We start from the raw sequence: 57671 nt of genomic DNA on the forward strand, positions 1-57671 counted from the left end.
AAAAATACTACAATGATTATACTATATGCATGACAATGTTTAAAGGCAGAAAACGGATATTTGCGGAAGAACCCCTGAGTCCGGACAGCAGGGACACGGAACCCGGATTATTCATTTCTTTACAAAAATATAGAACAGCAGTATAATTTGAATTAGTTTTAACTAACTAGACATAATGTATAAAAACGATGAAAGTAATTAAGGAGTAGTAAGATAATGAATTTGATATTTGCAATTTTAGGAATTTGCGGTGGGGTTATTGCCGGAATTGGAGATATGCTTTTGGACTTAAAGGGCAAAGGCAATCAAAAACTTGGAACTTCAAAAAATATAGACAGTAACTGGCTTAATATGAGTGAATGGAGATTTAGGGCATCGGTGATTTGCGGACTGGTGGGCTGCCCTTTAGGCGGTCTTGGTTACATTTCATTAGCCAATCAAATAGAAGCTGCAAATTCCACATTAGCGTTTGTATTAAAAATAGCCGCATTTGTAGGAACTATGGGTGGCTTCTTTATACATACATTTTTAAGTGTACAGCCAATCATTTATAAGCGTATTATGAAAACGAATCAGTTTGAACTGGCAGATGATGTTCTGGAAGGACTGTATGCTGCAATTAAAATACCATTCTTTTTGCTTTACTTGATACTGGCATTTGTTCCAACAACTTGTATGATTATAGCTATTTTTAATGGATTTTTAGATGTGCCGAAGTGGATGGTGCTGATGAATCCGATTGTAACCACTATAATTGGCTGGATTTTGCGGGCAGTGAATAAGGATGTATTCTATGATATGCCAGCTATTATTATGAGCAATGTAGGTGTAGTGCTGATGTGCGTGGTTAGCGTAGTGAACATCTTGGGATAATAACAGGTGTAGAGTAGTAGAGTACGAAGTGGAGAAGTAACATGGCAGTTCAAGTAAAGAGTTTATCAACAGAACAAATAGATGAGATCGCAAGAGCAATCGGTGATTCCTTTTATGATCATGATTATGGCGAGAAGGAGAAGGGAATTGCAAAGTACATAACAGATAGAGAAATGATGACACAGTACATGAAAGTGTTTGTGGTGGCTGGAATGAAAAGCGGAACCCTGTATGCTACCAGTAAAAGAGGCGAAGGCTACATTATGCTGATGGGCTCTAAATGGGAGAAAATAAAAGTGGGTGCAGCAATTCAAATGTTCAAAGATATGATCAAAGCACTTGGCGGTTTCAAAAAGAGTCTGGAATTTTTGAATACGATAAAAAAGGGCGGGGTTGCACTGGATGATAAGCTGAAAAAAGAAAAGAAGAACTATCTTCAGGTAGTAATGCTGGTAGTACGAAAGGAATACCAAAGACAGGGCTATATGCGACAGCTGATGGAATTTGCTTATGAGAAGGCTGATACATACGGTGTGCCTTGCATTCTGGATACTGATGCCAAGAATAAGCTGGATAAATATTGTCATTTGGGAATGGAGCATGTGGCAACTCGCAAGGTGGCAGAAGATTGTTATCTGTATGACTTGATGAGAGGTTAAAAAATGAAACTGGTAGAAAATATTCCTCAAAAGGAACTTGTACGAATTAAAAGAATAGTTGGCGAAGCTTTTATAACCAATGAGTTATTTCATGAGTTCGGTACAGTAGAGGAACGGAAAGACTTAGTGATTAAATACATGGATATCTATGTGGATTATGTATACGAATCCAAAGCACTTTATCAAAATAGCAATGGTTCAGCTTTTATTGGACTGGAATACAGTGAGAAGCAGGCTATACTGCCGAAACTGAAGATGTTGTGGCGCTTACTATTTACAATTCCGCTTCCGATTATGAAAAAGTATATGGGTCATGTCAAACAAATAAAGGACGGAAACAGCAGATATATAGGTCAATCTCATCTAGCAATATTAATGGTATGTGTATCCAAAGATAATCAAGGTAAGGGTTATGCAAGAGAATTGGTAGACTTTGCAAAGCAGATGTCACATGAGAAACAGGTTCCGATTTTGTTCGATACGGATATGAAGGATTATGCAGAGATGTATCAACATATGGGCTGTGAATTATACAATAGCAAAACTGCCTCCAATGGGGTAACCAGGTATAACCTTGTGTGGAAGGATGGAGAAAAACATGAGACATGAAGATTTTAATATGAAAGAGCATGGATTTGTGGGACATCTGGCGGAACCGGAAGGTGGAAGCGACAAGGCAGTTTTAATCATTATGGGTGGTGAACAGAGTATCCTTCCCGGAATAAAGTTTGCGGAGTGATTTGCAGATTATGGGATTACAGGACTGTCGGTATCACTTTATGGAGCGGAGGGGCTTCCCCAATCTCCCAATCAGTGTCCACTTGAGATGTTTATTCCGGCAGTAGAATATTTAAGGAATGAGAAGCACATAGAGCATATCAGCGTTTATGGACAATCCATGGGCTCTATTTTTGCGGTGCTTGTGGCGCAGTATATAGGAGGAATGGAGAATCTGATTATGGTTTCTCCTACACATATACCTTTTGAAGGAACTCTTGCGGACAAGAAGACTATGACAGGGCATAGTGTAGCTGCATGGCAGGAGAAGGATGTTCCATTTGTAAGAGCAGACCTTTCTGCGGTAAAAGCAGGAAAATATCAAAAACATCCGGCGGCTTCCCACAAAGTAACGGGTATGTGGACTGCATATTATAAGGCATATCAGGATAAAGACGTGGAACGCAAAGCTTGGCTTCAGGTAGAGAAAACCAATGCCAGAATTCTGTTGATTGCAGGCGATGAAGATGAAGCGTGGCCTGCAGAATATTCGGTAAAGGCTTTGAAGAAATATTTGGACGATAAGAATTATGAAAAGGACGTAAAGGTGGTTATTTACCCTCATGGCAGTCATTTAAATGGATTGATGCCTAATCGAGAAAGAGAAAAGAAACTGTATCGCATGCTTCCGCTTATTGGGCTTATGTATAAAACATTTGGTAGATACAGAAAAGAAAATATATCATATTTCGAACAATCAGAGAAGGAAATTATTGATTGGATTTGCGCATAAATACAGTTTGGATAGACAGAGGGATATAAAGTATGAGCAACAAAAAATATAAAATCAAAAAAGGTACTGTACAGGAAACGTTGATGATTCCTTTATATGGGCGAAAACTTGCAATGGACATGTACCCAGATATTTTTAATGACAGGGATTGCCAGGAATTGTTTGAGCGAGTGGATTATGAATTTAAAGCACCCGGAAAGATGAAAGCGAAGATTGGTGCCATTATGGGTGCAACCAGACAATACGATATGGCAAGTGCATGCAGGGATTATTTGAAGAATCATCCCAATGCCTGCGTGGTAAATATCGGTTGTGGTTTGGATACCACCTTCAGACAGGTTGATAATGGAACTGCGAAAGGCTACAACATTGATTTCCCGGACGTAATAGCGGTTCGAAATGAGCTGATACCGGAGCGGGAGAGAGAAACCAATATTGCTGCAAATGTTATGGATTTTTCGTGGTTTGAACAGATAGATTATCACGAAGAGGACGGTATTGTGTTCTTTGCGTCCGGCGTGTTCTATTATTTCAAAAAGGAAGATGTGAAGAAGTTGTTTACGGCTATGGCAAAGCAGTTTAAGGGTGGAAAAATTGTGTTTGACGCGACCAATGCTACCGGCTTAAAAAGTATGGCAAAGACCTGGTTGGAGTCAGCAGATATGGACAGTGTAGGTGTTTACTTCAGTATTGAGGATGAGTCTGAATTAAAAGCTTGGAGTAATGATTTTGCACAGGTTATCCTCAAGGGTTATATGACAGGATACAGACCTCTTGATAAGCGTTACGGATTTATTGCTAACTACATCTTCCGTTTTGTGGATAGAACTAAGCGTTGTCAGATGATAGAGATTATATTTAAGGAATAAATGAGATTTCCCAGGGAGAAATTTATGAAAAAGGAATATTTTAATGTAGAAAAAGATGGATTTTACGGTGTGTATTTCGAAAATGAAAAGCTCTGTAACAGGGCGGTAATCTTAATGCTTGGAGATGATGCTAATGATACCTTGGCAATAGGAGGGGCAAAATGGATGCTAGAGAAAGAGTGCAACGTGATGACCATGTCTCCGAATCCTAAAGATTATGGACATCACAGTTATCCATTAGAACGCTTCGAAAAAGTGATTACTTATTTAAAAGTCAAGGGCAATCAAAAGATTGGCATCGGAGGAGCTTCTACTACAGGAATGCTTGCATTAGTAGCAGCATCTTATTTCTCGGACATTACATTGACTTGTGCATGGTGTCCATCGGACTTTGTAATGGAAGCTTTCTATCAGGACGGATTAGATGGTGCGCATGAGCGTCCCGGAGATAATGAATCCAGTCTTACATATCAAGGTAAACAACTTCCATATTTGCAATACGCATATCGTCATCCTGAATATTGGAAGATGATAAAAAAAGAATCTAAAGAGAGTGGCAATTTTATTGCTTCCAGACAGATGTTTGATGAATCAGAGCGCCGATTTCCGCTACGGGAAGAAGCTAAAATCAAAGTGGAAAATATCAAAGGCAAGTTGATTATGGTAGGTGCAGAGGATGATGCGCTTTGGGACACTTGCAAGTATATTCGAAGAATGGTACAACGCTTGGAAAGTTTGCCGCATGATTGTGAATATGAAGCATGGACGTATGAACATGGAACACATTTTGCATTTCTGGAAGGAATGCTTAAAAAGGTATTTCCTGTGGGGGCGGGGTTACTAGTCAGTCTGGCATTTAAAGCAGGAAGACAGCATAAGAAAGAATGTAAGAAAACCCGACTTGATATTGATAAGAGGCTGACAAAAGTGTTGGAACAATGGTAAATATATAGAAAGTATTGAATGCAACTTAAAACATAGCTTATATGGGGCGTAAAGCCTCATATAATTTTACATATGGGTTAGCTTTGGCTAACCAACAATAATTAAAGGAGACAAAAACATTATGAAAAAACTAACAGAGCTTTCAGAAGGGCAGAAAGCAAAAATCGTTGCTATTAACGGCGACAAACGTTATCTTACCAGAGTGACATCCATTGGACTGAGTATTGGTTGCGAGGTGGAGATGTTACAAAATGTAAAACCAAGTCCGGTTCTGGTATATGGTAGAGATACCATGATTGCATTAAACAGAAATGAAAGTACACAGATTATGGTGGAGGTGATATAAATGGCAGAGAGAAAAATAGCACTTCTTGGTCAGCCTAATTCAGGCAAATCAACAATTTTCAACAATCTTACCGGTTCCCGTCAGCATGTGGGCAACTGGCCGGGCAAAACGGTAGAGAAAAAAGAGGGAACATTCAGCTATAATGGAACAACATATACGGTTGCAGACCTTCCGGGGTCCTACAGCCTTTCTGCTAATTCTGACGAGGAGGTTGTAACACGTAATTATATTGCATCAGGAGAGGCAGAGCTGGTGTGTATTCTTGCAGATGCGTCTCAGTTAGAGCGTAGTCTTTTTATGCTTGCAGATTATGTAGGTATCAATACTCCTGCAATGCTTGTACTTACCATGACGGATGTTGCTATGCAAAAGGGCAGAGCGGTTGATGTGAAGGTGCTTGAAGAAAAACTAGGTATTCCGGTAGTTGGAATGGTGGCACCGGAACGTAAAGAATATGACAAGTTTTATAGGGTGTTGGAAGCGGCAATAAAGCAACCAAGATACCTTATTGCAGATGATTTATTTGAATTATATGAAGAAAACGACTTATATCAGGAAGTGCTTACATTGGTTCCGGAGGGAGGAATCGGACAGTATTCTGCACAGTGGCTTGCTGCAAAGCTTATGGATGGTGATAAGGTTGTTGCAGATATGTTGGATAATAAAAATGTGATATCTAACTTTATGGAAAAAGCTAAAAACGGTAGCCTTATAACAAGTGATTGTAAGTTTGCTTGGATTGGAAAGTTGATTGAGGGAGCGGTATCAAAGACCAAGGCTACATCAGAGATTTTGACAAAGTTTGACCGTGCGGCAATCAGTAAGACAAAAGGAAAATGGATTGCTATCGGTATTGTTCTGGCGGCACTCTGTGGTTCTATGGTGGTGGCGGCTCCTTTTATGGGAATTGGTTTTGCGATGATACCTCCGCTTTCGTCCCTGGTAAGATCCATTGTATTTTCAGTGGGTGGTCCTGACTGGCTGGCCAGCCTGATAAATACATCTGTGTGTACCCCGCTTGGCTGGGTAATTGCCATGGTAGGCTTTGTGTTTGGCGTAAATCTGGTGTTCGGATATATTGAGCAGGTAGGATATATGGCGCGTGTTTCCTATGTGTTTGACAACACCATGAATAAGCTTGGATTGCAGGGTAAATCAGTGATGCCTTTGCTTATGGGCTTTGGTTGTACCATGGGAGGAGCAGCCGGTGCAAGAGTCCTTGATAACTGGGGGCAGAAGCTTCTTACAATGGCTTTGGTATGGGCAGTGCCATGCGGTGCGATTTTCTCAGTTGTACCGACGCTTGCTACTGCGTTTTTCGGCTCAGGAAGTGTACTTGTAATGGTATTTTTGTTTGCACTGATGTTTTTACATATGTTTGTGACTGCGAAGGTTTTTGGAAGAACCTTAAGTCCAAAGGAAAATAGAGTGGGATTGATTATGGAACTTCCCCCTTATCATAAGCCGCGTTGGAAAGACCTTATTCGAACAACTTTTGGCAATGTTTGGGGAACCTTCAAAAAGGCATTTAGAGTGGTAGTTGTTATCTCGGCTGTGTTCTGGTTACTTTCTTATTCCTTTGTTGCGGGTGAGGCTAGTATCTTGCAGAGAATAGGAGAAACAATTGAACCTGTGACCAAGGTATTTGGCCTGAGCTGGCAATCCTTTATGGCATTCATAGCTTCCATGATTTCCAAGGAAGGCGTTTTGGGTGTATTCAGTGCTATTTACACAGGCGATGGTTCCATTATTGAGATGGCTACCAAGGTAGCGTCTGCAGATGCAAATATTACAGAAATTATGGCAGCATCTATCTCAAGGGCAGAAGGTCTGGCATTGATTGTAGCAGTAACCTTTAATGTTCCGTGTGTAGTTGCCATTGCATCCACTTATCAGGAGAGTCATTCTTTAAAGTGGACGGTACGCATTGCCCTGTATTATGTTGTGACAGCACTGATTCTTTCGGGAATTACATATCATATTGCGAATTTATTTATGTGAGGCGGTTATGAAAATGTCATTACTTGATGTCTTGGATAGCAAAGAAATACGTTCCACAGCGCAGATTGCAGATATACTTAACACATCAGTTGAGATGGTTGAGGCACAGCTGGAACGCTATGAGCAACTGGGGCTGGTAAAGAAAACAGTGATGAATGCGTCTGAACAATGCGGCGGAAATTGTAAAAAATGCAAGGGCTGTAATCAGGCGAAGCATAGTGTGGAGGTAGTATTTTGGGAAAGAATATTGATGGGATAAGAGAAAGGTAGATAATGATATGATAAAGATGGGCAATAAGAATACAAACTATGGAAATTGGGTTCCGGCTGCAATGATGAAGACTTGTGGCGTGGCGATAGCGGTAGTATCATTACTTACTGTAGTATGTATTGCTTTGCAATTTAAGATTCCGGCAGTAATGCTTGGTATTCTTTTGATTGTGATGATTTTATTTACTTTGTATATGAAGAAATGTAGAGATATCTTTGATTTCAACAAGGGCGGAATGATGGGAAAGGTACATCAGTATTTAGTTGACCATATGAAATGGGATGGGGATGGTACATTACTTGATATAGGCTGTGGAGCCGGAGCATTGACTATTCGGTGTGCTAAAGCATATCCAAATGCAAACTTAATCGGAATGGATTATTGGGGAGCAGAATGGAGCTATGCAAAGGAACAGTGTGAGAATAATGCAGAGGCGGAAGGGGTAGCTGATAGAATTAAGTTTCGAAAAGGAGACGCAGGAAATATGGAGTTTGCCACCGAAAGCTTTGATGTGGCAGTTAGTAATTTTGTATTCCATGAGGTTCGCAGTCAGTCAGATAAACGTCAGGTAGTAAGAGAAGCTTTACGTGTGGTTAAGAAAGGCGGATCCTTTGCTTTTCAGGATATGTTCGAGCAAAAAGCATTGTACGGAGATATGAATGCATTTATTGAGGAACTTAAAGCAGAGGGAATTGCAGAAATACATTATATTGGCAATGTAGAGAAGGAAGAATTTATTCCGAAATTTGTTACTGCGCCCTGGATGATAAAAGGTGTAGGACTGATATACGGGAAGAAATAGGAGAAAAATAAAAATGACACTTACAATTTTACTTGCGATAATGATGATGGTGGGGCTTTTCCTGATGCTTTTATCAGGTGTCGGCTTTATTCAGGATAAGCGTTTCTTTACATCGGGCCCAAGGAGGTGCTGGATGTGGTTAAGCCTTATGATGAACGGTTTCCGGGAGCTTATGCGCTGGGGTGGTTCATGCCGTGATATCTATTCTTATGATGCTTGGTGCAATCGTAATAGGTGCTGTAGCCGGAATACAGGAAGGCTATGGATTTGTTCAGTTCTTCGTACGCTTTTTAATAATGCTTCTTTTATTAAAAGCCTACGATATCTTGTTCTTTGACTGGGTTTTGTTGTGTAACGCAGGTTTTAACTTCTTTCCGCATTTTTATGCCGAGACCAAAGAAGTGCTCGGTTGTCATTTGTTTGGATATAGCAAGAAGACACATTTGATGCACATAATAGCATTTCCATTTATTTCAGCGATAATAGCATGGATATGCACTTTGTTTTAAGACATATACAAGGAGATAATGGTTATGTCATTTAAGTACAAATTTTTACTAAAAATGTTTAAAGTGTTAAAGATGCAAAAAATTATGGCGCTGCCGCCTGAAAAGAGCCAAAAACTTTTTCGAAAGGCATATAAGGGTGTGGTGATTCCCAACATGTCAGATGCAGAGCTGGATATAGAAACTGCTCAGGTGGCAGATTCTACTGTAGTATGGTATAAGCATAAAAAAGAAAATCGCAGACTTTGCTTTTATCTGGTAGGCGGTGGGATGTTGAAATACCCAAAGCCCAGACAGGCAAAGGGGCTAATCAAATTGGCCAAGCAATGCAATATAGATTTTGTATTGCCCTATTATCCTTTGGTTTTGACCGGTCATACATTGCCTGATACATATGAAATGTTGTATGAGCTTTATAAAAAGGCATTGGAAAAATACAAACCGAAAAATATATATTTTCTGGGAGGTTCATCAGGAGGAAACCTGGCACTTGGATTAATATCTCATATCAATGCCAAGGGAGAAAAACTTCCTATGCCTGGCAAAATATATGCTTCCTCCCCGGGAACTTTACTGTTAACAGAGGAAGAAAGAAGGAAAGCAGAAGTTTTGGATAAGACGGATGTTATCATGAGTCAGAAGGGAACACTGGTCGTTTGGGAAGGAATGACTGGTGGCAGAGAGGTACCCGATTATATGAAGTATCTTCAACTCGGAGATTATACAGGACTGCGTGATGTGTACTTGAGCTTTGGGGGAGATGAGGTATTTACTGCTGCGGCAGAATCTATCAAGGCAGCATTGGAAAAATATGATGTAAAGGTAACTTTGGAGATTGGTGCAGGGATGTATCACAGCTATGCGGCCATGCCGCTGGTGAAGGAAGCAGAAGAAGGGTATCAGCATATGTGTGAATATATTTCCGGTGCAAATGAAAGGGATGTATTATGATAATAACTGTAATTTTAACGTTACTGATGATAGCGGATATATTGATTGTAATTTTAGTCGGAGTAGGAAATCTTCCCGCTAAGGTGGTTATGAAAACTATGCCACAGGAATTAAAAGAGGAAACTAAGGATCATCCCAATCCGCCATTATGGAGAATGATAATTGGCTTTACTGCGTATATTTTGGGAGTGCTGTTTGCGATTGGAATTTCTGTTTACGCAGGCTATGAAGGAATCTGCCGTGGGTATGGATTTTGGGAAATATTTTTAAGATATATGATCATCTTGTTTGGGTTTAAGTTGTTTGATGTTGTTGTGTTGGATTGGTGGCTTATTACTAAAACTCAGTTTTTTCAACATTTCTTTCCAGAAACGAGAGGTAGTAAAGGCTATAAGCGTTTTGGATTTAATAAAAAGGAACAAGTGATGCAGATAGTAGCATTTCCTTGTGTGTGTGCGGTAATTGCGGCTGTTTGCGTCTGGATTGGCTAGAAGGAGGATATAGATATGTCGAAATTTTTTCAAAATACATGTAAACCCCAAGGACTGGGCGGCAAAATAATGGTAAATATGATGAATAGTGGTCATGCAAAAATGGCAGAATGGGGATTTGAATTTCTTAAACTGAAAGAAACAGATACGGTACTTGATATAGGTTGTGGGGGTGGTGCTAATATTGCCTATATGCTGAAAAAGTGTACCAAGGGAATGGTAAAAGGAATTGATTACTCGGAAGTAAGTGTGGAGAAGTCAAGAAAGGTAAATGCTGATGCAATAAAGCACGGAAAATGTGAAGTCGTTTGCGGAAGCGTAATGGAGCTTCCCTTTAGCGAAGAACAGTTTGATGCAGTAACTGCTTTTGAAACTGTATATTTTTGGCCAGGGCTGGAGAAGGCCTTTGCACAGGTATACAAGGTTCTAAAAGTGGGTGGAACCTTTTTGATATGTAATGAGTCTTGCGGAAAGAATCAGGCTGATGAAAAATGGACCAAGATGATTGAGGGCATGGTGATTTATACTGCTGAGCAGATAAAAGAGTATTTAGAAAAGGCTGGTTTTACTGATATTAAGTTACATGAGAATGGAAAAGGTTGGTTGTGTGTTACTGCAATGAAGGCAGAAGGGTAATAGAAAATGGTAATGAAGCTATTGATTGAAATTCTACTTTTATGGTCTTTGCAAAATCGTAGTTGACGAGTATCTTCCGATAGTTGTATAGCACGAACAAATGTTCTAAAACATATGGACAAATTAGCCTTTATGTGATATGATGTAAAAGCTGTATCACGAATAAAATAGGGTGATTTGTCCATATTTTATTTGTGGTCCGTATAGTTTGAAAATGAGAATTGGGTGACCCAATTGTGCATTTGAGAAAAATTGGAAGAAATTAGAGAACGCAAAATAAATTAAACGACCAAAAAATTGCCTTATAGTGAAACTTTTTACTATAAGTTTTTGAGAAAGAAGTGGTGAAATGGAGTTCAAATTACACAGTGAATTTGCCCCAACCGGCGACCAACCACAGGCAATAAAAGCACTGGTGGAAGGGTTCCAAAAAGGCAACCAATTCCAAACTTTACTAGGGGTTACGGGTTCCGGCAAAACATTTACAATGGCAAATGTAATCGCCGCATTAAATAAACCGACACTCATTATTGCACACAACAAAACCCTTGCGGCCCAATTATATGGCGAGTTCCGCGAATTCTTCCCGGAAAACGCAGTAGAATATTTCGTGTCCTACTATGATTACTACCAGCCGGAGGCGTATGTTCCCTCCTCGGATACCTATATCGCCAAAGACTCCTCCATCAACGATGAGATAGAGAAGCTGCGCCTGTCTGCAACGGCGGCGCTGGCAGAGCGGCGGGACGTGATCGTGGTTGCCAGCGTGTCCTGTATTTACGGCCTGGGCAGTCCTGAGGAGTACAAGAGCATGGTGGTTTCCCTCCGTCCGGGCATGATCAAGGACCGGGACCAGGTGCTTCGGGAGCTGGTGGACATACAGTATACCCGCAATGACATGGATTTGCAGAGAAGCTCCTTTCGGGTGAGAGGAGATGTGATAGAAATAAATCCCGCTCAGGGAGGAGATTACCTGATCCGCATTGAGTTTTTTGGAGATGAGATAGACCGGATTGCGGAGGTGGAGCCCCTGAGCGGAAAGGTTCATGCGGTTTTGAACCATATCGCTATCTTTCCGGCCTCTCACTATGTGGTATCCCAGGATAAGATCAAGGCTGCCTGCGACAATATTGAAAAGGAGCTGGAGGAGCGGGTACGGTACTTTAAGAGCGAGGACAAGCTGATTGAAGCCCAGCGCATTGCGGAGCGCACCAATTTTGACGTAGAAATGCTGCGGGAGACAGGCTTCTGCTCCGGCATTGAAAATTATTCCCGGCATTTGAACGGGATGCCGGAGGGGGCGCCCCCCATGACCCTGATGGACTTTTTCGGGGACGACTATCTTATCATCATAGATGAGTCCCATATGACCATACCACAGATCGGCGGCATGTATGCGGGGGACAGGTCCCGAAAGACTACGCTGGTGGATTACGGCTTCAGACTGCCCTCCGCCTTGGACAACAGGCCGTTAAATTTTGAGGAATTTGAGTCCCATATTGACCAGATGCTGTTTGTGTCGGCCACTCCCTCACGCTATGAGGAGGAGCATGAGCTGCTGCGGGCGGAGCAGATTATCCGTCCCACGGGACTTTTAGACCCCAAGGTGGAGGTGCGCCCGGTGGAAGGGCAGATAGACGATCTTGTGGGAGAGGTAAACAAGGAGACCGCAAAGCACAATAAGGTGCTGATTACCACCCTTACCAAGCGGATGGCCGAGGACTTGACAGACTACATGAAGGAAGTGGGAATCCGGGTAAAATATCTGCACTCGGATATCGATACCTTAGAGAGAGCCCAGATCATCCGGGATATGCGCTTGGATGTATTTGACGTGCTGGTGGGTATCAATCTGCTGCGGGAGGGTCTGGACATTCCGGAGATTTCCCTGGTGGCTATTTTGGATGCGGACAAGGAGGGCTTTTTGAGAAGCGAGACTTCTCTGATACAGACCATCGGACGTGCTGCCAGAAATGCAGAGGGACATGTGATCATGTATGCGGACACTATCACAGATTCCATGAGGGCTGCACTGGAGGAAACCAACAGGCGGCGAGAGATTCAGATGAAGTATAATGAGGAGCACGGCATCACCCCCCAGACCATAAAGAAAGCAGTGAGAGACCTGATCAGTATTTCCAAGGTGATTGCCAAGGAGGAGCTGCGCTTTGAGAAAGATCCGGAGTCCATGAACCGTAAGGAACTGGAGAAGCTGATCGCAGACATTCAGAAGAAGATGCAGAGGGCGGCTGCAGATCTGAATTTTGAAGCGGCTGCAGAACTCAGGGATAAAATGATTGAGCTGAAAAAGCGGCTGCAGGAAATGGATGAGGAATAATCCGGAAAAGAGACAAGATAAAAGGATAGGCAGATAGAAGAAAACGAGGAAAGAGGAAAGTTATGGAAGAAGCAAAGAAGATGCGCCCCCGGGAATACATTAAAATACGCGGGGCAAGGGAACATAATTTAAAAAATGTAAATGTGGATATCCCCAGAAATGAGCTGGTGGTTTTGACCGGAATGTCAGGGTCCGGAAAATCCTCACTGGCCTTTGACACCATTTATGCGGAAGGCCAGCGGCGTTATATGGAATCCCTGTCCTCCTACGCCAGACAGTTTTTGGGACAGATGGAGAAGCCTAATGTGGAGCGTATCGACGGACTTTCTCCTGCCATTTCCATTGACCAGAAATCCACAAACCGTAATCCCCGCTCCACTGTGGGAACTGTGACGGAAATTTACGATTATTTCAGACTGCTTTACGCCAGAATCGGGATTCCCCATTGCCCCAAATGCGGCAGAGAAATTTCAAAGCAGAGCGTGGACCAGATGGTGGATCAGATCATGGAGCTGGGAGAGGGCACCAGAATACAGCTGCTTGCCCCCGTGGTGCGGGGACGCAAGGGAGAGCATGTGAAGGTGCTGGATCGGGCCAAGAGAAGCGGCTATGTGCGGGTGCGCATTGACGGCAGCCTGTATGAGCTCACGGAGGATATCAGGCTGGACAAGAATATCAAGCATAATATTGACATTGTGGTGGACCGGCTTGTGGTAAAGGCGGGCATAGAGCGCCGGCTTACGGACTCCATCGAGAGTGTGCTGGAGCTGGCGGACGGACTTTTGCTGGTGGACATTATCGGCGGAGAGCCCCTTACCTTCAGCCAGAGCTTTTCCTGCCCGGACTGCGGCATCAGCATCAGCGAGATTGAGCCCAGGAGCTTTTCCTTCAACAATCCCTTCGGCGCCTGCCCGGAATGCTTTGGGCTGGGCTATAAAATGGAATTTGACGCAGATTTGATGATTCCCGATAAATCCCTGAGCATTAATCAGGGAGCCATTGCCGTTATGGGCTGGCAGTCCTGCGCGGATAAGAGCAGCTTTACCAACGCTATCCTGCAGGCCTTGTGTAAGGAATATGGGTTTGATCTGGACACTCCTTTTGAGGATTATCCCGAGAAGATAAAAAATATTATTCTGCAGGGCACCAATGGCAAAGAGGTGGAGGTTCACTATCAGGGCCAGCGTGGAAAGGGAATTTACCCGGTGGCCTTTGAAGGATTGATTCGAAATGTGGAACGGAAGTACCGGGAGACAGCCTCGGAGATTGTGAAGCAGGAATATGAAAGCTTTATGCGGATCACTCCCTGCAGGGAATGCAAGGGAATGCGTTTGAAAAAGGAAGCTCTGGCGGTGACGGTCAGTGGGAAGAACATATACGAAGTGACCTCTTTGTCTGTGCGGAAGCTCTATGAATTTGTCCAGAATATGCAGCTGAGCAGCCAGCAGCAGCTCATCGGCAAGCAGGTGCTAAAGGAAATCCGTGCAAGGGTAGGATTTTTACTGGACGTGGGTCTGGAATATCTTTCTCTGGCAAGAGCCACCGCCACCCTTTCCGGCGGGGAGGCCCAGCGCATTCGTCTTGCCACACAAATCGGATCGGGCCTGGTGGGTGTCTGCTACATTCTGGACGAGCCCAGCATCGGCCTGCACCAGCGGGACAATGATAAGCTTTTAAATACCTTGAAAAATCTCAGAGACTTGGGCAATACTCTGATTGTGGTGGAACACGATGAGGACACCATGCGGGCGGCGGACTATATTGTGGATGTGGGACCGGGGGCCGGTTCCCACGGAGGAGAGATCGTAGCCTGCGGAACGGCGGAGGAAATTATGAATACGCCTGGCTCTGTCACTGGGAAATATTTAAGCGGAGAGCTAAAGATTCCCATTCCGGAGGAGAGAAGGAAGCCTACAGGGTGGCTCAAGGTGCTGGGCGCCCGGGAAAATAACCTGAAAAATATTGACGTGGAAATCCCGCTGGGTGTGATGACCTGTGTTACCGGCGTGTCGGGCTCCGGCAAGAGCTCTCTGGTCAATGAGATTCTTTACAAGCATCTGGCCCGGGACTTGAACCGGGCCAGATGTATTCCGGGAAAGCATAAGGATATTTTGGGCCTGGAACAGCTGGACAAGGTGATTGACATTGACCAGTCCCCTATCGGACGCACCCCCCGCTCCAATCCGGCCACCTATACGGGAGTGTTCGACCAGATCAGAGACCTGTTCGCATCCACGGCGGATGCCAAGGCCAAGGGATATGGCAAGGGGCGGTTCAGCTTTAACGTAAAGGGAGGCCGCTGCGAGGCCTGCGGCGGAGACGGCATCCTAAAAATCGAGATGCACTTTCTGCCGGATGTGTATGTGCCCTGTGAGGTCTGCGGCGGGAAGCGCTACAATCGGGAAACGCTGGATGTAAAATACAAGGGAAAGAGTATATTTGATGTGCTGGACATGACGGTGGAGGAGGCTTTGGCCTTTTTTGAGAATGTTCCGTCCATCCGCCGAAAGATCGAGACTTTGTACGATGTAGGTCTTTCCTATGTGAAGCTGGGACAGCCCTCCACCACCCTTTCCGGCGGAGAGGCCCAGAGAATCAAGCTTGCCACAGAGCTGAGCCGCCGCAGCACCGGAAAAACCATTTATATTCTGGACGAGCCCACTACGGGTCTGCATTTTGCGGATGTGCATAAGCTCGTGGAGATTTTGCACAGGCTGGCGGACGGTGGGAATACGGTTGTGGTGATCGAGCACAATCTTGATGTGATAAAGACGGCGGATTATATCATTGACATCGGTCCTGAGGGAGGCGACAAGGGCGGCACTGTGATTGCCAAAGGCACTCCCGAGGAGGTGGCGGCAAATAAAAACTCTTACACAGGTCTGTATGTGAAAAAAATGCTGGAAAAACGTTAAAGAATACAGGGTTTTCTGCCGATAAAATTTTAAAATTTTATGAAACCCCTATGAAAATGGAATCATTTCAGTTATAATATGTCGTGTATGACTAAAAATTGAAAGTTTAGAAACATTATGCTATATAGATACCATTAGAAAGGGGTATAAGATTTATGCAGTGCACAGACATCGGAATTGACCTGGGAACAGCCAGCATTTTAGTTTACATCAGAGGAAAGGGCGTGGTTTTAAAGGAGCCCTCTGTTGTTGCGTTTGATAGAGATACCAATAAAATAAAGGCCATCGGAGAGGATGCCCGTCTTATGCTGGGAAGAACGCCCGGCAACATTGTGGCGGTAAGACCGCTGCGCCAGGGCGTAATTTCTGATTATACCGTCACCGAAAAGATGATGAAATATTTTATCCAAAAGGCGCTGGGAAAAAGAACCTTCCGTAAGCCCCGCATTGCGGTGTGTGTGCCCAGCGGTGTGACGGAGGTGGAAAAGAAGGCTGTTGAGGATGCGACCTATCAGGCGGGGGCAAGAGAGGTGTCCATCATTGAGGAGCCCATTGCCGCAGCCATCGGTGCAGGCATAGACATTTCTAAGCCCTGTGGAAACATGATCGTGGATATCGGGGGAGGAACCTCCGACATTGCTGTGATTTCTCTGGGCGGCACGGTGGTCAGCGCTTCTATTAAAATTGCGGGAGATGATTTTGACGAAGCCATTGTCCGCTATATGCGGAAAAAACATAATCTTCTGATCGGAGAAAGAACGGCAGAGGATCTGAAGATTAAAATCGGGTCGGCTTACAAGCGGCCGGAAGTGGATTATATGGACGTGAGGGGGCGGAACCTGGTAACTGGTCTTCCAAAGACCGTCAAGGTGTCCTCTGAGGAGACGGAGGAAGCCCTCAGGGAAACCACCGCACAGATTGTGGAGACCATACACAGCGTTTTGGAAAAGACGCCTCCGGAGCTGGCTGCGGATATTGCGGACAGGGGCATTGTGCTTACAGGAGGCGGAAGCCTGCTTCGGGGTCTGGAGGATTTGATTTCGGCCAAGACAGGCATCAACACCATGACTGCTGAGGACCCTATGACGGCAGTTGCCATCGGCACCGGAAGATATGTCGAATTTTTGGCAGGCTACCGGGAGAACTGAGAAGAGGAGACGTTTTATGCTGAAGGGATTGTACACGGCCTACACGGGCCTGATAAACGAACAAAACAGAATGGATATTCTCACCAATAATCTGGCCAATGCCTCCACGGTGGGATTTAAGAAGGAAGGCTCCACCAGCCAGTCCTTTGACGACATTCTCACGGTAAAGATCAAGGACGCCTCCGTTGGCGTTCAGAATGTGCAGAGAACCGGTATCAACAATCCCGGTGTAATGATTGGTGAAAACTACACGGACTACAGCCAGGGGTCTTTCCGGGTCACCGGAAACACTTATGACCTTGCATTGTCAGGAGACGGCTTTTTCGTCATTGAATATACCACCAAGGCGGGGGAGACCTCCACAAAGTATACCAGAGCCGGTCAGTTTACGCTGACCAGAGAGGGCTATCTGGTGACCCAGGACGGAGACTATGTTCTGGATACCCAGAACCGCAGAATCCAGCTGAACACTCTTCTGGATTCTGAAATTGACAGCGACGGCAATATCAGCCAGAACGGCACCCGTGTGGCGCAGATTCAGGTGGTGGACTTTGCCGACTATGACTATCTGGAAAAATATGGAGAAACCTATTTTCAGCCTGTGGAAGGTGCTGAGATCATCAATTCCGATGCAGAGGTAAATTCCGGCTATCTTGAAATGGCAAATGTCCAGATCGTGTCGGAAATGGTAAATCTGATCAGCATTACCCGGGCCTATGAGAGTAATCAGAAAATCGTGCAGACCTATGACAGCTCTCTTGAGATTGCCGTAAATCAGCTGGGAAGAGTACAATAAACCTAAGGATAAAGGACACCAAAAAGGAGAAACAATATGGTACGTAGTTTATGGACAGCAGCAACCGGTATGATTGCGCAGCAGACAAACGTTGACACAATTGCGAACAACCTGGCAAATGTGAATACCCAGGGCTATAAGACCCAGGTAAATGAATTCAAAAGCCTGCTCTATCAGAATATTCAGACTGAGACTACAAGCGCAAACGGCGAAAACAAGCCTGTGGGAGCGCAGGTGGGACTGGGAGTGCGCAATGCGTCCATTTCTTCCATTTTTACCCAGGGAAATCTCGTGGCTTCGGAAAGCTCCACGGCCTTTGCCATTGATGGAAAAGGATTCTTTGCCGTGCGGGGAGAGGACGGCAATACCTATTACACAAGAAACGGCAATCTGCAGTTTACCCTGGCGGCCAACGGCAATATGCTGGCTACTACAGATGGGCTCCCTGTGCTCAGCACAGCCGGAAACCCTATCATTTTGGGGAACAATTATATTGTGAGCGACATTACTGTAGGCGAGGACGGAAGCTTATATTATCCGGATGCCAATGAGAACCTGCAGCCCATCGGCATCACCATCGGTGTGTTCCAGTTTAACAATCCGAACGGTTTGGAAAAAATGGGAGAAAGCCTTTATGCGGTTACTGCTGCCAGCGGACAGGCCATCAACGAGGCCACCAGCAATATAGTGGAGAGAAGCACCGTCATACAGGGCTATCTGGAGAGCTCCAACGTGCAGGTGGTAGATGAGATGGTAAATATGATTGTGGCGCAGCGGGCCTATGAGCTGAATTCAAAGGCAATCACAGCCTCGGACGAGATGCTGCAGCAGGCTAACAATCTGAGAAGATAAGGAGGCAGGAAGAAATGGATATCAGCAGTATTACTTCTATGTACAGTGACATTTATGCCGATGCCTCCAATCAGACCGCTTCTAAGCTGGAGAATCAGCTGAAAACGGATTACTCCCAGGCGAACGATGAAGAGCTGATGGATGCCTGCAAACAATTTGAGGCGTATTTTCTGGAGCAGATGTTTAAGGAAATGATGGATACCATCCCGGAAAGCGAAAGCACATCCGGTTCCACCTCCTCCATGGTGGATTTCTATAAGGATCAGATGATACAAAATATCGCGTCGGAGTCTGTGGAGCAGAACAGCCTTGGCCTTGCGCAGATGCTTTATGAACAGATGAAGCGCAACTATGATTTATAGATTATTTTTTTAAGCTGCTGTTATCGGCAGCTTTCTTTATTCCCACGGGCAGTGAGCCAGGGGACGCGTCTGCGCGTCTATTCGGCGAACGCCGCGAAACGGCAGGGTGAAAGACGGGATATGGAAACAGTAAACGGATATGTGGAGCACATTATTTTCCAAAACAAAGAAAACGGATATACGGTGATGAATCTGGCGGCGGAGGGGGAAGAGATCACCTGTGTAGGCATGTGCAGAGGACTGGCCCAGGGGGAAAACATAACGGCTCAGGGAGAGCTTGTAGAGCACCCCGTGTATGGAAGCCAGTTTAAGATCAGTGCCTACCAGGTGACGGCGCCAAAGGACAGTGTGAGCATGGAACGTTATCTGGGCTCAGGAGCTGTGAAGGGAGTGGGAGCAGCCCTGGCGGCACGGATCGTAAAGAAATTCGGCAGCGATACCTTTCGGATTATAGAGGAGGAGCCGGAGCGGCTTGCGGAGATCAAGGGTATCAGTGAACGGAAGGCTATGGAAATAGCCGTGCAGATGGAGGAGAAAAGGGAGCTTCGGGAAGCCCTTGTCTATCTGCAGCAGTACGGCATATCCAATACCCTGGCGGTGAAAATTTACGATGCATATGGGAGTGACCTTTACCGTATTTTAAAGGAAAACCCGTACAGACTGGCTGAGGATATAAACGGCGTCGGCTTTAAAATTGCAGATGAGATTGCTGCCAAAATCGGGATTCACACGGATTCCGATTATAGAATCCGCAGCGGACTTTTGTATTCGCTGCTGCAGGCTGCAGGAGAGGGACACTGCTATCTTCCCATGAATATTCTGCTTGAGAGAGCGCATATATTACTTGGAGTAAGCAAAGAGAATATCCGTCCACAGGCGGAAAACCTGATGATGGACAAAAAGCTGGTGATCAAGGGGGAGAATGTGTTCGCCGCCTCCTATTATTATGCGGAATTGAACTGCGCAAGAATGCTTCATGAGCTGAATATTCCCATGATGGAGGGGCAGACGTCTTCCGGGGAGGAGGCTGTTCTAAGGCGGCTTAAAAAGCAGGCCGGGGAGCTGCAGATGGAGCTTGACGGGCTTCAGCTGAAGGCAGTGATGGAATGTATACAAAATGGACTTTTTATCCTTTCAGGAGGGCCCGGCACGGGGAAAACCACTACCATCAATATGATGATCCGCTATTTCGAGGCAGAGGGGCTGGACATTTTTCTGGCGGCGCCCACGGGCAGGGCGGCCAAGCGGATGACTGAGGCCACAGGCTTTGAGGCCAGAACCATACACCGGCTGCTGGAGCTAAACAGCGCGTTGTCGGACCAGGACGGAGGAAGAGCAAAATTTGAAAAAAATGAGCAAAACCCGCTGGAGGCGGATGTGGTGATTATAGATGAGATGTCCATGGTGGATATCCACCTTTTCCAGTCCCTGCTCAGAGCGGTGATGCCAGGCACCAGACTAATTCTGGTAGGGGATGTAAACCAGCTTCCCAGCGTGGGGCCGGGGCAGGTGCTCAGGGATGTGATGAGCAGCAGGGCCTTTCCCATGGTGGTGCTGCAGAAAATATTCCGGCAGGCGGAAAGAAGCGATATTGTGGTGAACGCCCACCGGATTAACAAGGGAGAGCAGATTGCCCTGGACAATAAATCCCGGGATTTTTTCCTGCTGGAAAGAAGGGACGTTAATGTCATATATAAGCATATGATACAGCTGATTCAGGATAAGCTGCCGGGATATGTGGAAGCAGAGCCCTTCGACATACAGGTGTTGACCCCCATGAGAAAGGGAAGCCTGGGCTGCGAAACCTTAAACGGCATTCTGCAGAGATATTTAAATCCGCCTGACCCCCGAAAAAAAGAGCACCTTAGCGGCAGCACGCTGTACAGAGAAGGCGATAAGGTGATGCAGATCAGGAATAATTATCAGCTGGAGTGGGAGATTGTCAGCCGTTATGGCATTCCCATTGACAGGGGCACGGGGGTATTCAACGGAGATATGGGCAGAATTTTGGAGATCAACGAAGGGGCGGCAAGCTTGGTGGTGGAATTTGACGAGCACAGGAGAGTGACCTATCCGTTTTCTCTGCTGGAGGAGCTGGAACTGTCCTACGCCATAACCATACACAAGGCACAGGGGAGCGAGTATCCTGCGGTGATTATGCCTCTTCTAGGGGGGCCGAGGCTTTTATTTAACCGTAATCTCCTCTACACAGGCATCACCCGTGCCAAAAGCTGTGTCACTATATTGGGCAGCAGTGATACAGTCAGAGAGATGATTGCCAACGAAAGTGAAAACAAGCGTTACACAGCATTGTCCCAGCGCATCCGGGAATGGAAGGGGAACCTGGAGGCGCAGGGAAGTTTCGGAGAAGGCCCGAAAGAGGGACTGTGAAAAACAGAAAAGAAACAAAATGGTATTTGCTTTGCAGTACGGCGGGAAAACAGGCAAGACAGCTTCTGTTTCCCTTAAGGTGCCCTGTGTGCGACCGCATTGTACAGCCTTACGGAGAAAAAATATGTGCGGAGTGTGTGCCGAAGTTTAAGCTTATCACACCGCCCTGGTGCATGTGCTGTGGAAAAAAGCTTCTGGAAGAAGGAGATTACTGCGGCAGCTGCAAAGGGAAAAAACGCAGTTACATACGGGGCAGGGCACTCTATGAGTATGAGAGCGCCGCTGCCTCTCTATACCGCTTCAAATACGGAAAACGGCAGGAGTATGCGGACTTTTACGGAGAGGAAATGTGGAAATGGCTGGGCGGATTCATACGAGGGGCAGCGCCGGATGCCCTTGTGCCTATTCCCCTCCACAAAAAAAGGATCCGCAGGCGGGGATATAATCAGGCGGCGCTTTTAGCCAGAGCTCTGGGACGCTGTGCCGGGCTGCCTGTGTATGAAAATCTTTTAAAGAGAGTGAAAAACACGGCTCCCTTAAAGAGCCAAAATCCGAAAGAAAGGCAAAATAATTTGAAAAAGGCTTTCCATATATGCCAAAATGATGTAAAATTAAGTACGATTATAATTATAGATGACATTTACACTACCGGCAGTACCGTAGAGGAGGCGGCCAGAGTATTGAAAGAACATGGGGTGGAGAAGGTTTACTTTCTTACACTTGCCGGCGGCGCTGGGATTTAAGAAAGCGGTGCGGGGTGCAATAAGCGGCACAGAGAAGCAGCGCAGAAATGGGGCGTTTTATGGATATTAGGAATTGCAGAGGATGCGGAAGGATATTTAACTATGTGGCGGGGCCTGTCTTGTGCCAGGCCTGCAGGGAATCTCTTGAGGGCAAATTTCAGGAGGTGAAGGAGTATATACGCAGTCATCCTGGAGTGGGCATTCCTGAGGTATCGAAGGCATGCGATGTGGAGCCCTCCCAGATCAGGCAGTGGCTTCGGGAGGAGCGGCTGGAGGTGACGGAGGATTCTCCTATTTTCCTGACCTGCGAGGTCTGCGGGGCGCCTATCCGCTGCGGCAGATTTTGCGAAAAATGCAAATTTGACATGACCAAGGGCTTTAAGAATATTTTGGAGAGCAATAAACCCAAGGAGGTTAAGCGGGAGCCTGTTGACCGGGAAAACCCGAGAATGCGGTATTTATAAACGGAGAAATTATCATGCTGAACGAAGAACGTATTATTTTGATGACAAAAATGGCATCCTATGAACAAAATGAAGGACGGGAGAATGTGGCTATAGGCAGATATTTTCGCAGCGATTATATCGGCCTGCAGGTGCTGAAATCCATTTTCTGCGCCACCGTGGCCTTTGCCATTATATTTGCACTGTTTGTGTTCTATGACTTTGAAATTTTCATGCAGGATATTTATAACATGAATCTGATCGAGTTTGCCCAGACCGTGCTTTTGTACTACGGGATTACGGTGGCAGGATATGGAGTGATTTCTTATATTCTGTATTCTTACCGATATTCTAAAGCAAAGAAAAGCCTGAAATGTTATTATCACAACCTGAAAAAGCTCAATTCGCTTTACAACGAGTGAGGCATTTTAGGCTTACCTGGAGGAAAGAATGACTGGTTTACTGGAATTTAGAGAAAAACTAAAGCTGTTTTACAGTAAAAATGAATTTTTTATTCTGCCGATTTTGAAGTTTCTGCTGGCTTTTTTGGTGCTGAATACCCTGAACGGACAGCTGGGATATATGACGCAGCTGGATAATATAGCCATTGTTCTGATTGTGTCGCTCTTGTGCTCCTTCCTTCCAATGGGAAGCATTGTTTTGTTTGCGGCATTGTTCAGTCTGGCTCATATGTACGCGTTGTCCCTGGAGATTGCGGCCATAGGGCTGTGTGTCTATCTGCTGCTGTTTCTTCTGTTTTTCAGGATTTGCCACAAGGAGGCCATTGTGGCGGTGCTGACGCCGTTTTTGTTTGTACTGCAGGTGCCTTATATCATGCCTGTGGCTATGGGACTTTTGGGGACGCCTGCGTCCGCTATATCTGTCAGCTGCGGTGTAGTGGTATATTATCTGCTTCTTACCGTGTCCGGCAGCGCATCTACCATAAGCACTATGGGCGCAGAGGAGGCCACCGCAAAGCTCAGGCTGATTATTGACGGAATCCTGGGTAATCAGGAGATGTTTGTGGTGATAGCGGCATTTGCCATCACTGTGATTGTGGTATATTTGATACGCAGGATGGCGGTGGACCACTGCTGGACCATTGCCATGATTGCCGGTGTTATGATGAATCTGGTCATACTTCTGGTAGGGGATTTGATGTATGATCTCAATATTTCTCTGCTGGGTGCAGTGGTGGGAGAAATCGCGGCTGTGGTGGTGGCAAAAATCATAGAGTTTTTCCGGTTTTGTGTGGATTACAGCCGGACAGAAAAGGTGCAGTTTGAGGATGATGAATACTATTACTATGTGAAGGCCGTACCCAAGATGACAGTGACTGCGCCTTCCAAAACGGTGAAGAAAATCAATCCCCAGAGGCGTACCGGAGCCGCCCCGGGCAGAACGTCTGCAGCGGGCGCCAGAACCGTTTCCGGACAGAGAACCAGAAATGTGACTACGGAGAGAATTTCCACGGGGCAGGAGCGGACGGCGCAGGGAGCGCACCGGGATGAGGGAAGGGGCCAAAGACCGGGGACACATAGAAATGATGCCAGAACGGGCAGGAGCGTAACCATTAACAGCAATATGACCGAGGAGAATACGGATGATTACGAGGAATTGTTCTGAAAATAAATAGCAGGGAATGATAGGCAATGCAGTGGTTTGAGACAGTAGTTGATCACTTAAGAGATTTTAGTGTATATAAGACAACAATGGGGATAAGCGATTTCGTAGAAATCTTGATTATCGCCTTTTTGTTGTATTATATTTTAGTCTGGATGAAGACCACAAGGGCATGGCAGCTGATGAAGGGATTGATCGTGATCCTTGTGTTTCTGCTTCTGGCATATCTGGCAAATATGTCCACAATTCTGTGGATGGCGCAGAATGTGCTGACCTTTGCGGTAACGGCGCTGATTGTGGTGCTTCAGCCGGAGCTGCGCCATGCTCTGGAGGAGCTGGGCAAAAAGAATCTGCTCACTTCAGTGCTTCCCTTTGATTCCAGGCGCGGGACACAGGAGCTGTTCTCCCAAAAAACCATTAACGAGATAACCAAGGCCTGTGTGGAGATGGGCAAGGTCAAGACGGGAGCCCTGATCGTGATAGAGCAGAATGTGTCCCTGCGGGATTATGAACGCACGGGAATCGATGTGGACGGAATTGTTACAAGCCAGCTTTTGATTAATATTTTCGAGCATAATACGCCTCTGCATGACGGCGCGGTGATTATCCGTGGAAACCGAATCACCTCTGCCACCTGTTATCTGCCCCTTTCCGACAATATGGGACTGAGCAAGGAGCTTGGCACCAGACACAGGGCGGGAGTTGGGATTTCAGAGGTGTCGGATTCGCTCACAGTGATCGTGTCCGAGGAGACTGGCGGCATCAGCGTGGCCTACGAGGGAGAGCTGTCCCGGAATCTGGATGCGGAGGGACTGAAAAAACGTCTGCAGCAAATTTTAAATAAAGACGGGGAGGAGAAGGCAAAGAGCAAGCGTATCTGGAAGGGAAGGAGCAGGACCGCTGATGAGAAAAAAAATATTTAAAAACTGGGGTCTGAAGCTTGTATCCCTGATACTTGCCTTTATTCTGTGGTTTCTGGTTGTGCAGATCGATGACCCCATCGGAACCATACGTTTTAACAATATCACGGTAAGGCTGACCAATACGGAGCTTCTGGACGAGGAAAACAAGGTTTATGAGGTTTTGGACAACACGGATTCCGTAAATGTGACGGTCAGCGCACCCCGAAGCATCCGGGAGCAGCTGCGCGCTTCCGATATTGTGGCAGAGGCTGACATTAGTAAGCTGACGGACATTAATACGGTGGCGATTACCTATTCGGTAAACTATGAGATAGACAGCATTGAGGGGGATCACGACGCTGTACGCCTGAGTGTGGAGGACAAGAGCAGCAAGTGGGTAAGGCTGCAGACCAATACGGTGGGCGAGGTGGCAGACGGCTATATGGTGGCAAGCGCAACGCCTGACCAAACCCTGATTGAGGTGACCGGGCCGGAATCTGTCATAGAAAGCATCAGCTATGCTGCAGTGGAAATTGATGTGACAGGAGCCACAAACAGCCTGTCCGCCAACGTAGATGTGCAGCTTTATGATGGGGACGGGAATCTGGTGGACTCCGCCAGCGTAAGGAAGAATGTAAGCTATGTACGCATAGAGGTGGAGATACTTGCCGTAAAGACAGTTCCCATAGAGCTGAACGTAGCTGGTGAGCCCCAGGAGGGATATCTTGTCACCGGTGTGACGGAGAGCAGTCCCGCTTCCATACAGATCGCCGGTTCGGCTTATACGCTGTCAGGCATAAGCAGGATCAGCATCCCGGAGGAGGAATTAGATATCTCCGGTGCAACAGAAAATTTTGTGAAAACCATTGATATCAGAGACTACCTGCCCGAAAATGTGAGTCTGGCGGACAGCAGCTATAACGGCAGAGTAACCGCTACAGTTTACATTGAACCTCAGGTAGAAAAAACACTGGAGATACCGGCAGAAAACATCAGTCTTGTGAATGCTCCCGAAGGTGTGGATGTACAGCTGCAGGAGGATTACACCACATACACCCTGAATGTGTACGGACTGGATGCCTACATCACGCCTCTGGAGGAGAGTGCGGTGAGGGGCACCGTGGATATCGGGGCATGGATGGCAGATGAGGAAAGGGAGGAGCTCTCCCCGGGAACCTATTTCATACCCATCACCTTTGATCTGGCGGAGGAAGTCAACCTGGAAAGCCGGGTCTATGCGAGAGTGGTGGTTACGAGACTGGAAGAGCAATAAAGAAGGTGGAAGCACCGGAAACGAGGAAAAAGGATGGCTAGATTATTTGGGACAGACGGAGTAAGAGGAATTGCCAACGAGGAGCTTACTCCACTGCTTGCCATGCAGCTGGGGCAGGCAGGCGCATATGTTTTGACAAAGGAAAAAAAGCATAAGCCAACTATTATGGTGGGGTGTGACACCCGTATTTCAGGAGATATGCTGTCGAATGCGCTGATGGCGGGCGCCTGCTCAGTAGGAGCCAACTGTATTTATGTGGGAGTGCTTCCCACCCCTGCGGTGGCATATCTGACGCAAAAGTACAAGGTGGATGCGGGAGTGGTGATTTCTGCATCCCATAATCCGGTGGAATTTAACGGCATTAAATTCTTTGACGGAAACGGATATAAGCTTCCGGATGCCCTGGAGGATGAGATAGAGGCTGTGATCCGGGACGGGATGCGTGGGATTGAGTTTCCCATAGGGCCCGGCGTCGGCAAGATCAAATACCGCACGGACGCCAGGGAGGAGTACATCAATCATGCTGTTCAGTCGGTGAATGTAAATCTGGAGGGCATGAAGATCGTAGTGGATTGCGCGGAGGGCGCCTCTTTTTACACCTCTGTGGAGGCCTTAAAGGAATTGGGAGGGGACGTAGTGCCAATCCACAACAGCCCGGACGGCACCAATATCAATGCAAACTGCGGCTCCACTCATATGGAAGAGCTGCAGGCCAGAGTGGTTTTTGAAAAGGCAGCGGTGGGGCTGGCATTTGACGGAGACGCCGACAGGCTTTTGGCTGTGGATGAGAACGGCAAGGTTGTGGACGGGGATCAGATTATGGCTATTGTGGGCAACTATATGAAAAGCCAGGGAAAGCTGAAAAAAGACACCATTGTGGCCACCGTTATGAGCAATCTGGGATTTTTCCTCATGGGTGAGAGATGCGGCCTGAACATGGAGCAGACAAAGGTAGGAGACAGGTATGTTTTGGAACGCATGAAAGAAATCGGAGCCAGCCTTGGAGGAGAGCAGTCGGGACATATTATCTTCCTGGATGAAAATACCACCGGGGACGGACTCCTGAGTGCGCTGCATCTGCTTCAGGTTATGGTGGAAACCGGAAAAAGCCTGTCTGAGCTTGCCGGTATTATGGAGGTGCTTCCACAGGCTCTTGTAAATGCCCGGGTGGCAAACCACAAGAAGGATAAGTATATGGAATATCCCGTCATCGCGAAGGCCATAGAGGAAATCGAGAAAAAATTTGAGGGACAGGGAAGAGTGCTGATACGCCCCTCAGGCACAGAGCCTTTAGTTCGGGTCATGATAGAGGGCAAGGATCTGCAGGTGATACAGGCTGAGGCGGAGAAGCTGGCGAATCTGATTCAGGACGTAATGTTTTGACAGAAAATTTGAACCGTGCTATAGTTAAGATAAGCAAAAGAAAGTGGAGGGATAGCATTATGGTAAGTCAGAAAGTATTTATCAAAAACCCGACTGGCTTGCACCTGAGACCGGCAGGAATTTTGTGCAAAGAAGCAATGCAGTTTAAGTCGTTGATCACATTTTCATTTAAGGGCAGCACAGCCAATGCCAAAAGCGTTTTGAGCGTGCTGGGGGCTTGCGTGAAATGTGGAGATGAAATTGAATTTGTGTGTGAAGGGGATGATGAGGAGGAAGCGCTTAAGGCGCTGGTTGACGCTGTGGAAAGCGGTCTTGGGGAATAGAGGTCTGGAAAGGAAGAAGCCGTAAATGTTGAATTATAAAAGATACCGCAAAAATCCTGTGGTACATTATCCGGAGCGCAAATGGCCGGAGAGGGAGATCACCAAGGCTCCGGTATGGTGCAGTGTGGATTTGAGGGACGGAAATCAGGCGTTGATTGATCCCATGGTGGTGGAAGAAAAGATCGAAATGTTCCAGTATCTGATCAAGCTTGGCTTCCGTGAAATTGAGATCGGATTTCCGGCGGCAAGCCAGATTGAATTTGACTTCCTGCGCCAGCTGGTGGACCGCAGACTGATTCCCGACGATGTGGTGGTGCAGGTGCTCACCCAGTGCAGGGAGGAGCTGATTGACCGCACCTTTGAGGCGATTGAGGGCTGTAAGCAGGCCATTGTGCATATCTATAATTCCACATCCACCTTACAGCGGGATGTAGTGTTCCACATGGACAGGGAGCACATTACGGAGATTGCCGTGAACGGCACGAAAATGGTAAAGGAACGGGCAGAGAAATTTCCCGGCAAAATTATTCTGGAGTATTCACCGGAAAGCTTTACGGGCACGGAGCTTGATTACGCCCTGGAAATCTGTAATGCGGTTTCAGCAGAATGGAAGCCTACACCAAAGGCTCCTATGATCATCAATCTTCCATCCACGGTGGAAATGAACACACCCAATGTGTATGCGGATCAGATAGAATGGATGATCGGCCATCTGAACAATCGGGAAAGCATTGTGGTCAGCGTCCACCCCCACAACGACAGGGGAACCGGCGTAGCCAGTGCGGAGCTTGCCCTTTTGGCGGGCGCGGACAGAGTGGAGGGCACCCTTTTTGGCAACGGTGAGAGAACCGGAAATGTAGATATTTTGAATCTTGCCTATAATATGTTCTCCCAGGGGATTGATCCGGGGCTGAATATTGAGCATATCAATGAAATTATTGAGATATACGAGCGCTGCTGTAAGCTGCCCATACATCCCAGACATCCCTATGCGGGCAAGCTGGTTTTCACCGCGTTTTCCGGCTCCCATCAGGATGCGATCAACAAGGGAATTCATGCCATGAAGGAGCGGGGCAGCGATATCTGGCAGGTGCCGTATCTGCCCATTGATCCTGCGGACATCGGAAGAGAATACGAGCCCATCGTGCGTATCAATTCTCAGTCCGGCAAGGGCGGCGTAGCCTTTGTGATGGATTCCTATTTCGGCTTTAAGCTTCCAAAGGGTATGCACAAGGAGTTTGCCAATGTGATTCAAACTCTTTCCGAGAAGCAGGGAGAGGTTTCTCCGGATGAGATTATGGAGAAATTCAGGGAGGAATATTTGAATCGAAAGGAACCGATTCATTTCCGCAGACTGCGGATAGATGATCTGAGCGGTTCTGTGAAGACCGAGTTTGACACCAGAGTGACGGTGGTATACACGGATCACGGGAAGGAAAAATTCTTTGAGGCTGTAGGGAACGGGCCCATTGACGCTGTACAGAGGGGGCTGGCTCAGGAGCTTGGAATTTCCATCAAGGTTTTGGACTATGAGGAGCATGCGCTGCAGAGCGGCTCTAATTCCCAGGCGGCTGCTTACATTCATCTGCTGGATGCGGATGACGGACGCGTTACCTACGGCGTGGGCGTGAGCTCCAATATCACCAGGGCCTCTGTGAGAGCGATTTTTTCAGCTATTAACAGGCTGGGCCTTGGGGAAAATTGAATGGAATTGTTTTCAGGATGCTACCAAATCCCCGGCAGAGACTGCTTCGGCAGAATCTGCCGGGGATTTTTGCGCCTGGAGACTGTTTGTGGGAGATTCTCCACAATAAATTCACATTTCCATGTTATATTCCAGTAGGGTGATTGTTTATGAAAAATATTCTGATTGTGGAAGATGAGCCTGATATTCAGGAATTGCTTTGTACTTATCTCAGGGATGCCGGGTATGAGACTGCTGTTGCGCAGGACGGCGTGACGGCTCTTACCTTGTTTCAAGCCCATACATTTGATCTTGTTTTGCTGGATGTCATGCTGCCGAAAATTGACGGCTTTGGCGTATGTGAAGTGATCCGTGGACAGTCTCAGGTTCCTATCATGATGCTTACGGCTTTGGAGGGGGAGGAGCATGCGCTGCGCGGCTTTGGCCTGGATATTGACGATTATGTGACGAAGCCCTTTTCTGTGCCTGTGCTGCTGGAGAAGATACGGGTCATTCTCCGCAGAAGCGCCAAAGGGAAGGAAGAAAGCTGCCTGCGTTACCGGGACCTGGAAATCAACCTGGAAACCAGAGAAGTTATTTTGGAAGGAAGGCTGCTGGAATTGACTGCCCGGGAATTTGAGCTGCTCTATACTTTTTTGGCCGCACCTGGGCGTGTGTTTACCAGAGAGATGCTGCTGGCCAAGCTCTGGGGCTATGATTTCTATGGGGACGAGCGCGTGGTGGACAGCCATATTAAAAACCTTCGGCACAAGCTGGAGCGGGACTACGTGGAGACGGTAAGGGGGGTGGGCTATCGTGTTGCGAAAGAGCTTCGGTGAAAGCCTCACGGCCCGGGTTTTCCTGATCACCGCCATTATCCTGCTCTGTGCTGGAGCAATTACCTTTGGTTTGATTGCCTGGGCCACGCCTATCACTTATACTGCTGTGATCAACGAGGACCTGGAGCGGCAGGTGAATGCTCTTGTGGGCAGGATGGAGGAAACCATCCTTGAGGACTGTGGACCTTTGCTTGACGAGTTTATCCGTACCTCTGGAGCGGATGCCATGCTGGCTGGACCTGACGGCATGGCCGCAGATACAAGCTCTCTGCTTGCTCTCCGGCCGGTATATGAGGATACGTCAACGGCGGTAACAGCTGCCGGGGATGGCATTTACGATGGAGCTTATTCAGCCGTCACCTGGGCCGCGGACACAGGCGGCGGGGAAAACGCAGTGACCGTTACCATGTCTGAGCAGACTACTATCACGGCTGATGTAAGGTTTGCTGACCAAACGGAGCTTTATACTCTCTACGTCACTCCCCGCATGGAGGCAGAAAATCTGGCAGTGCGGGCGCTGGTGCAGATGGCTCCGTGGCTGCTTTTGGTGCTGCTTGTCCTTTCTCTGCTGTGCGCGTTTGTGTACTCTCGCTACATTACCCGCCCCATTGTGCGTCTCAGCGGAATTGCGGGCAAAATGGCGGAGCTGGACTTTAACTGGGAATGTGGGGAACAACGCCGGGATGAGATCGGGAAGCTGGGCCGCAGTCTGGATCAGATGTCGCGGCGGTTGTCCACTGCCTTGCAGGAGCTGGAGGCCGCAAATGATGCCCTGCGCGGGGAGGTGGAGCAGGAGCGGGAGCTGGATCGTCGGCGGATGGCCTTTTTTTCCGCAGTTTCCCATGAACTGAAAACGCCGGTTACAATTTTGAAGGGACAGCTGACAGGCATGCTGGAGGGGGTGGGCGTGTACCGGAACCGGGATAAGTATCTGCTTCGCTCCCTCCAGGCCACGGGCAGGATGGAAAATTTAATCCAGGAGATGCTTACCATCTCCCGCATGGAGAGTGGCGCAGTAACCGTCAGGCAGGAGCCTGTGGAGCTGTCTGCCCTGATTAAGGGACAGCTGATGTTTTACAGCGGACTGCTGGAACAGCGCGGACAACAGCTGACATCCTCTTTGTCGCCGGAGGTCACTGTGACCGGGGATGCCTCTCTGCTGGGGAAGGTCATTGGAAATCTGCTCTCCAACGCATCCTGTTATTCTCCGGAGAAGGCACAGATTCGTGTGTGGTGCGGAAGGCTGCAGGGCCGTCCGGGGCTGACGGTGGAAAATTCTGGCGGGCATATCCGTAAGGAGGCCCTTCCCCATCTCTTTGAGGCCTTTTACCGTGAGGAGGGCTCCCGAAACCGCAGCACTGGAGGAAACGGTCTGGGGCTGTATCTGGTGAAGATGATTTTGGAGCGTCATCACGCTTCCTGCGCGATTGAAAACACAGAGGATGGAGTGCGGGCAACTGTGCTATTTGAATAATCTCCACACAAAACACATACAATCTTCAAGCCAGTTTCATATTACGTTGGTATCCTGTATGCAATCTCAAAAAGAAAGGATACTGATAGGATGAAAATTAGCATTCAAAACGTAAGCATGACCTATCCAAACGGGAAGCAGGCACTGAAGGAGCTCAATCTGGAGCTTAATGCGCCCAGCCTCATTGGTCTGCTGGGGCCAAACGGCGCGGGGAAATCCACCTTGATGAAGCTTTTGGTGGCCGCTTTGATACCAACCTCCGGGTCGATTTTGGTGGACGGACACAGTCTGACTAAAACGGACCGCTCAACGGAGCAGCTGCTGAAGGCACGGCTGGGTTATCTGCCACAGGACTTTGGATTGTTTGATGAATTGACTGTAGCACAATTTCTGGACTACATGGCTGCACTGAAGGGACTGCGGGACCCCAAAGGTGGAATTCGGGAGGCAATTTTGGCTGTCAACCTGGAGGAGAAGGCAAATGCCAGGATACGCACCCTGTCAGGGGGCCAGCGTCAGCGGGTGGGTATCGCCCAGGCGCTGCTGGGAAATCCCTCCTTTTTGATCTTTGACGAACCCACAGTGGGTCTTGACCCGGAGGAGCGTATCCACTTTCGGAATCTGTTTTCCAGGACGGCGCAGAATCGTCTGGTGCTGCTGTCCACTCATATCATAGAGGACGTACAGTCAGTGTGTGACCAGCTTGTGGTCATAAATCATGGCAGAATTCTGTTTGTGGGCACTCCTGCGCAGCTGATTCAGGCAGCAATGGGGCATGTGGGTGTTTTTTGGGAACAGGAGGCTGTTTGGGAGCAGGGACTGCATATAACGGCCCGGGTGAACACCAGTCAGGGTATCCGGTGCCGGGCGGTTGCAGACACTCTTCCGGCTTGTGCCCAGCCGTCGGAGCCCTCGCTGGAGGATGCTTATCTTTATCTGATTTCCAGGGAGGTGGCAAAATGAAAAGAATTCGACTGTTTCCCTTGGAATTGGGACGGCTCCTGCAAAGCCCTCTTACCTGGCTGATGGTTTTTTTGACGGTTTTGTCCCCTCTTGCTGGGCTGACTTTATATAAGCCGGCTGCATCCAGTACCATGCTTTCCATGTACCTGGCCAATCCGGCTTTGGCCGGCGGTGTTGTGGGGGGCATTTTGTTTGGCCTGCTTGGGGTGTTTGAGCTGGACCGGGCAGGCCGCAGCCGGGCAGATGAGCTTATGGATGCGGTGGTTTCACCGCTGTGTATGGCCTTGGTGCGTCTGCTGGCCCTCACTGCAGCAGCGTTGCTGACAGTGGGTATCACCATGCTGGTCTGGCTGCCTGTCAGCTGGAGAATGATCGGCTCTGTGTTTGACAGTACGGATTATGTTTTGGCATACCTGTTGTTTATGGGACTTGCTCTGCCCCTTGGCATTTTGAGTGCAGCCTCCGCCTATCAGTTTACCAGACGGGTGGACTTGTCCCTGGTGCTGTTTGCTGCCTTTGGAGGTCTTAGTCTCACTGTTTGGGCGGATGACTGGCAGCTGTGCTGGCTGAACCCCTGTGTGTGGGCATTGTCGGACGACTTTTCCAACTTTCGGATTTTTCGTTCCGTGGCTTATATGCGCCTGACCTGGCTGGCGGCCCTTTCCGGGATTTGGACGCTGTCCTGGCTTGGCATCCGGCAGTACGGGAAGGGGCTTTTTGGCTCTCTGTGCCGCAGCCTTCGGCGGTGGTATCGCCCGGTGATTGCCTTGGTGCTCCTTGTTTGTTCCGGTATGGCCTTTGCTTCTCAGCCCATGGTGGACCACAGCAACCCGGATCAAACGGTTATGTCCTTTTATGAAATGCCTTATCTGGAAGGAGTTACCTGCTCCCGCCGCTTTGCCTGGGTATACCCGGATACGGATGACGGCACCGTAACGGGAAGGGCCGCCTATCAGCTTCAGAATACCTCCGGTCAGACTCAGCTGGTGGCATTTGGCGTAAACCCGGGTTATACCATTTCTTCCGTCCGTGCAAACGGGGTGGAGACGCCTTTTGACCTGGGGGAGTATCAGGAATATAACGAGGCTATGCTGGAGGTTGCCATCCCGGCGGAGGAAATGGTAGAACTGGTGGTGGAGTATGGCGGATTCCCCCGTGAGGATTGCAATACTTCCGCCTTTCAGGGCAGAGCGGAGATCAGTGCAGAGTACCTGTGTCTGGAAAACGCGGCCTTGGCGCCCCGCCTGATGAATGTACTGCCGGATCAGGGGATGTATCCCACAACGGTGGAAATTACCCTGCCCAGTCATATGACAGTGATCCCCTTTGGGGAAAGCCGGGCGGAGAATGTGGCGAAGAATGAGGATGGAACCGCAGTATGGCGCTATGAGGATAACGGCGTGGGAGGCATTCTCTATGCCGGGGATTACATATGCCGGGAGATCCAGGCTGGTGGTATCACTATAGAATTTTATTATGGTCGCAGGCATCAGGCTGTGATGGAGTCCGCCAAAGCAGTGGAGGCTGTACAAGCGGTGATAGATTACTGCACAGAGAATTATGGTTCCCTGTCCTTCGGCACGGGCGGCACCCTCAAGCTCATTCAGAGCCGGGTTTCCGGCGGAGGTTATGCCACGGACGGAGCCAGCCTGCTGGACGAGGCGGATTTTACTGCGGCGAATCTGAATGACAGGGACAAGGGAGCCATTCCCGGTGAGGTAATGATTCACGAACTGGTCCACCAGTGGTGGGGCTTGGGTAATATGTTTGACGTATCGGAGGATGGGAGTCCCTGGTCGGCAGAGGGGCTGACGGTTTACACTACTTACCGTATTGTAAAAGCGCTTTATGGAGAGGCCTATGCCCAGGAAAACTACGTAGAGCAATGGCAGCGGGCGGTGGACGATTATTACCTGAATTTTTACGTGAGAAATCCGGAGTATCTGGCTTTGCTGCCCCAGGAGGAGCAGCTGGAGATTACGGGGGATTTGTCTTATGTGCGCCAATATTGCGAGATGCCGCTTAAAATATTGAAGGCCCAGCAGCTGGTGGGCGGCGAGGAAGCTATGGATGGAATTCTGTACGATTTGTTTAACCGGGAACTGGACTGGACTTACCCGTATCTGACTTATCAGGATTTTTTAGACGCCTGCGGGCTGACGGAGGAGGAACTGAACCTTGTGTAAGATATTTGTCTATGAATGTAAGAGGCTTTTGTGGAACAAGTTTTTCTTTGGACTTGTAATGGTACTTTTGTTTTATGGATGGCAGGTGCTTAGCGGTGTGACAATTTTGGGAGTGTCCCACACCGCCCCCTTTTCTCCCTGGAGCTTTGGGGACTATTTGAGCCGGATGCTGCCGCTTTTGTGGATCGGCGCACTGTTTTTCCTGACCTTTTTTATCTCACCCAAAGCCCGGCGCGTGGCCGTACTCACGCATGCTGCCAAGATGGCGCCTGGCCGGTATGCGCTGGCCCGGTGCGCCGCAGCTTTGGTGGGAACCGTAATACTGGCGCTTTTTTGCTTGGCGGAAGCCGCCGTGTTTTACGGAACATATTTTGACTGGTATCAGTGGGGGGAATTGTTGGCCCCCGCACTGATTACCATTCTTCCCACCTTGGCATTTGCTTTGGGAAGCGGCTGGCTCTTAGGCCGGATCAAGCCCTGGCTGGTATATGGATGGATGTTTATACCGTTTTTGTGCAGGGTTCTTCCCCTGCCGGAGGTTTTGGGGCTTTGGGATGGAAGCTTTTTTATTCAGTATCCTCTCACGCTGGAGGAGCTGGACCCGGTCTTTACGATGCCGGCCAACATGGTTTTGGTGCAATGTGCTCTGCTGGTATTACCGATAGGTAAAATTGTCGCCCTCTTCTACGATGCACACCATGGTTTTTCCCGTGTTTAAGGTAATCTCGTTTCCGTTGTCGTCATAGTAACGGGTAGCGCCGTAATCGGAGGTTTTTTCCCATGTCACATGGATGCCCTTGCCGTTTGTGAAAAACCAGCCGTCCTTTGTGGTGTCATGGCACTGGAAAGCCAGATATCCTTCTCCCAGATCCTCGCTTTTGGTGTACTGCACCAGAATGTTTTTGAAGGTCAGCTGTTCACCTGTGACAGCGTCGATGTGAGGACCGTCGGTGGAACCGGACAAATGCTGGGATCTGTAGTACAGGCCATCATCCTCATTATATTCAAAATAGCATCTGGTCAAGGGATAGCAGCCGGACATATCAATGTAGGTTGCACTGTGGGCGTCATTTCCGTATTGGTCCAAAGTGTTGGGCTCGGCCTTCGTGGTAAAGTTGTAATGCTGTTCGTCGGCAAGTCCGCGGTATTCCAGACTGTAGCCCTTATCCTGCACCGCCTCCAGAATGCCGGGGCCGGAAACATAGGCGTTATGAGGGGATTTACGGTCTGTACTGCGGAAGAAGGCCTGCTCATCTGCACCGCCGGCGCTGCCGTTTATGTTCTGAGTGGTGGACTGAGCCAGCAGCTCGTCGATAAAGAAGGGGCCGCCGAAATGCACGAGAAAGGCATCCCACTCAAAGGCCCAGTATGCGTAGTAGGTACGGAGACTGCGGACATTTCCTATTTTCTCCAAATCCTGCCAGTCCTCGTAAATGGCCATCATACGGGTCATGCGCCCTTCCACGTTGGCCTCATATAAAATGGAGGCTTTGGAAAGATTATAATGGGGAATGGCATTGCTTTCATTGGGTGTAATCACTGCGATGGGACGGGTATTTGCCACCTCTTCATCCACCCATTCGTTGGTGAGTCTGCTGCGGACCATGCCCTCCCTGGGAGGCAGAGTGTCGTCCTCTGTCACTGTCTGAGTGCTGTCGGTGCCGGAAAGTGTTTCATCCGTTTCCGAGGACTGTGTTGCAATGGGTTCTTCATCCACGATTATGGGACTCTGAATATCCTCCGACTGTCCGCAGGCGCACAAAAGGGCGACGGAAGCGGCAAGGGTCAGCCAAATTTTTATTTTTTTCATATTGTTTTCTCTCCTGTTGCTGTTTTATGGAAAAAGAGATTTTCCATTCTTTTGCCAGTATAGCACAAAAAATTCCACCCGTCATTATGGGATGGCAAAATTAAGATTTCTTAATATTATGAAAGCAGGCTGTAAATGCAAACGGTGAGCAGGATACCCAGCAAAGCCCCCATCAACACCTGAAGGGGTGTATGTCCAACAAATTCCTTGAGCTTTTCCTGAGCGGATAATTCGCTGCGGCCCATGTCCTCAAAGGTTTTTAGCATATTGTTTAACAGCCTTGCCTGTATGCCTGTTTCCCAGCGTACTCCCATGGCGTCGTGCATGACGATAATTGCCAGAAAAAAGCATAGTGCAAACTCAAAGCTTCCCGCACCGTATTCAAAGTATGCCGCCGTGGCCAGAGAACAGACTGTGGAAGAGTGGGAGCTGGGCATACCGCCGCTGCCCACAAGCCGTTCAGCGGTAAATTTTTTGGTTAAGAACAGGTGAATCAGTGTTTTTAAAAGCTGCGCCGCAAACCAGGAAAGCACAGCGGCCCAGAACATGGTATTGGTGGATAATTCCTGAAAAAAGGACATTTTCCTCTCTCCTATCTCAAAGTAAGCCTGCTGTTATTATACCCTTTTGCCGGAAAAAAGTCCATGTTTTCGTCTTGCGAATCTAAGGCAGGGATAGTATACTGAAACTAATCAAGCTGGACGGGAGGAGCCTATGAGCCTACTAAGTGTGATCGTACCTTGTTTTAATGAGGAGGAAAGCGTAGAGCTGTTTTACACGGAGTTGATGAAGAACCATGATTTTTTCCGTGGAAAAGGCGTGGAGATAGAAGTGATCTATGTGGATGACGGATCTAAGGACGGCACGGTGCGGGAGATCAAAAAGCTTCATGAGCGGGACGAAAGGGTGCATATGATTTCCTTCTCCCGGAATTTCGGCAAGGAGGCTGCCATGTTTGCGGGGCTGGAACGGTCTGCGGGAGACTATGTGGTGCTGATGGATGTGGACCTGCAGGATCCGCCTTCACTGCTGCCGGAGATGTTTTCCTATGTGGAACAGGGCTATGACTCCGTGGCCACCAGAAGGGTCAGCAGAAAAGGGGAGCCCCCGGTGAGAAGCTTTTTTGCCAGATTGTTTTACCGCCTGATGAAAAGGATATCCAAAACGGAGATTATGGACGGCGCCAGGGATTACCGTCTGATGACCAGGAAAATGGTGGACGCGATTCTGTCTATGCGGGAATATAATCGCTTTACCAAGGGAATTTTCGGCTGGGTGGGTTTTGAGACAAAGTGGCTGGAATATGAAAATGTAGAGCGGGCCAAGGGAGAAACCAAGTGGAATTTCTGGAAGCTTCTGCTTTATTCCATAGACGGCATTACAGCCTTTTCCACAGTGCCGCTGATGCTTGCTTCTCTGGTTGGGGTGCTGTTTTGCGCCGTGGCTTTTCTGATGATTGTGTTTATTATTGTGAGAAAGCTGATCTTCGGGGACCCTGTGTCGGGCTGGCCCTCTTTAGTCTGCATTATCCTCATGACCGGCGGCGTCCAGTTTTTCTGTACGGGCATTTTGGGACAATACCTGGCGAAAACCTATATGGAAGTCAAAAATCGTCCGATTTACCTGACAAAAGAAGAAATATAAGAAATTTTAACACAATATGTGGGTTTGCGCGATGAAAAATGTTTGCAATTTTCGACGAATATGTTAAAATTTACTTCGACGGTTGCAGTAAAGAGCAGTACTCGACATATGAAAGGGGAATTCATTATGGAGATCACTGCTGTAAAGGACTACGAACTAGAAAGATATATTACGGATATTATGCTGGACATTGGAGTGCCTGCCCATTTAAAGGGTTATCATTATTTGAGAGACGCTATTTTGCTTTCCGGGAGGGATATGGAGGTGGTCAGCAGCGTTACTAAGCTGCTTTATCCTGCTATCGCAAAGAGATTTAAAACCACGGACCAGAAGGTGGAGCGGGCGATCCGCAACGCCATTGAGGTTTCCTGGACCAGGGGAAATGCTGAGACTTTTGAAAAAATGTTTGGTTATTCCATATCTACGGGTAAAACACGGCCCACAAACAGCGAATACATAGCGCGCATTGCCGACAAGGTACGCCTGGATATCAAAGCTATGTAGCCGCAAAGGAATGACTGTTTAAAATAGACAGGTAATAAAGTATGCTTTTTACTGCTGACTGTCAGATGCCGCAGGACGACCGGCTTGGTGATCCTGCGGCATTTTTTCAAAATATTGTATAAATTTCATAACTATGGTAAAATGTGAAAATAGAGCCTGCGAAACGACTTGAGGGCAGGCAGAGAGGTATTGACATGGCTTTCCTTTTAGGGCTGTTAATGGCGCTGGTTTCCTGCCTGCTTGGCAAGTGCGCTCTGGGTGTTTTATATGGGAATCAGCCTGCAAGGGATAAAAGACTCCGGGATGCTTTCCTGACAGGAGGTATTGTGGTGATTGGACTGGCCGAAGCGGCATATCTGGCAGCCGTGATTTCAGGGTGGTCTTTTTCTGGTTGTGTCAGGCTTTTTGGCGCGTTGACCGCTGCTTTGACCGCAGGAGCAGGCGTGTATCTGTTTTTGAGAAGAGGGCAGAAAAAAATGGGGCATATGCAGCGTCAGAATAGGGACGGGGGAACCCTTTGGACGGGCTTTCAGAGACTTTCTGGTTTCGGAAAGGCGGCCTTTTTCCTCTTTTGGCTCCTGCTTCTTTTGCAGCTTGTGAGCGTGGCGTCCCAGGGACGGGTGTACCGCCAGGGAGATATGACCGTGGAGACCGTAAACAGCTTTTTGGAGACGGACACCATTTATGGCGTGAACCCTTTGACGGGACAGGCTTATGAGCTGGGGATTCCTCTGCGCCTGAAGATATTGTGCCTGCCGGCTTTTTATGCCTGTCTGTGCCGGATATCGGGACTGGAGGCTGCCACAGTGGTGTGGGGCATTGTGCCTTTGTTTACGCTGTTTGGAGCATATTGCGCTTTTTTCGGCATTGGGGAGAGACTGTTTCCGGAAAGCCCTTCCAAAAGATGGATATTTCTGGCCTTTACGGCCCTGATTCTATGGGGGGGAGATTATATGTACGGCATGGATGGCTTCGGGCTGCTCTACAGCGGCTTTCGGGGCAATGTAATCAGGGCGGCGGTGCTGCTTCCCTATACCTTTGACCTGTGTATGCGGAAAATGTGGAAATCGGTTATCCTATGTATTCTTGCAGAGGCATGTATGGTGTGGACGCTTTATGGCATGGGAGCCTGCCTTTTGGCAGCTCTTCTGCTGTTTTTGATACAGAAGCTTCCGAGAGGTGCAAGGGGTCTGTTTCACAGGGAAGGAGGCTGATTATGAGAGAGCTTCTTCGCAATGCCTGGCTGGGATGGCAGAATTATACGGATGACGGCAAGCTGGCGGCGCTTTTGCTGGCAGCGCTGCTTTTTTTGTGGCTTAGAAATAAGAAGGTTTCACAGAAGGGCTTTTTAAGCTACGCTGTCCTTATGACGGCATGCTGTATTTTTCCTGTGACAGCCGCTTTATTGATGCTGTATCAGACAAAATTTTATGATTATCAGTGGATATGGAGTCTGGTTCCCATGACCCCCGTGATCGCCTGGGGCATTACGGAATTTCTGACGGAGGAAGCGGTCGTTAAGGGGGGAAGCGCGGGAAAGGGACCAAAAAAGGAGGGAAGCTATTTTCCCTTGCGGCCTGCCTGCTTTTTTGTTCTCGCAGCTGTGCTTGTGCTTTTGTGCGGAAGCCTGGGGCATCCTGCCTGGGATGTGGAGAAAGACCAGACACAAAGAGCGCAGTGCGCACAGCTTTTGGCACAGCTTCCCAGACAGGAGCAAGGCGCTTCCCTGTGCCTGTGGGGCCCCAGGGAAGTGATGGAATATGCAAGAGCCCTTGACGGAAGCGTGAATCTGATTTATGGAAGAAATATGTGGGATGAAGCTCTGAACGCGTATTTCTACGATGTGTATCCGGAGCAGATAAGGGAGCTGTACGAGCAAATGTGCAGTCTGGAGGAGACCGGGCAGTTTCTTCAGGACAATGGAAGCGGGGGGGGAGCTCCGGCGCCGGATAAGGTTCTTGCCGCCGCGGTGGAAAGGGGCGTAAATTGCTTTGTACTGCCGAATGCTGTCACACAGGAAACTTTGGTCAGCATTGAAGGAATGCTGGGCAGCCAGGCGGCGGCTGTGGGCAGCTATTACGTGATTATGCTGTGAGAAAGAAGCGGGGAAGACCGTGGAGGTTTCCCCGGAGGAGACAATGGAAGAGACGAATAACAGGGTGAGTATTGTTGTGCCCGTATATAATGTGGAAAATTTCATTGTGGAGACCATGGACTCTGTGCGCAGCCAGACCTATTCCGACTGGGAGCTTCTTCTTGTAGAGGATGGGAGCAGTGACAACAGCGCTGGGGTCATTGAGGAGTACAGGCAGCGCACCGGGGATGAGCGGATTCGTCTGATCCGCCAGGGAAAAAACCAGGGAGCGGCCAGAGCCCGTAACAGAGGCGTTTTAGAGGCCAAGGGCAGATATATTGCTTATTTGGATGGGGATGACTTGTGGATACCCCGGAAGCTGGAGCATGAGCTTGCCTTTATGCAGGAAAAAAAGGCCGCCTTTGCGTTTACCGGCTATGAGTTTGCAGATGAGCACGGGAAGGGCACAGGAAAGGTGGTGCGGGTGCCGGAAACCTTAAACTATAAGCAGGCGCTGAAAAACACCACAATCTTTACCACCACGGTTATGTTTGACACCCAGAGGATAGCAAAGAAAGAGCTTCAGATGCCCGAAATGAAAAGCGAGGATACCGCTTTGTGGTGGAAGATTCTGCGAGGAGGCGTCACGGCATACGGCCTTGATGAAAACCTGGCGTTGTACCGCCGTGGAGGAAAAACCCTTTCCTCCAACAAGGCGGAAGCCGTGCGGCGCATTTGGAATTTGTACCGCCAGGCCGAGCGCATGAGCGTTTTAAGCAGTCTCTGGCATTGCTGCTTCTGGGCCGTGCGGGCGGTAAAGCGCAGAATTTAGAAAACGGTGAGACGGAGGAAAACAGCCTTGGCAACCAACACTTATGAAAATAAATTGAGGAAATTGGAATCTCTTAAGCGTCTGATTAACATTGGACTGTCGGCCATTTGTCTGGCCCTGGAGATTTATATTTTCTATTATAATTTTGAACATCACTTCTCTCACAGCGTGGTGGAGCCCCTACGGGGCTTCTGGATCAGGGGAACCATTGTGGAGGTTTCCTTTTACGGCGCTATTCTGCTTTTATTGTCCACCATGTACGGCGGCATGCGCCTGGGTTATCTGAAAAATGTGGAGATTATTTTTTCCCAGGTATTTTCCACGCTGCTGGCAAACATTCTGATTTATGTAGAGCTTTCCATTATGGCCAGGGAGCCCTTTGTGCCTAACGTATTTATCATGATGATGGCCGAACAGACCATGGTGGTTATCATCTATATCAATATTGCCAACAGAATTTATCGGGCGATGTTTCCGCCCAGAAAGCTGATGCTGGTTCACGGAGACAGACCCATAGAGGATATTTGTGCAAAATTTCAAAGCCGCAAGGATAAATACCGCATAACCAAGACCATTCATGTGAACCAGGGCTTTGATGTGCTGTGCCGGGCTATCATGGAGTGCTATGAAAAGGGTGAGTGCAATGCGGTGGTGCTGGGGGATATTTCTGTGGAGGACAGAAATCTGCTGCTAAAGTTTTGCTATGCCCATTCCATCCGCATTTATCTGCTCCCGAAAATCACAGATGTTATTTTAATGGGGGCGGAGGAGCTGCATGTATTTGACACTCCCTTGCTGCTGACCAGAGAGTACAGTCTTACCATGGAGCAGCGCTTGGCAAAACGGATCGTAGACGTGGTATGCTCCCTGCTTCTTTTGATTCTGGCATCTCCCTTTATGCTGCTGACGGCTATTGCCATCAAGCTCTATGATCATGGCCCTGTCCTGTACAAGCAGGTGCGGTGCACTAAGGACCAGAAGCAGTTCTTCATATTGAAATTCCGCAGTATGCGCACGGACGCGGAGAAGGACGGGGTTGCCAGGCTGGCAAAGAAGAACGACAGCCGCATTACGCCCATTGGAAAATTTATCCGAAAGTGCAGGATCGACGAGCTGCCGCAGCTGTTTAATATATTAAAGGGCGATATGTCCTTTATCGGGCCCAGACCGGAGAGACCGGAGATCATTGCCCAGTACATGGAGATTATGCCGGAGTTTGCCTTCCGCATGAAGGTGAAGGCCGGTCTTGCGGGATTCGCCCAGGTGTATGGAAAATACAACACCTCTCCCTATGATAAGCTGAAGCTGGACCTTACCTATATCGAGAATTATTCTCTGTGGCTTGATTTAAAGCTGATGCTTTTGACCCTGAAAATATTGTTCTGGCCGGACAGCACGGAGGGCGTGGAGAGCGAGCAGATTACAGCCTTTAAAGAGGAGTACAAGGGTAAAACAGAGAACCGGGAAAAAACGGAGAACGAGAAAAAAGCAGGGGACGGGGAAAAAGCAGAGAACGAGAAAAGAACAGAAAACGAGAAACAGTCATAAATCGGGAGAAAAAGCCATGTGGGAAGGATATTATGGAAAGGAGCCCTTTGACCTTCGTCTGACGGCCCTTCGCTTTTTGAAGAACCTGGACAAAATCATAGTGGTGACGCTTGCAGGAACCCTTATTTTCGGAGGAGGCTATTATGTGAAAAATGTGCTTCTCCGGGGGGAGGTGTACTACAGCGCCCAGTCCACCTACAAGGTGGAGTACGCAGACCCGGACTGGTCCCAGTACGGCACTTATATCAACGACGCCACCTGGGACACTTACGTCCATACAGAGGAATTTCTCAATATGGTGCAGGGACATCTCAGGGAACAGGAAAGCTCCTGGGAATTAACCAACCATGAGCTGAGTGAAGCCCTGGCGGCGCAGCTTCCTACGGATCTGCGGGTGCCCCAGACCATCGTGACCACTGTGAGCCCACAGATGAGCCTGGAGATTGCAGAGGCGGTGGAGCAGGCCATGACGGAGGATTTTCCCCAGGTGACCAAGGAGGTGGCCTCCATCCGGGTGGTGGACCCGGCGGTTTCGGCCCAGGAGGTTTTTCTGGATGTGCGGCCAGGGAGGGCTTTTCTTTTGAGCGCCCTCCTTACCTTTTTCTTTGCAGTGGTGATTTTTCTCTTAAAGGAGACCGGGGAGGACAGTATTTGGCTGCCGTCCTCCATAAAGAAACGGTATGGACTTTCGGTGCTGGGAACCATGGGAAGTCCCTTTCTGAAAGAAAACATACGTTATTTATTTGCAGAAAAAAAGCGTGTAGGCGTCTGCTTTGCGCAGGACCGAGGAGACCCGGCGGCTGTGGCCAGTAAGCTGGGGGAATGCAGCCAAGGGATAGAATGGATTCCTGCCCCGACGCCGGCGCTGTGTCCGGAGGTCTGCCGGACGCTGCGGGAGATGGACGGCATTTTGCTGGCAGTGCCCGCAGGAAGCCATGCAGGAAAGCCCCTGGAATACACGCTGGAGTACCTGCGCCAGCAGGATTGTGAAGTAACAGCTGCTATTTTATGGGAGGCTGATGAAAAATTGATTCGAGCCTATTACTGGCTGGAGCGGGGGAAGGACAAATCGGGGGAAGAAGATTGAAAATTAAAATTTTCAATCTATAAAGCCGCTCACGCGGCAGAATGAGAGGAAGCATGAGAGTTGAAGTTCTGGCGTCTGTGATGAATCAGTCCATAGACCGCATTGTGGAGGAAATGAATTTGAGCTCCGACGCGGTGATCATCAATCAGTGTGACAGCCTTGGCTATGAGGAGCGGAAGAAAGCAGAGGGCAGAATACGCTTTTATTCCTTTCCAGAGCGGGGAATCGGCAGAAGCCGAAATGAGGCTATCCTGCGCGCCCAGGGGGATATCTGCCTTTTTTCGGATGAGGATATCGTCTATGAACCGGGATATGCAGAAAAAATCGTAAAGGAATTTGAGCGAAATCCCAAGGCTCATATGATTTTGTTTCACATCCAGGTGGAGGAGGAGCGGAGAACCTATCAAATTACGGAAAGAAAGCGAGTGCGCTGGTACAACTGTGGAAGGTACGGCGCAGTGAGCTTTGCGGTGAAAAGGGAAAGCCTACTTTGTTCAGGGGTGACCTTTTCTCTGCTGTTCGGGGGCGGTGCCAGATACAGCGCCGGAGAGGACAGTCTTTTTTTGAAGGAATTTATGAAAAAAGGCTTTCTGGTGTATACGGCTCCGGTGACCATCGGCAGGGAACGGGAGCGGGAATCCACCTGGTTTAGCGGATATCACCAAAAGTTTTTTTATGACAGGGGAGTGCTGTACCATTTTCTGTACGGGAGACTTGCACTGGGGATGGCCCTTCGGTTTCTTTTGGCCCACAAGGGGACCTTGTGCAGGGAGACAAGCTTAAAGCAGGCCTTTGCCTGGATGCGGGAGGGAATACGGGAGGCAAAAGCCCAATAGGGAAAACGCTTTTGTCCACCCTGAACAGGCAGGGGCTTTGAGAAAGGAGGAGCCATGGAGAGCAGTGCGCTTGTATATATCGGATTAACGGCAGTCACGGTCATCCTGGCTCTTTTTGTGGATAACCGGGATTTTGTGGCGGGGCGTATCCGGGGAGGCAGAGCCTTTGGTGAGCCTTGCGGCCTCCAGCGCAGGCAGGCTGGAAATCTGGTTGCGGAAACGGCGGTATACTGCCTGCTGGCCGGGGTATCTGCCTGCAGAATTGCAGTGGGAAACGATTACTGGGTCTATCGGGATAATTTCAAGCTGATCGCACAGGGCAGGCATGTGTCCTCGGAAATCGGCTTTAACCTGGTTGTGGACTGGATGCAGGAGCTGTTCGGCTATGATCAATATCTTCCCATTTTCGGCCTGTTTTCTCTGGTGACGGTATTCTTTTTTGTAAAGGCCCTTCACGACCAGGGAACGGATTACGCCTTTTCCCTGTTTCTTTTGCTGACGGGAGGCTACTATTTCAACAGTCTTAATTCCGTGCGGTATTATCTGGCTTTGGCGGTGGCCCTGTATGCCATGAAATATGTGCTTCGGGGCGAGTACGGAAAGTTTATTTTGTGGATTGCTGCGGGGGCTGCTTTTCATAAGTCCATACTGCTTGTGATACCTGTGTATCTGGCGGCCAGGCTTTTAGCCCAGGCCAAATTGAAAAAATGGCACTATGGAGCGGGAGCCCTTCTGCTGTTAAGCTTGGTGTTCGGCCAGAATTTTTACAGGGAGATTATTTTCCGCTTTTACCCCTATTATGAAAATTCTGCTTTTGACAATGGGGAATTATCTTATGTGAATATTGCAAAGTGCACAGCGGTGCTTGTGCTTTGTCTGATCTGCTATCAAAGAAGCCTGAAAGAGGATTTGATGAACCGCTTTTACTTCTTTTTAAATCTGGCGGGGCTTGTGGTATATTGCTGCGGTTCCTTTATTCCGGAGGTGTCAAGGGTGGGTTACTATATGATCGTGTCTCAGACCTTTTTGCTTCCCAGGCTTCTGCGTGATATCAGGCGGGGGTGGTTTTGTACTCTATGCTATGTAGGCGTCATCGGGGCCTTTGCAGGATATTTCGTGGTTCTGCTGTATAAAATGTATGATGTGGATGTGAGGCTTCTGCCATACTTGAACTGGATTTTCAACTAGGAGGATGTGCTGTGAGGATATTGTGGCTTTGTAATTTCATGCCGCCTGCTGCGGCCAGGCGCTTTGGGCAGGAGTCCACAAATAAGGAAGGGTGGCTGGATGGGCTGATGGGCCAGGTGCTCAAAAGGCAGAAAGAGAACGGCATTGTGCTGGCGGCGGCTTTTCCGGTCTCTTTGAGGGACGGCCTGATAGAGGACAGGGAAACTGTGTTTTCCAGAGTCCTTCAGGTGGGAGAAGGCACCCTTCATTGTTATGGATTTTATGAGGATACCGCCCGGCCTGAGCAGTATGATCCTGGCATAGAGCGGCTTATGGAGAAAATTACGGCGGATTTTGGACCGGATGTGGTACACTGCTTTGGAACGGAATACCCCCATACCCTGGCCATGTGCAGAGCCTTTCCGGATAAAGGGCGGCTGTTAGTAGGGATTCAGGGGCTGTGCGCCGTTTATGCCAACACGTATTTTGCCAGTATGCCGGGGAGGGTGATTCGCCGCATTACCCTGCGGGATTTCTTAAAAAGGGACAGCATTCCGCGCCAGAAGGAGAAGTTTGCGGCCAGGGGCCGTATGGAGACAGAGGCCCTTGGACTTGCGGGAAATATCACGGGAAGAACCGCATGGGACAGGCACTATGCCAAAGAATGGAATCCTGATGCGGTTTACTACAGTATGAATGAAACGCTGCGGGAGCCCTTTTATGAGGGCTGCTGGAAGAAGGAGAAGTGCGTTCCCTTTTCCATTTTTGTAAGCCAGGGAGATTATCCTGTGAAGGGCCTGCATTACCTGCTTCTGGCGCTGCCTGCCATCAGAGAAAGGCATCCGCAGGTGAAGGTGTCCGTGGCAGGAAACTGTATTGTGAGAGAAGGGGGGCTTAAGGAAAAGCTGAAAATCTCCGCCTATGGAAGGTATCTGCAGGAGCTGATAGAGAGAGGGGGGCTTAAGGACTGCGTGGAGTTTCTGGGAAAGCTGAATGCGGCGCAGATGAAGGAACGCTATCAAAAAAGCAGCCTTTTCGTCTGCTGCTCCACCATAGAAAACTCTCCCAATTCCCTAGGAGAGGCCATGATCCTGGGAATGCCCTGTGTCAGCGCCGATGTGGGGGGAATCCCCAGCATTTTCCGAGGGGGGACGGACGGCATTTTGTACAGGGGCTTCCGCACAAAGGAAAATTCTTTTGATAACATGCGTGATTCTTTTGACGGCCATGAGCCGGAGCTGGAAGAAATTGTAAAAGGGCTTACAGAGGCGGTGCTGGAAATGTGGCGGGATACAGATAAAATGCTTCAGTACTGTAAAAATGCAAGAGATCATGCAGAAAAAACCCATGATAGAGAGAAAAATTACCGGAAATTGACGGAGATATATGCAGACATTCAGGAGAAAAAGAAAGGAGTGCCGCAGACACGGGGATGAAATTTGTATTCGTATCCAATTATCTGAACCATCATCAGATTCCCTTTTGCAACGCCATGTATGAGCTTTTGGGGGGAGACTTTGCCTTTGTCCAGACCGAGCCCATGGAGGAGGAGCGGGTGAGAATGGGATGGAGTAAGGACATCCAGGCTCCTTACCTGAGACTGTACTACCATGAGCAGGAGGCCTGCAGAAGGCTGATTGCTGAGGCCAAAGTGGTATTTTTTGGAGGCACGGATGAAGAGGGCTACATAAGGGAGAGATTGGATTTGGGAAAGCCTGTGATCCGCTACAGCGAGCGGCTGTATAAAAGCGGGCAGTGGAAGGCGGTGTCCCCCAGAGGGCTTTTGAAAAAGTATCAGGATCATACAAGATACCGCAGGCAGCCGGTGTATATGCTCTGTGCCGGAGCTTACGCAGCTTCGGATTTTCATATTGTGAGGGCTTATCCGGGAAAGCTGCTTCGCTGGGGATATTTTCCGGAAACCAGGGAGTATGCTGTGGATCAGCTGATGGCCCAAAAAAAGCAGGGCAGCATTCTATGGACGGGAAGATTCCTTGACTGGAAGCATCCTGAGCTTGCCATAGAGACTGCCAGATACCTGAGGGATAAGGGATACGATTTTCAGATGGAGCTGGCGGGGGGCGGAGAGCTGGAGCCCCTTGTGAGAGAAAGAATAGAGGAGTACGGGCTTAAGGAGCGGGTCAGGCTTTTGGGCTACCGCAGGCCGGAGGAAATACGCCGCCTTATGGAGCAGGCCCAGATCTATTTGATGACCAGCGACCGCATGGAGGGCTGGGGCGCTGTGGTAAACGAGGCCATGAACAGCGGCTGCGCGGTGGCCGCCGGTCATATGGCAGGAGCTGTGCCCTTTTTGATCAGCCAGGGCAAAAATGGACTGATTTACCGTGATGGGCATAAAAAAGAGCTGTTTGCCGCAGTGGAGAGGCTTCTGCAGGACAAGGAGCTGTGCGGAAGGCTTGGCACAAATGCCATAGAGACCATTACCCAGGAGTGGAATGCTTCCACAGCGGCCAGGCGGCTTTTGGGGCTCTGCGTCAGACTGGGCTTTTTGGAGAAGGGGGAGGCAGCCGGGGAGATTTCCCTCACGCCGCCTCTCACAGGACCCTGCTCTCCTGCCCCAGTGCTGTCAGAGAGGCGGATGAAATGGAGAAAGCAATGGAAAAACCCTTGATTAGTGTGATTGTTCCGGTTTACAATGTAAAAGAATATCTGCCCAGATGTGTGGCGTCCTTGCAGGCACAGACCTATCCCAATCTGGAAATCCTTCTGGTGGATGACGGAAGCAACGACGGCACCGGGCAGCTGTGCGACAGCCTGGGGGCAGAGGATGAACGAATCCGGGTGTTCCACAAGGAAAACGGAGGCTCCTCCTCCGCCAGAAACCTTGGAATAGAACAGGCCAGAGGCGAATATCTGGGTTTTGTGGACAGCGATGACTATGTAGAGTATAATATGTATGCACTTTTGCAGGAGGCTCTTGGGAAATACGGGGTGAAGGCTGCCCAGATTGGCAGAGATGAGATTTCCCAGGAGGGAGAAAGACTTCCTGATATCTGCGTTCCTCCTTCTTCGCCGGAGTGCATAGAACCGGAGGATTTCCTGCGGGAACTGCTTCTGCACAGAGGAGACTGCTCCTTTTGCACCAAGCTTTTGAAAAAAGAGGTGTTTCAGGGACGGCGCTTTCCGGAGGGTGTGCTGAATGAGGATTTTCATCTGCTGGTGGAGATGCTGCCGGACATAGGCGGCATTGTGTCGCTGCCAGAGCGGGGATATCATGTTTTTTGCAGAATGGGAAGCAATACCAGAAGAAATACCGGATTTTCCCGAGTGTTTTCCGACAATGTGGACAATGCGGACATGGTGATGGAGCTGGTTAAAAAACATTATCCGGCTCTTTACAAACAGGCCAGACGCTTCGGCCTTTACCAGCGGCTGGACTATATGCTTCACATTCCGATTTCGGAAATGAAGGGGGAGAATCAGGAATACGGCCGGATAAAGGGGTATCTTAGAAGATATTGGGCAGAGGGAATGGCAAATCCCTTTCTCACTCCCCAAAATAAGGCTTATCTGACGCTTCTTGCGGCGGCTCCTAAGACAGTGCGCCGGATACACAAAAAGGTGAAACGATTATGAAAAGGTTGAATGATATCAGGGTAGGTATTCTGAAGATACCGGTGACGCGGATTGCGCTTTTGGTGGTGTCCGACATGGTCTCCATTCTGGTGGCCTCGGTGTTAAGCCTCTATGTGCGCTATGATTTCAAATTCATGGATGTGCCCAGGGAATTCTGGGTGGCGGTGCTTGACGCCTACTGGTACAATGCGGTGATCGTGGCGGTGGTGTTTGCCATTTTCAAGCTCTATAATAGTGTGTGGCGGTATGCCTCCGACACGGAGCTGGTGAACAATGCCATTGCGGTGGTGATTTGTTCCATTATGCAGCCGGTGATCTTTTGGATAGAGGGCGTGCGCCTTCCTACCAGCTATCCCTTCTTTTACGGCTTTTTTCTCATGCTTCTCACCTGTGGCGTCCGTTTCAGCTACCGCATTCTGCGCATACTCCAGAACCGGAGACTCCATCATTTTGGGGGAAAGTCCCGGGTCAACTGCATGATTGTAGGGGCCGGGGCTGCGGGAAACGCCATCTTAAAGGAAATAGAAAGCAGCAGCTATCTGAGCATCCACGTGGCCTGCGCCATTGACGATAATCCGGGATGCCACGGGAAATATCTGCGTGGAGTTCCCATTGTGGGCGGCCGGGAGTCCATTCCGGACAACGTGGAAAAGTACAATATTGATGAGATCATAATCGCCATTCCTTCCGCCAGCAGACAGAAGCTAAAGCCCATTCTGGAAATCTGTAAGGAGACAGGATGCAGGCTGCGCATCCTCCCTGGCATGTATCAGATCATCAACGGGGATGTGAATGTTTCAAAGCTCCGTGAGGTACAGATTGAGGATCTGCTGGGCCGGGACCCCATTGAGGTCAATGTGGAGGAGATCATGGGCTATGTAAAGGACAAGGTAGTGCTGGTTACCGGAGGGGGCGGTTCCATCGGCAGCGAGCTGTGCCGCCAGATTGCCCAGCATGCCCCCAAGAGGCTTGTGATTTTTGATATCTACGAGAACAGTGTTTACGAAATCCAGCAGGAGCTGAAGCAGAAATATCCAAAGCTTGACATGGTAGTGCTCATCGGTTCTGTAAGGAATACGGCCAGAGTCAATGAGATCTTTAAGAGATATCGGCCGGATATTGTGTATCACGCGGCGGCCCACAAGCATGTGCCCCTTATGGAGGACAGCCCCAACGAGGCTGTGAAAAATAACGTGTTCGGCACCTATAAGGTGGCCACGGCGGCGGACAGGTACGGGACAAAGCGCTTTGTGCTGATCTCCACGGACAAAGCGGTGAACCCTACCAACATCATGGGAGCCAGCAAGCGTATCTGCGAGATGATCATTCAGAATTTAAACCGCAGCTCAAAGACGGAATATGTGGCGGTGCGGTTTGGAAATGTTTTGGGCAGCAACGGCAGCGTGATCCCGCTGTTTAAAAAGCAGATTGAACAGGGCGGCCCAGTGACCGTTACCAGCCCGGATATCATCCGTTATTTTATGACCATCCCCGAAGCCGTGTCTCTGGTGCTTCAGGCGGGCGCTTACGCAAAGGGAGGAGAAATCTTTGTGCTGGATATGGGAGAGCCCATGAAGATTGTGGATCTGGCCAAAAACCTGATCAAGCTTTCCGGCTACCGGGTGGGGGAGGATATCAAGATCGAGTTTATCGGCCTGCGCCCGGGAGAAAAAATGTACGAGGAGCTTCTCATGAATGAGGAGGGGCTGCAGGAGACTGCCAACAAGATGATCTATATCGGCCGTCCCATAGAGTACGATGCGGATGTGTTTGAAAAACAGCTGGAGCGTCTCAGACAGGCATCTCTGGATGAGGAAAGTGATATCAGGCGTTTGGTGCGGGAAATCGTGCCCACCTATCATTATGAGGAATAAGGAGGAAGCTCATGTATCCGAGGTTTAAGCGGGGAATGGATTTTATGATGGCCCTTTTGGGGATGATAGTTTTGTCCCCGGTGTTTCTTTTGCTGATAGCAGCCATAAAGCTGGATTCCAAGGGACCGGTGCTTTTTCGCCAGAAAAGGGTGGGAATCCATAAGACCCACTTTATGATCTTGAAATTCCGCACCATGCGGGTGGATACGCCAAAGGATATGCCTACCCATCTTTTAAAGAACCCACAGCAGTATATCACCCGGGTGGGCCGCTTCCTGCGCAGAACCAGCCTGGATGAACTGCCTCAGATCATCAATATTTTAAAGGGGGACATGGCTGTGGTGGGACCCAGGCCCGCCCTGTGGAACCAATATGACCTGATTGCCGAGAGGGACAAATACGGGGCGAACGATGTGCGCCCCGGTCTTACGGGCTGGGCGCAGATCAACGGCAGAGATGAGCTGGAGATTCCGGTGAAGGCGGCCCTGGACGGGGAATATGTGAAACGGATGGGCTTTCCCATGGACTGCAGATGCTTCTTCGGCACGTTTTTTAAGGTGCTTCGAGGAGACGGCGTAGTGGAGGGCGGCACGGGAAGCCTTGAGGAGGAGAAAAAGCCGTCTTGTCACAAATAATTTTAACTACTTGTGACAGAAATACCTTTTGCCATCAACATTGTAGATCATTGTAAATCTGGTAATTTTGGCAGATTTCCTTTGGGTGGGGGATGCTTCCTAAACAGACCCTTGCTGGCCGCCGGTACTTAGGCTGTGTCCTCTGCAGCCTTATGTACCGCTGCGGTCAGCTCGGAGCGAAAGCGTGTCTGTGTGGAAGCGTGCCCCACGCAAAAGCAGGAATAGCAAAATTTCAAAATTTTTATTAAAATTACCTGGAAAAAGGAAGCAGCATGAAACATTTATTGATAACCGGCGTCCATAGTTATATTGGAAATGCGGTGGAGGCGTATCTGGAGCAGTGGAATGAGGTGGAGGGACAAGGGCGGTACCAGGTGGATAAGATTTCCTTGAGGGATGGCTTCCCAAAGCCGGACGGGGAATCAAAATGGGACGCTCTTTTGCATGTGGCGGGAATTGCCCATGCGGATATAAGCGGCGTGTCCGAGGAAACCAAGGCCCTCTATTACCGGGTAAACAGGGACCTTACGGTGGAGACTGCAAAATGGGCAAGGCAGGCTGGCATTCCTTTGTTTATTTACTTAAGCAGCGTGATTGTCTACGGGGAGAGTGGGAAGGCCTGCCGGAATGTGCATATTACGGCGGACAGAAAGCCCGCGCCTACAAGCTTTTACGGGGACAGTAAATACCAGGGGGAGCTGGGCTTGCAGGAATTGGAAACGGAGGATTTTCATGTGGCAATCCTGAGACTTCCCATGGTTTACGGAAAAGGCAGCAAGGGGAATTTCCCCATGCTGGTAAAGCTTGCAGAAAGGCTTCCCTTTTTTCCAAACATTGAAAACAGGCGGAGCATGATTTATGTGGAAAATCTGGCGGAATTTATCCGCCTTTTGACAGAGAGCGGGGAAGGGGGAATCTTTTTCCCGCAAAACGAGGAGTATGTGTCCACCGCTGAACTGGTAAAGGAGATCGGGACTGCCAGGGGAAAGAAAATTCGGCTCGTCAGGGCGTTGAATCCTTTTGTGAGACTGGCCCGGGTTCTGCCTGGAAAAGCGGGGGGGATGGCAGGCAAGGCATTTGGTTCCTTGACCATTGACCTGGGGATTGATCAGGGCCCGGAGGGATATCGGAAATATTCCTTTTCAGAGAGCATAAGGAAGAGTGTTTGAAATGACAGTGAGTATTATCACCATTGCATTTAACAGCGAGCGCTGTATAGGAGCTACCATAGAATCTGTGCTGGCACAGCTGGAGGCGCCTGCGGAATATTGGATTATCGATGGGAAAAGCAGTGACGGGACAGTTGATAAAGCTGAGACTTACCGAGACGCATTTGCCCAAAAAGGCATTTCCTATCACATTATAAGCGAGTCGGACGGGGGGATTTACGACGCCATGAACAAGGGAATCCGTCTGGCAGAAGGAGAACTCATAGGGATTTTAAACAGCGGGGACACTTACCAGCCGGAGGCGGTAAAAACTGCTGTGGAGACCTTTCAGAGCCAAAAATGTGATTTGATGTTTGCTAATATACGAATACACCGGATAGGAGGCGGCAGCTTTGTAAAAAAGGCCAGACTGCGTAAATTTCAGACCTCCAGGGACTGGAATCATCCCACCACCTTTGTGCGGGCCAGGCTCTATAAGGAGAACCCCTTCCGGGATATGGGCATCCATGACGATTACGGCTTTTATCTGCAGATGGTGCGCCAGGGACGGAAAATCGTCACTGTGGATCGGGTGCTGGCAGATTTTTATCTGGGGGGAGCAAGCAGCCGCAAAAGCTTAAAGGAGGCCGCAAGGCGTATTCGGGACAGATACCTCTACTGCTACCGCATCAACGGCTACAGCAGATGGTATTTTGCAGAATGTGTGGGAATTGAGGCTTTTAAATTTCTTTTTGGATAATTCTTTTTCGATAAAATCCTTCTGCGACACAGATATTTCCAGTGGACAACGGGAATTTCTATGTTATGATACGGCATGGAGGCGTTAACAGGTACAAAGGAGTGACTTCATGAAAAAATTTTTATTGTTGTTAGGTACCATATGCTTAATGGCTGGTTTGTTTTCGGTCGGTGCATTCACCTATGAAGCCCATGCTTTGGATGAGGAAACCGCTGTCTGGGTTGAGGAGGCCAGAGGGGCGCTTCAAGAAATTGTACAAGAGAGGGATATCATGGCGCTGGTGTATCTGAGCGATGAATATCCTGTGCGTGTGCAGGCTTCCTATGACGCGGAGGTACTGGTAACCGTACCCAGCGGACAGATGGTGGAGATCAAGGATGTATTTGTGGACGATAATTACGAGGTCTGGGAGTACGTAAGCCTGCTGTACGGAACCCAGGAGTATCAGGGATATATTCCCCGGTCCTTTCTGGCGTGCTCCGATGAAAAATTTTTGGAGTGGGAAGCAAGCTACGGAATGAATCCTGCGGCAAATGTGGTTGCCTACTCTGCAGACGGAACCCAGAGGTATGTGGACATCGAACAGTTTCCCGCAAGCTATCAGGCAGCCCTTACCGCTCTGAAGCAGAAGCATCCCAACTGGACCTTTGTGAAGATGAATACGGGTCTTGACTGGGATACTGTGATTTACAATCAGCTCCAGGGAGGGAGAAGCCTTGTGTATAAAACCTTCCCCGATTATACCAAGGCGGGGGCATACGATGATGGAAACTGGTTTTATGCCACGGAGGAAATTCTGGAATACTATATGGACCCCAGAAATGCTTTGACAGAGGATGCGGTGTTCCAGTTTGAGCTTTTGACCTATAATAAGACCTATCATACGGAGGCTGCTGTGGAGACCTTTTTGAATAATACCTTTATGAACAGCAGCCAATACGCGCCGGGAACCAGTATGACCTTTGCCCATATCTTCTGGGCCATTGGAGCGGAGGAGGGCAGAGAGGTGAGTCCTTTTCATCTGGCGGCCAGAGTATACCAGGAGCAGGGACAGGGCACATCCGGCCTGATCTCGGGAACCTATCCGGGCTATGAAGGATATTATAATTATTTCAATGTGGGCGCAACGGGAACCAGCACCACCCAGGTGATTGAAAATGGCTTGAAATATGCCAAGGAGAAAGGGTGGACGGATGCCTATTTTTCCATTTTGGGAGGGGCGGACGTGATCTCCGCCAACTATATTAAGAGAGGACAGGATACCCTGTATCTCCAGAAATATAATGTGAACCCCAATGGCTATTATGCCCTGTATACCCATCAATATATGCAGAATATTTCTGCCCCTACCAGCGAGGGAAAAAGCATGAAAAATTTGTATGCAAGCGCCAATTCGCTGGAAAACACCTTTGTGTTTAAAATTCCCGTTTACGAGAATATGCCAGAGGGGGCATGCCCCATGCCCACAGCCTCCACGGATGTGATTCTGGAGTATCCCCAGGGCTACAGCGATACCATAGTGTATCTGGACGGCGTTGCCTATACAGCACAGGCCCAGAATGGGAAATATGTGGTGAAGGCGCCGGATACCGGCGCAAAAACGGCGGTGGTTTACCGCTATAACGAGTCAGGGGTGCCTGTGGGGATGTATGTGTGGACATTAAGCTATGCCAATAACGCCTATACGGCTACGGCTCAGCCGGGACTGGCGGATCTTTTGACCTACCACGGATTTTCCATCCGCATTACAGGAAATTCCGGCATCCGCTTTAAGACCGGTATCTCTACGGATGTAAGAGCTGCGCTCACGTCAGGGGGCGTGAACGGTTACAAGCTGAAGGAATATGGCACTCTCGTGATGAACAACGCCAACAGAGCCTCCTATCCCATGATCAAGGGAGGGGAGAAGGTGTTAAGCGGCATGTCCTATGGCACCAACGCAAGCGGCGGCCTGGAGGATAAGATTTATGCTACCACCGGAGGAAGATATCACTTTACCTCGGTGCTGGTGGGGCTGCCTGCCAACCAATATAAGGTGGAGTATGCCTTTAGAGGCTATATTGTGCTGGAAAAGGACGGGGCTCAGATTACCCTTTATGGCCCTGTGGTGGCAAGGAGCATTTATTCTCTGGCACAGCAGCTTTTGCAGATGGGAACCTATCCCCAGGGCTCTGACGCAGATTTATTTTTGAGACAGCTTATCAGCGACGGAGACGCAGCGGGCTGAGGAATGACAGGAGAAAGGAACAGCGGAAACAGGTTAACCTTTTTAGACAGGAAAGGATGAGGAGATGAGGAAAAAATTAATCTATGGATTGCTTGCAGGCTCGGTTCTTGCAGCCATGCTTACAGGCTGCGGGGATGGCAGTGAGGAAAGCGGTGCGGGAACCAGCTCTGAGGTTGCGGTGATTTCCCCCGAACCGGCCCTTTCGGATACGGAAAGAGAAATTCTCGATTATGAGTTAAAATACAATACAGGTGAATTTACCATGGAGGATTATCAGGCTCTGGCCGGGCTTTACGGGGAGGCGGGACTGATCCGCAGACAGAGAGATATGCTGGAGGAGAGCTACCGTTTATATGAGGACGCCCAGGCTTTTGAGACATTGCAGGGACTGGCGGTGAATCTGGATGAGGAAGAGGAAGGCGTGAAGGCG

General features: G+C 48.8%; 55 protein-coding genes (1 of these 55 running past the window's edge). 53 read left to right on the top strand and 2 right to left on the bottom strand.

Annotation, left to right across the window (positions count from 1 at the left end; genetic code table 11):
* The first annotated feature begins 216 nt into the window (after positions 1-216).
* The 35 genes from SHK35_RS03245 to SHK35_RS03415 all read left to right on the top strand — a co-directional run bounded on the left by SHK35_RS03245 (position 217) and on the right by SHK35_RS03415 (position 36216).
* Positions 217-873 (top strand): DUF6796 family protein, encoded by a 657-nt coding sequence (locus SHK35_RS03245; protein WP_318708557.1) that lies wholly within the window; start codon positions 217-219, stop codon positions 871-873.
* A 41-nt stretch (positions 874-914) separates the two neighbouring features.
* A complete protein-coding gene (locus tag SHK35_RS03250; protein ID WP_318702748.1) occupies positions 915-1532 on the top strand; it encodes a GNAT family N-acetyltransferase in 618 nt (205 codons plus the stop codon).
* A 3-nt stretch (positions 1533-1535) separates the two neighbouring features.
* Complete coding sequence (locus SHK35_RS03255; protein ID WP_318702749.1) at positions 1536-2141, top strand: GNAT family N-acetyltransferase; 606 nt, start codon at positions 1536-1538, stop codon at positions 2139-2141.
* Positions 2131-2271, top strand: coding sequence for a hypothetical protein (locus SHK35_RS03260; protein WP_318702750.1), 141 nt, complete (start codon positions 2131-2133; stop codon positions 2269-2271). Before SHK35_RS03255 ends, SHK35_RS03260 begins: the two co-directional genes overlap by 11 nt.
* Positions 2272-2358: 87 nt before the next feature.
* Positions 2359-3042 carry an acyl-CoA thioester hydrolase/BAAT C-terminal domain-containing protein gene (locus tag SHK35_RS03265; protein ID WP_318702751.1) on the top strand — a complete coding sequence of 228 codons (684 nt, stop codon included), beginning with the start codon at positions 2359-2361 and terminating at the stop codon, positions 3040-3042.
* A gap of 32 nt (positions 3043-3074) precedes the next feature.
* A complete protein-coding gene (locus SHK35_RS03270) occupies positions 3075-3911 on the top strand; it encodes a class I SAM-dependent methyltransferase (protein ID WP_318702752.1) in 837 nt (278 codons plus the stop codon).
* Positions 3912-3935: 24 nt separating this feature from the next.
* Positions 3936-4856 carry an acyl-CoA thioester hydrolase/BAAT C-terminal domain-containing protein gene (locus tag SHK35_RS03275; RefSeq protein ID WP_318708559.1) on the top strand — a complete coding sequence of 307 codons (921 nt, stop codon included), beginning with the start codon at positions 3936-3938 and terminating at the stop codon, positions 4854-4856.
* Positions 4857-4977: 121 nt separating this feature from the next.
* Positions 4978-5202, top strand: coding sequence for a FeoA family protein (locus SHK35_RS03280; protein ID WP_318702756.1), 225 nt, complete (start codon positions 4978-4980; stop codon positions 5200-5202).
* Entirely contained in the window at positions 5203-7203 is a 2001-nt protein-coding gene (gene feoB / locus SHK35_RS03285) for a ferrous iron transport protein B (RefSeq protein ID WP_318702757.1), read from the top strand.
* Positions 7204-7216: 13 nt separating this feature from the next.
* The gene (locus SHK35_RS03290; RefSeq protein WP_318702758.1) at positions 7217-7462 is read left to right on the top strand and encodes a FeoC-like transcriptional regulator; all 246 of its coding nucleotides are present in this window, start codon (positions 7217-7219) and stop codon (positions 7460-7462) included.
* Positions 7463-7481: 19 nt separating this feature from the next.
* Positions 7482-8276 carry a class I SAM-dependent methyltransferase gene (locus SHK35_RS03295; RefSeq protein WP_318702759.1) on the top strand — a complete coding sequence of 265 codons (795 nt, stop codon included), beginning with the start codon at positions 7482-7484 and terminating at the stop codon, positions 8274-8276.
* Positions 8277-8809: 533 nt separating this feature from the next.
* Entirely contained in the window at positions 8810-9733 is a 924-nt protein-coding gene (locus tag SHK35_RS03300) for an alpha/beta hydrolase (RefSeq protein ID WP_318708560.1), read from the top strand.
* A complete protein-coding gene (locus SHK35_RS03305) occupies positions 9730-10224 on the top strand; it encodes a hypothetical protein (RefSeq protein WP_318708561.1) in 495 nt (164 codons plus the stop codon). Before SHK35_RS03300 ends, SHK35_RS03305 begins: the two co-directional genes overlap by 4 nt.
* 15 nt (positions 10225-10239) lie before the next feature.
* Complete coding sequence (locus SHK35_RS03310; protein ID WP_318702762.1) at positions 10240-10860, top strand: class I SAM-dependent methyltransferase; 621 nt, start codon at positions 10240-10242, stop codon at positions 10858-10860.
* A 349-nt stretch (positions 10861-11209) separates the two neighbouring features.
* Entirely contained in the window at positions 11210-13198 is a 1989-nt protein-coding gene (uvrB, locus tag SHK35_RS03315; RefSeq protein ID WP_318708562.1) for an excinuclease ABC subunit UvrB, read from the top strand.
* 62 nt (positions 13199-13260) lie between these two features.
* Entirely contained in the window at positions 13261-16113 is a 2853-nt protein-coding gene (gene uvrA, locus SHK35_RS03320; RefSeq protein WP_318708563.1) for an excinuclease ABC subunit UvrA, read from the top strand.
* Positions 16114-16268: 155 nt separating this feature from the next.
* Positions 16269-17261: a rod shape-determining protein gene (locus SHK35_RS03325; RefSeq protein WP_318702765.1), complete on the top strand. Its 993-nt coding sequence runs from the start codon at positions 16269-16271 to the stop codon at positions 17259-17261.
* Positions 17262-17277: 16 nt separating this feature from the next.
* On the top strand, positions 17278-18057 hold the full coding sequence (locus tag SHK35_RS03330) for a flagellar hook-basal body protein (RefSeq protein ID WP_318708564.1): 780 nt from the start codon (positions 17278-17280) through the stop codon (positions 18055-18057).
* A 36-nt stretch (positions 18058-18093) separates the two neighbouring features.
* Positions 18094-18909 (top strand): flagellar basal-body rod protein FlgG, encoded by an 816-nt coding sequence (flgG, locus tag SHK35_RS03335; protein ID WP_318708565.1) that lies wholly within the window; start codon positions 18094-18096, stop codon positions 18907-18909.
* A gap of 14 nt (positions 18910-18923) precedes the next feature.
* Positions 18924-19271, top strand: a complete 348-nt coding sequence (locus SHK35_RS03340) for a rod-binding protein (RefSeq protein ID WP_318702768.1) — start codon at positions 18924-18926, stop codon at positions 19269-19271.
* 120 nt (positions 19272-19391) lie between these two features.
* A complete protein-coding gene (gene recD2 / locus SHK35_RS03345) occupies positions 19392-21662 on the top strand; it encodes an SF1B family DNA helicase RecD2 (RefSeq protein WP_318708566.1) in 2271 nt (756 codons plus the stop codon).
* Entirely contained in the window at positions 21659-22405 is a 747-nt protein-coding gene (locus tag SHK35_RS03350) for a ComF family protein (protein ID WP_318708567.1), read from the top strand. The genes recD2 and SHK35_RS03350 overlap by 4 nt, the downstream gene beginning before the upstream one ends.
* 59 nt (positions 22406-22464) lie before the next feature.
* Entirely contained in the window at positions 22465-22869 is a 405-nt protein-coding gene (locus SHK35_RS03355; RefSeq protein ID WP_318708568.1) for a flagellar protein, read from the top strand.
* Between the two features lie 14 nt (positions 22870-22883).
* Positions 22884-23270 (top strand): hypothetical protein, encoded by a 387-nt coding sequence (locus SHK35_RS03360; protein WP_318702773.1) that lies wholly within the window; start codon positions 22884-22886, stop codon positions 23268-23270.
* 28 nt (positions 23271-23298) lie between these two features.
* Entirely contained in the window at positions 23299-24474 is a 1176-nt protein-coding gene (locus SHK35_RS03365; protein WP_318702774.1) for a hypothetical protein, read from the top strand.
* A gap of 26 nt (positions 24475-24500) precedes the next feature.
* Entirely contained in the window at positions 24501-25394 is an 894-nt protein-coding gene (gene cdaA, locus SHK35_RS03370) for a diadenylate cyclase CdaA (RefSeq protein WP_318702776.1), read from the top strand.
* Positions 25375-26646 (top strand): CdaR family protein, encoded by a 1272-nt coding sequence (locus SHK35_RS03375; protein ID WP_318702777.1) that lies wholly within the window; start codon positions 25375-25377, stop codon positions 26644-26646. Before cdaA ends, SHK35_RS03375 begins: the two co-directional genes overlap by 20 nt.
* Positions 26647-26679: 33 nt before the next feature.
* On the top strand, positions 26680-28029 hold the full coding sequence (gene glmM / locus SHK35_RS03380) for a phosphoglucosamine mutase (RefSeq protein WP_318702778.1): 1350 nt from the start codon (positions 26680-26682) through the stop codon (positions 28027-28029).
* A gap of 59 nt (positions 28030-28088) precedes the next feature.
* Positions 28089-28352 (top strand): HPr family phosphocarrier protein, encoded by a 264-nt coding sequence (locus tag SHK35_RS03385; protein WP_318702779.1) that lies wholly within the window; start codon positions 28089-28091, stop codon positions 28350-28352.
* 25 nt (positions 28353-28377) lie between these two features.
* Positions 28378-30057 carry a 2-isopropylmalate synthase gene (gene leuA / locus SHK35_RS03390; protein ID WP_318708569.1) on the top strand — a complete coding sequence of 560 codons (1680 nt, stop codon included), beginning with the start codon at positions 28378-28380 and terminating at the stop codon, positions 30055-30057.
* Between the two features lie 149 nt (positions 30058-30206).
* A complete protein-coding gene (locus SHK35_RS03395; protein ID WP_318708570.1) occupies positions 30207-30875 on the top strand; it encodes a response regulator transcription factor in 669 nt (222 codons plus the stop codon).
* Positions 30853-32349 carry a sensor histidine kinase gene (locus SHK35_RS03400; protein WP_318708571.1) on the top strand — a complete coding sequence of 499 codons (1497 nt, stop codon included), beginning with the start codon at positions 30853-30855 and terminating at the stop codon, positions 32347-32349. The genes SHK35_RS03395 and SHK35_RS03400 overlap by 23 nt, the downstream gene beginning before the upstream one ends.
* A 90-nt stretch (positions 32350-32439) precedes the next feature.
* Positions 32440-33312 (top strand): ATP-binding cassette domain-containing protein, encoded by an 873-nt coding sequence (locus SHK35_RS03405; protein ID WP_318708572.1) that lies wholly within the window; start codon positions 32440-32442, stop codon positions 33310-33312.
* Complete coding sequence (locus SHK35_RS03410) at positions 33309-35498, top strand: hypothetical protein (RefSeq protein WP_318708573.1); 2190 nt, start codon at positions 33309-33311, stop codon at positions 35496-35498. Before SHK35_RS03405 ends, SHK35_RS03410 begins: the two co-directional genes overlap by 4 nt.
* Positions 35491-36216, top strand: coding sequence for a hypothetical protein (locus SHK35_RS03415; RefSeq protein WP_318708574.1), 726 nt, complete (start codon positions 35491-35493; stop codon positions 36214-36216). The genes SHK35_RS03410 and SHK35_RS03415 overlap by 8 nt, the downstream gene beginning before the upstream one ends.
* On the opposite strand, the gene SHK35_RS03420 is transcribed toward SHK35_RS03415, so the two are convergent.
* A complete protein-coding gene (locus SHK35_RS03420; RefSeq protein WP_318708575.1) occupies positions 36154-37308 on the bottom strand; it encodes a DUF3048 domain-containing protein in 1155 nt (384 codons plus the stop codon). The two genes, SHK35_RS03415 and SHK35_RS03420, sit on opposite strands and share 63 nt — an antisense overlap.
* Before the next feature lie 116 nt (positions 37309-37424).
* On the bottom strand, positions 37425-37889 hold the full coding sequence (locus SHK35_RS03425) for a divergent PAP2 family protein (RefSeq protein ID WP_318708576.1): 465 nt from the start codon (positions 37887-37889) through the stop codon (positions 37425-37427).
* A 133-nt stretch (positions 37890-38022) separates the two neighbouring features.
* Between SHK35_RS03425 and SHK35_RS03430 the strand changes: the two genes are divergently transcribed.
* From SHK35_RS03430 to SHK35_RS03515, 18 genes are all read left to right on the top strand, one after another.
* The gene (locus SHK35_RS03430) at positions 38023-38952 is read left to right on the top strand and encodes a glycosyltransferase family 2 protein (RefSeq protein ID WP_318702784.1); all 930 of its coding nucleotides are present in this window, start codon (positions 38023-38025) and stop codon (positions 38950-38952) included.
* 126 nt (positions 38953-39078) lie between these two features.
* A complete protein-coding gene (locus tag SHK35_RS03435) occupies positions 39079-39456 on the top strand; it encodes a sporulation initiation factor Spo0A C-terminal domain-containing protein (protein WP_318708578.1) in 378 nt (125 codons plus the stop codon).
* Between the two features lie 194 nt (positions 39457-39650).
* Positions 39651-40670, top strand: coding sequence for a DUF6077 domain-containing protein (locus SHK35_RS03440; RefSeq protein ID WP_318708579.1), 1020 nt, complete (start codon positions 39651-39653; stop codon positions 40668-40670).
* A 2-nt stretch (positions 40671-40672) separates the two neighbouring features.
* Positions 40673-41551 carry a hypothetical protein gene (locus SHK35_RS03445; protein ID WP_318708580.1) on the top strand — a complete coding sequence of 293 codons (879 nt, stop codon included), beginning with the start codon at positions 40673-40675 and terminating at the stop codon, positions 41549-41551.
* A 43-nt stretch (positions 41552-41594) separates the two neighbouring features.
* Positions 41595-42362 (top strand): glycosyltransferase family 2 protein, encoded by a 768-nt coding sequence (locus SHK35_RS03450; RefSeq protein WP_318708581.1) that lies wholly within the window; start codon positions 41595-41597, stop codon positions 42360-42362.
* Between the two features lie 54 nt (positions 42363-42416).
* The gene (locus SHK35_RS03455; RefSeq protein WP_318708582.1) at positions 42417-43910 is read left to right on the top strand and encodes an exopolysaccharide biosynthesis polyprenyl glycosylphosphotransferase; all 1494 of its coding nucleotides are present in this window, start codon (positions 42417-42419) and stop codon (positions 43908-43910) included.
* A gap of 16 nt (positions 43911-43926) precedes the next feature.
* Positions 43927-44997, top strand: coding sequence for a hypothetical protein (locus tag SHK35_RS03460; protein WP_318708584.1), 1071 nt, complete (start codon positions 43927-43929; stop codon positions 44995-44997).
* Positions 44998-45050: 53 nt separating this feature from the next.
* Positions 45051-45833, top strand: coding sequence for a glycosyltransferase family 2 protein (locus tag SHK35_RS03465; RefSeq protein ID WP_318708586.1), 783 nt, complete (start codon positions 45051-45053; stop codon positions 45831-45833).
* A gap of 54 nt (positions 45834-45887) precedes the next feature.
* Complete coding sequence (locus SHK35_RS03470) at positions 45888-47021, top strand: EpsG family protein (protein ID WP_318708587.1); 1134 nt, start codon at positions 45888-45890, stop codon at positions 47019-47021.
* A gap of 11 nt (positions 47022-47032) precedes the next feature.
* On the top strand, positions 47033-48436 hold the full coding sequence (locus SHK35_RS03475) for a glycosyltransferase family 4 protein (RefSeq protein ID WP_318708588.1): 1404 nt from the start codon (positions 47033-47035) through the stop codon (positions 48434-48436).
* Entirely contained in the window at positions 48433-49632 is a 1200-nt protein-coding gene (locus tag SHK35_RS03480) for a glycosyltransferase family 4 protein (protein ID WP_318708589.1), read from the top strand. Before SHK35_RS03475 ends, SHK35_RS03480 begins: the two co-directional genes overlap by 4 nt.
* Complete coding sequence (locus SHK35_RS03485; protein ID WP_318708590.1) at positions 49605-50597, top strand: glycosyltransferase family 2 protein; 993 nt, start codon at positions 49605-49607, stop codon at positions 50595-50597. The genes SHK35_RS03480 and SHK35_RS03485 overlap by 28 nt, the downstream gene beginning before the upstream one ends.
* The gene (locus SHK35_RS03490; protein ID WP_318708591.1) at positions 50594-52471 is read left to right on the top strand and encodes a polysaccharide biosynthesis protein; all 1878 of its coding nucleotides are present in this window, start codon (positions 50594-50596) and stop codon (positions 52469-52471) included. The genes SHK35_RS03485 and SHK35_RS03490 overlap by 4 nt, the downstream gene beginning before the upstream one ends.
* An 11-nt stretch (positions 52472-52482) precedes the next feature.
* A complete protein-coding gene (locus SHK35_RS03495) occupies positions 52483-53106 on the top strand; it encodes a sugar transferase (RefSeq protein WP_318708592.1) in 624 nt (207 codons plus the stop codon).
* A gap of 272 nt (positions 53107-53378) precedes the next feature.
* The gene (locus tag SHK35_RS03500) at positions 53379-54275 is read left to right on the top strand and encodes an NAD-dependent epimerase/dehydratase family protein (RefSeq protein ID WP_318708593.1); all 897 of its coding nucleotides are present in this window, start codon (positions 53379-53381) and stop codon (positions 54273-54275) included.
* A gap of 1 nt (position 54276) precedes the next feature.
* Complete coding sequence (locus SHK35_RS03505; protein ID WP_318708594.1) at positions 54277-55014, top strand: glycosyltransferase family 2 protein; 738 nt, start codon at positions 54277-54279, stop codon at positions 55012-55014.
* A 109-nt stretch (positions 55015-55123) separates the two neighbouring features.
* Positions 55124-57241 (top strand): N-acetylglucosaminidase, encoded by a 2118-nt coding sequence (locus tag SHK35_RS03510; RefSeq protein WP_318708595.1) that lies wholly within the window; start codon positions 55124-55126, stop codon positions 57239-57241.
* Between the two features lie 64 nt (positions 57242-57305).
* Positions 57306-57671 carry the 5' portion of a hypothetical protein gene (locus SHK35_RS03515; RefSeq protein ID WP_318708596.1) on the top strand. Its footprint extends 1374 nt past the window's final position, so 366 of the gene's 1740 nt are visible here — the first part of the coding sequence; it begins with the start codon at positions 57306-57308; its stop codon lies beyond the right edge, outside the window.

Source organism: Candidatus Acetatifactor stercoripullorum (genome assembly GCF_944382095.1).
GTDB classification, from domain to species: domain Bacteria; phylum Bacillota; class Clostridia; order Lachnospirales; family Lachnospiraceae; genus Acetatifactor; species Acetatifactor stercoripullorum.

What these genes read in the sequence shown, in the direction of transcription:
- SHK35_RS03500 (WP_318708593.1), top strand. Translation starts at nt 53,379, where the DNA reads ATGAAACATTTATTGATAACCGGCGTCCATAGTTATATTGGAAATGCG.
- SHK35_RS03460 (WP_318708584.1), top strand. Translation starts at nt 43,927, where the DNA reads ATGTGGGAAGGATATTATGGAAAGGAGCCCTTTGACCTTCGTCTGACG.
- SHK35_RS03435 (WP_318708578.1), top strand. Translation starts at nt 39,079, where the DNA reads ATGGAGATCACTGCTGTAAAGGACTACGAACTAGAAAGATATATTACG.
- SHK35_RS03265 (WP_318702751.1), top strand. Translation starts at nt 2,359, where the DNA reads ATGTTTATTCCGGCAGTAGAATATTTAAGGAATGAGAAGCACATAGAG.
- SHK35_RS03295 (WP_318702759.1), top strand. Translation starts at nt 7,482, where the DNA reads ATGATAAAGATGGGCAATAAGAATACAAACTATGGAAATTGGGTTCCG.
- flgG (WP_318708565.1), top strand. Translation starts at nt 18,094, where the DNA reads ATGGTACGTAGTTTATGGACAGCAGCAACCGGTATGATTGCGCAGCAG.
- SHK35_RS03255 (WP_318702749.1), top strand. Translation starts at nt 1,536, where the DNA reads ATGAAACTGGTAGAAAATATTCCTCAAAAGGAACTTGTACGAATTAAA.
- uvrA (WP_318708563.1), top strand. Translation starts at nt 13,261, where the DNA reads ATGGAAGAAGCAAAGAAGATGCGCCCCCGGGAATACATTAAAATACGC.
- glmM (WP_318702778.1), top strand. Translation starts at nt 26,680, where the DNA reads ATGGCTAGATTATTTGGGACAGACGGAGTAAGAGGAATTGCCAACGAG.
- SHK35_RS03375 (WP_318702777.1), top strand. Translation starts at nt 25,375, where the DNA reads ATGAGAAAAAAAATATTTAAAAACTGGGGTCTGAAGCTTGTATCCCTG.
- SHK35_RS03385 (WP_318702779.1), top strand. Translation starts at nt 28,089, where the DNA reads ATGGTAAGTCAGAAAGTATTTATCAAAAACCCGACTGGCTTGCACCTG.
- SHK35_RS03445 (WP_318708580.1), top strand. Translation starts at nt 40,673, where the DNA reads ATGAGAGAGCTTCTTCGCAATGCCTGGCTGGGATGGCAGAATTATACG.
- SHK35_RS03250 (WP_318702748.1), top strand. Translation starts at nt 915, where the DNA reads ATGGCAGTTCAAGTAAAGAGTTTATCAACAGAACAAATAGATGAGATC.
- SHK35_RS03510 (WP_318708595.1), top strand. Translation starts at nt 55,124, where the DNA reads ATGAAAAAATTTTTATTGTTGTTAGGTACCATATGCTTAATGGCTGGT.
- SHK35_RS03485 (WP_318708590.1), top strand. Translation starts at nt 49,605, where the DNA reads ATGGAGAAAGCAATGGAAAAACCCTTGATTAGTGTGATTGTTCCGGTT.
- SHK35_RS03495 (WP_318708592.1), top strand. Translation starts at nt 52,483, where the DNA reads ATGTATCCGAGGTTTAAGCGGGGAATGGATTTTATGATGGCCCTTTTG.
- SHK35_RS03310 (WP_318702762.1), top strand. Translation starts at nt 10,240, where the DNA reads ATGTCGAAATTTTTTCAAAATACATGTAAACCCCAAGGACTGGGCGGC.
- SHK35_RS03480 (WP_318708589.1), top strand. Translation starts at nt 48,433, where the DNA reads ATGAAATTTGTATTCGTATCCAATTATCTGAACCATCATCAGATTCCC.
- SHK35_RS03430 (WP_318702784.1), top strand. Translation starts at nt 38,023, where the DNA reads ATGAGCCTACTAAGTGTGATCGTACCTTGTTTTAATGAGGAGGAAAGC.
- SHK35_RS03330 (WP_318708564.1), top strand. Translation starts at nt 17,278, where the DNA reads ATGCTGAAGGGATTGTACACGGCCTACACGGGCCTGATAAACGAACAA.
- SHK35_RS03340 (WP_318702768.1), top strand. Translation starts at nt 18,924, where the DNA reads ATGGATATCAGCAGTATTACTTCTATGTACAGTGACATTTATGCCGAT.
- SHK35_RS03365 (WP_318702774.1), top strand. Translation starts at nt 23,299, where the DNA reads ATGACTGGTTTACTGGAATTTAGAGAAAAACTAAAGCTGTTTTACAGT.
- SHK35_RS03505 (WP_318708594.1), top strand. Translation starts at nt 54,277, where the DNA reads ATGACAGTGAGTATTATCACCATTGCATTTAACAGCGAGCGCTGTATA.
- SHK35_RS03290 (WP_318702758.1), top strand. Translation starts at nt 7,217, where the DNA reads ATGTCATTACTTGATGTCTTGGATAGCAAAGAAATACGTTCCACAGCG.
- SHK35_RS03355 (WP_318708568.1), top strand. Translation starts at nt 22,465, where the DNA reads ATGGATATTAGGAATTGCAGAGGATGCGGAAGGATATTTAACTATGTG.
- SHK35_RS03425 (WP_318708576.1), bottom strand. Translation starts at nt 37,889, where the DNA reads ATGTCCTTTTTTCAGGAATTATCCACCAATACCATGTTCTGGGCCGCT.
- feoB (WP_318702757.1), top strand. Translation starts at nt 5,203, where the DNA reads ATGGCAGAGAGAAAAATAGCACTTCTTGGTCAGCCTAATTCAGGCAAA.
- leuA (WP_318708569.1), top strand. Translation starts at nt 28,378, where the DNA reads ATGTTGAATTATAAAAGATACCGCAAAAATCCTGTGGTACATTATCCG.
- SHK35_RS03410 (WP_318708573.1), top strand. Translation starts at nt 33,309, where the DNA reads ATGAAAAGAATTCGACTGTTTCCCTTGGAATTGGGACGGCTCCTGCAA.
- cdaA (WP_318702776.1), top strand. Translation starts at nt 24,501, where the DNA reads ATGCAGTGGTTTGAGACAGTAGTTGATCACTTAAGAGATTTTAGTGTA.
- SHK35_RS03360 (WP_318702773.1), top strand. Translation starts at nt 22,884, where the DNA reads ATGCTGAACGAAGAACGTATTATTTTGATGACAAAAATGGCATCCTAT.
- uvrB (WP_318708562.1), top strand. Translation starts at nt 11,210, where the DNA reads ATGGAGTTCAAATTACACAGTGAATTTGCCCCAACCGGCGACCAACCA.
- SHK35_RS03260 (WP_318702750.1), top strand. Translation starts at nt 2,131, where the DNA reads ATGAGACATGAAGATTTTAATATGAAAGAGCATGGATTTGTGGGACAT.
- SHK35_RS03305 (WP_318708561.1), top strand. Translation starts at nt 9,730, where the DNA reads ATGATAATAACTGTAATTTTAACGTTACTGATGATAGCGGATATATTG.
- SHK35_RS03490 (WP_318708591.1), top strand. Translation starts at nt 50,594, where the DNA reads ATGAAAAGGTTGAATGATATCAGGGTAGGTATTCTGAAGATACCGGTG.
- SHK35_RS03300 (WP_318708560.1), top strand. Translation starts at nt 8,810, where the DNA reads ATGTCATTTAAGTACAAATTTTTACTAAAAATGTTTAAAGTGTTAAAG.
- SHK35_RS03280 (WP_318702756.1), top strand. Translation starts at nt 4,978, where the DNA reads ATGAAAAAACTAACAGAGCTTTCAGAAGGGCAGAAAGCAAAAATCGTT.
- SHK35_RS03270 (WP_318702752.1), top strand. Translation starts at nt 3,075, where the DNA reads ATGAGCAACAAAAAATATAAAATCAAAAAAGGTACTGTACAGGAAACG.
- SHK35_RS03325 (WP_318702765.1), top strand. Translation starts at nt 16,269, where the DNA reads ATGCAGTGCACAGACATCGGAATTGACCTGGGAACAGCCAGCATTTTA.
- SHK35_RS03275 (WP_318708559.1), top strand. Translation starts at nt 3,936, where the DNA reads ATGAAAAAGGAATATTTTAATGTAGAAAAAGATGGATTTTACGGTGTG.
- SHK35_RS03470 (WP_318708587.1), top strand. Translation starts at nt 45,888, where the DNA reads ATGGAGAGCAGTGCGCTTGTATATATCGGATTAACGGCAGTCACGGTC.
- recD2 (WP_318708566.1), top strand. Translation starts at nt 19,392, where the DNA reads ATGGAAACAGTAAACGGATATGTGGAGCACATTATTTTCCAAAACAAA.
- SHK35_RS03405 (WP_318708572.1), top strand. Translation starts at nt 32,440, where the DNA reads ATGAAAATTAGCATTCAAAACGTAAGCATGACCTATCCAAACGGGAAG.
- SHK35_RS03395 (WP_318708570.1), top strand. Translation starts at nt 30,207, where the DNA reads ATGAAAAATATTCTGATTGTGGAAGATGAGCCTGATATTCAGGAATTG.
- SHK35_RS03465 (WP_318708586.1), top strand. Translation starts at nt 45,051, where the DNA reads ATGAGAGTTGAAGTTCTGGCGTCTGTGATGAATCAGTCCATAGACCGC.
- SHK35_RS03450 (WP_318708581.1), top strand. Translation starts at nt 41,595, where the DNA reads ATGGAAGAGACGAATAACAGGGTGAGTATTGTTGTGCCCGTATATAAT.
- SHK35_RS03440 (WP_318708579.1), top strand. Translation starts at nt 39,651, where the DNA reads ATGGCTTTCCTTTTAGGGCTGTTAATGGCGCTGGTTTCCTGCCTGCTT.
- SHK35_RS03420 (WP_318708575.1), bottom strand. Translation starts at nt 37,308, where the DNA reads ATGAAAAAAATAAAAATTTGGCTGACCCTTGCCGCTTCCGTCGCCCTT.
- SHK35_RS03245 (WP_318708557.1), top strand. Translation starts at nt 217, where the DNA reads ATGAATTTGATATTTGCAATTTTAGGAATTTGCGGTGGGGTTATTGCC.